Source organism: Dactylosporangium sp. NPDC006015 (genome assembly GCF_040614215.1).
Taxonomy (GTDB): domain Bacteria; phylum Actinomycetota; class Actinomycetes; order Mycobacteriales; family Micromonosporaceae; genus Dactylosporangium; species Dactylosporangium maewongense.
In genome coordinates this window covers 1-57,671 of the sequence record NZ_JBEXUD010000017.1, presented here as the reverse complement: position 1 = coordinate 57,671, position 57,671 = coordinate 1, and the positions used below count along the sequence as shown (strand labels likewise).

46 protein-coding genes, 4 tRNA genes, 1 pseudogene and 1 riboswitch (1 of these 52 running past the window's edge) are annotated in these 57,671 nt (G+C 71.9%); of the genes and pseudogenes, 38 read left to right on the top strand and 13 right to left on the bottom strand.

Annotated elements, in window-relative coordinates:
- The 4 genes in view from ABZ321_RS28535 to ABZ321_RS28520 are tightly spaced (at most 14 nt apart) and all read left to right on the top strand, a layout consistent with a single transcriptional unit that may run on beyond the window.
- A protein-coding gene (locus ABZ321_RS28535; protein WP_354896736.1) for a CPBP family glutamic-type intramembrane protease crosses the window boundary here: on the top strand, window positions 1-481 show its 3' portion. The gene continues 281 nt to the left of window position 1, outside the view; the window shows 481 of its 762 coding nt (coding positions 282-762); its start codon lies off the left edge, out of view; the stop codon is at window positions 479-481.
- A 14-nt stretch (window positions 482-495) separates the two neighbouring features.
- On the top strand, window positions 496-1,467 hold the full coding sequence (locus tag ABZ321_RS28530) for an ABC transporter ATP-binding protein (RefSeq protein ID WP_354896733.1): 972 nt from the start codon (window positions 496-498) through the stop codon (window positions 1,465-1,467).
- A 1-nt stretch (window position 1,468) separates the two neighbouring features.
- Complete coding sequence (locus tag ABZ321_RS28525; RefSeq protein WP_354896730.1) at window positions 1,469-2,191, top strand: ABC transporter permease; 723 nt, start codon at window positions 1,469-1,471, stop codon at window positions 2,189-2,191.
- On the top strand, window positions 2,188-2,976 hold the full coding sequence (locus ABZ321_RS28520) for a class I SAM-dependent methyltransferase (protein ID WP_354896727.1): 789 nt from the start codon (window positions 2,188-2,190) through the stop codon (window positions 2,974-2,976). Before ABZ321_RS28525 ends, ABZ321_RS28520 begins: the two co-directional genes overlap by 4 nt.
- A 225-nt stretch (window positions 2,977-3,201) precedes the next feature.
- On the opposite strand, the gene ABZ321_RS28515 is transcribed toward ABZ321_RS28520, so the two are convergent.
- Together ABZ321_RS28515 and ABZ321_RS28510 are read right to left on the bottom strand one after the other, a co-directional pair.
- A complete protein-coding gene (locus tag ABZ321_RS28515) occupies window positions 3,202-3,609 on the bottom strand; it encodes a DUF6855 family protein (RefSeq protein ID WP_354896724.1) in 408 nt (135 codons plus the stop codon).
- A 204-nt stretch (window positions 3,610-3,813) separates the two neighbouring features.
- Window positions 3,814-5,298: a transposase gene (locus ABZ321_RS28510; protein ID WP_354896721.1), complete on the bottom strand. Its 1,485-nt coding sequence runs from the start codon at window positions 5,296-5,298 to the stop codon at window positions 3,814-3,816.
- Window positions 5,299-5,439: 141 nt separating this feature from the next.
- A riboswitch (cyclic di-AMP (ydaO/yuaA leader) is annotated at window positions 5,440-5,582 on the top strand.
- Between the two features lie 134 nt (window positions 5,583-5,716).
- Between ABZ321_RS28510 and ABZ321_RS28505 the strand changes: the two genes are divergently transcribed.
- Together ABZ321_RS28505 and ABZ321_RS28500 are read left to right on the top strand one after the other, a co-directional pair.
- On the top strand, window positions 5,717-6,658 hold the full coding sequence (locus tag ABZ321_RS28505) for a C39 family peptidase (protein WP_354896718.1): 942 nt from the start codon (window positions 5,717-5,719) through the stop codon (window positions 6,656-6,658).
- Between the two features lie 435 nt (window positions 6,659-7,093).
- Window positions 7,094-7,783 (top strand): DUF305 domain-containing protein, encoded by a 690-nt coding sequence (locus ABZ321_RS28500; RefSeq protein WP_354896715.1) that lies wholly within the window; start codon window positions 7,094-7,096, stop codon window positions 7,781-7,783.
- Between the two features lie 251 nt (window positions 7,784-8,034).
- Here the strand turns inward: ABZ321_RS28500 and ABZ321_RS28495 are convergent, their stop codons facing one another.
- A complete protein-coding gene (locus tag ABZ321_RS28495) occupies window positions 8,035-10,191 on the bottom strand; it encodes a LamG-like jellyroll fold domain-containing protein (RefSeq protein WP_354896712.1) in 2,157 nt (718 codons plus the stop codon).
- Window positions 10,192-10,640: 449 nt separating this feature from the next.
- Between ABZ321_RS28495 and ABZ321_RS28490 the strand changes: the two genes are divergently transcribed.
- The gene (locus ABZ321_RS28490; RefSeq protein ID WP_344511683.1) at window positions 10,641-10,817 is read left to right on the top strand and encodes a hypothetical protein; all 177 of its coding nucleotides are present in this window, start codon (window positions 10,641-10,643) and stop codon (window positions 10,815-10,817) included.
- Between the two features lie 192 nt (window positions 10,818-11,009).
- Window positions 11,010-12,257, top strand: coding sequence for an amidohydrolase family protein (locus ABZ321_RS28485; protein WP_354896709.1), 1,248 nt, complete (start codon window positions 11,010-11,012; stop codon window positions 12,255-12,257).
- 70 nt (window positions 12,258-12,327) lie between these two features.
- Here ABZ321_RS28485 and ABZ321_RS28480 read toward each other — a convergent pair whose 3' ends face one another.
- The 6 genes from ABZ321_RS28480 to ABZ321_RS28455 form a co-directional block, all read right to left on the bottom strand.
- A complete protein-coding gene (locus ABZ321_RS28480; RefSeq protein ID WP_354896706.1) occupies window positions 12,328-14,646 on the bottom strand; it encodes a hypothetical protein in 2,319 nt (772 codons plus the stop codon).
- Window position 14,647: 1 nt separating this feature from the next.
- Window positions 14,648-14,720, bottom strand: a tRNA-OTHER gene (locus ABZ321_RS28475).
- Window positions 14,721-14,733: 13 nt separating this feature from the next.
- Window positions 14,734-14,805 (bottom strand) — tRNA-Thr (locus ABZ321_RS28470).
- 3 nt (window positions 14,806-14,808) lie between these two features.
- Window positions 14,809-14,881: transfer RNA gene (locus ABZ321_RS28465), tRNA-Thr, on the bottom strand.
- Window positions 14,882-14,884: 3 nt separating this feature from the next.
- Window positions 14,885-14,956 (bottom strand) — tRNA-Glu (locus tag ABZ321_RS28460).
- A gap of 341 nt (window positions 14,957-15,297) precedes the next feature.
- Window positions 15,298-16,401, bottom strand: coding sequence for a uroporphyrinogen-III synthase (locus tag ABZ321_RS28455; protein WP_354896703.1), 1,104 nt, complete (start codon window positions 16,399-16,401; stop codon window positions 15,298-15,300).
- 269 nt (window positions 16,402-16,670) lie between these two features.
- Between ABZ321_RS28455 and ABZ321_RS28450 the strand changes: the two genes are divergently transcribed.
- The 6 genes from ABZ321_RS28450 (at window position 16,671) to ABZ321_RS28425 (ending at window position 23,110) form a co-directional block, all read left to right on the top strand.
- Window positions 16,671-17,165, top strand: a complete 495-nt coding sequence (locus ABZ321_RS28450) for a TOBE domain-containing protein (RefSeq protein ID WP_354896700.1) — start codon at window positions 16,671-16,673, stop codon at window positions 17,163-17,165.
- Window positions 17,166-17,175: 10 nt separating this feature from the next.
- Entirely contained in the window at window positions 17,176-18,480 is a 1,305-nt protein-coding gene (locus tag ABZ321_RS28445) for an ABC transporter substrate-binding protein (protein WP_354896697.1), read from the top strand.
- On the top strand, window positions 18,480-19,751 hold the full coding sequence (locus tag ABZ321_RS28440) for an ABC transporter permease subunit (RefSeq protein WP_344511693.1): 1,272 nt from the start codon (window positions 18,480-18,482) through the stop codon (window positions 19,749-19,751). The genes ABZ321_RS28445 and ABZ321_RS28440 overlap by 1 nt, the downstream gene beginning before the upstream one ends.
- Window positions 19,748-20,665, top strand: a complete 918-nt coding sequence (locus ABZ321_RS28435) for a carbohydrate ABC transporter permease (RefSeq protein WP_354896694.1) — start codon at window positions 19,748-19,750, stop codon at window positions 20,663-20,665. Before ABZ321_RS28440 ends, ABZ321_RS28435 begins: the two co-directional genes overlap by 4 nt.
- Window positions 20,666-20,754: 89 nt before the next feature.
- A complete protein-coding gene (treS, locus tag ABZ321_RS28430) occupies window positions 20,755-22,509 on the top strand; it encodes a maltose alpha-D-glucosyltransferase (protein ID WP_354896691.1) in 1,755 nt (584 codons plus the stop codon).
- A complete protein-coding gene (locus ABZ321_RS28425) occupies window positions 22,499-23,110 on the top strand; it encodes a hypothetical protein (protein WP_354896688.1) in 612 nt (203 codons plus the stop codon). Before treS ends, ABZ321_RS28425 begins: the two co-directional genes overlap by 11 nt.
- A 286-nt stretch (window positions 23,111-23,396) precedes the next feature.
- Here the strand turns inward: ABZ321_RS28425 and ABZ321_RS28420 are convergent, their stop codons facing one another.
- Window positions 23,397-23,951 carry a CGNR zinc finger domain-containing protein gene (locus tag ABZ321_RS28420; protein ID WP_354896685.1) on the bottom strand — a complete coding sequence of 185 codons (555 nt, stop codon included), beginning with the start codon at window positions 23,949-23,951 and terminating at the stop codon, window positions 23,397-23,399.
- Between the two features lie 78 nt (window positions 23,952-24,029).
- On the opposite strand from ABZ321_RS28420, the gene ABZ321_RS28415 reads away from it, so the two are divergent.
- The 4 genes from ABZ321_RS28415 (at window position 24,030) to ABZ321_RS28400 (ending at window position 28,637) form a co-directional block, all read left to right on the top strand.
- The gene (locus ABZ321_RS28415; protein ID WP_354896683.1) at window positions 24,030-24,989 is read left to right on the top strand and encodes a DMT family transporter; all 960 of its coding nucleotides are present in this window, start codon (window positions 24,030-24,032) and stop codon (window positions 24,987-24,989) included.
- A gap of 356 nt (window positions 24,990-25,345) precedes the next feature.
- Complete coding sequence (locus ABZ321_RS28410; protein ID WP_354896680.1) at window positions 25,346-26,974, top strand: FAD-dependent oxidoreductase; 1,629 nt, start codon at window positions 25,346-25,348, stop codon at window positions 26,972-26,974.
- Window positions 26,971-27,840 carry an alpha/beta fold hydrolase gene (locus tag ABZ321_RS28405; RefSeq protein ID WP_354896677.1) on the top strand — a complete coding sequence of 290 codons (870 nt, stop codon included), beginning with the start codon at window positions 26,971-26,973 and terminating at the stop codon, window positions 27,838-27,840. Before ABZ321_RS28410 ends, ABZ321_RS28405 begins: the two co-directional genes overlap by 4 nt.
- Window positions 27,837-28,637, top strand: coding sequence for an SDR family oxidoreductase (locus ABZ321_RS28400; protein ID WP_354896674.1), 801 nt, complete (start codon window positions 27,837-27,839; stop codon window positions 28,635-28,637). The genes ABZ321_RS28405 and ABZ321_RS28400 overlap by 4 nt, the downstream gene beginning before the upstream one ends.
- A gap of 74 nt (window positions 28,638-28,711) precedes the next feature.
- On the opposite strand, the gene ABZ321_RS28395 is transcribed toward ABZ321_RS28400, so the two are convergent.
- The gene (locus tag ABZ321_RS28395) at window positions 28,712-29,401 is read right to left on the bottom strand and encodes a helix-turn-helix domain-containing protein (RefSeq protein ID WP_344511710.1); all 690 of its coding nucleotides are present in this window, start codon (window positions 29,399-29,401) and stop codon (window positions 28,712-28,714) included.
- Between the two features lie 181 nt (window positions 29,402-29,582).
- Here ABZ321_RS28395 and ABZ321_RS28390 point away from each other — a divergent pair, with 181 nt between their 5' ends.
- From ABZ321_RS28390 to ABZ321_RS28330, 13 genes are all read left to right on the top strand, one after another.
- A complete protein-coding gene (locus tag ABZ321_RS28390) occupies window positions 29,583-30,521 on the top strand; it encodes a 3-carboxyethylcatechol 2,3-dioxygenase (RefSeq protein WP_354896671.1) in 939 nt (312 codons plus the stop codon).
- Between the two features lie 177 nt (window positions 30,522-30,698).
- Window positions 30,699-32,384, top strand: coding sequence for a bifunctional 3-(3-hydroxy-phenyl)propionate/3-hydroxycinnamic acid hydroxylase (locus ABZ321_RS28385; protein ID WP_354896668.1), 1,686 nt, complete (start codon window positions 30,699-30,701; stop codon window positions 32,382-32,384).
- Window positions 32,377-34,092, top strand: a complete 1,716-nt coding sequence (locus ABZ321_RS28380; protein ID WP_354896665.1) for an FAD-binding protein — start codon at window positions 32,377-32,379, stop codon at window positions 34,090-34,092. The genes ABZ321_RS28385 and ABZ321_RS28380 overlap by 8 nt, the downstream gene beginning before the upstream one ends.
- A complete protein-coding gene (locus tag ABZ321_RS28375) occupies window positions 34,089-34,922 on the top strand; it encodes a coniferyl-alcohol dehydrogenase (RefSeq protein WP_344511718.1) in 834 nt (277 codons plus the stop codon). Before ABZ321_RS28380 ends, ABZ321_RS28375 begins: the two co-directional genes overlap by 4 nt.
- Complete coding sequence (locus ABZ321_RS28370; RefSeq protein ID WP_354896662.1) at window positions 34,919-35,782, top strand: branched-chain amino acid ABC transporter permease; 864 nt, start codon at window positions 34,919-34,921, stop codon at window positions 35,780-35,782. The genes ABZ321_RS28375 and ABZ321_RS28370 overlap by 4 nt, the downstream gene beginning before the upstream one ends.
- Window positions 35,779-37,623, top strand: coding sequence for a branched-chain amino acid ABC transporter ATP-binding protein/permease (locus tag ABZ321_RS28365; protein WP_354896659.1), 1,845 nt, complete (start codon window positions 35,779-35,781; stop codon window positions 37,621-37,623). The genes ABZ321_RS28370 and ABZ321_RS28365 overlap by 4 nt, the downstream gene beginning before the upstream one ends.
- Window positions 37,620-38,339, top strand: coding sequence for an ABC transporter ATP-binding protein (locus ABZ321_RS28360; RefSeq protein WP_344511724.1), 720 nt, complete (start codon window positions 37,620-37,622; stop codon window positions 38,337-38,339). Before ABZ321_RS28365 ends, ABZ321_RS28360 begins: the two co-directional genes overlap by 4 nt.
- Window positions 38,340-38,383: 44 nt before the next feature.
- On the top strand, window positions 38,384-39,601 hold the full coding sequence (locus ABZ321_RS28355; protein ID WP_344511726.1) for an ABC transporter substrate-binding protein: 1,218 nt from the start codon (window positions 38,384-38,386) through the stop codon (window positions 39,599-39,601).
- Window positions 39,602-39,641: 40 nt separating this feature from the next.
- On the top strand, window positions 39,642-40,490 hold the full coding sequence (locus tag ABZ321_RS28350) for an alpha/beta fold hydrolase (protein WP_354896656.1): 849 nt from the start codon (window positions 39,642-39,644) through the stop codon (window positions 40,488-40,490).
- Window positions 40,487-41,260 (top strand): fumarylacetoacetate hydrolase family protein, encoded by a 774-nt coding sequence (locus tag ABZ321_RS28345; RefSeq protein WP_354896653.1) that lies wholly within the window; start codon window positions 40,487-40,489, stop codon window positions 41,258-41,260. The genes ABZ321_RS28350 and ABZ321_RS28345 overlap by 4 nt, the downstream gene beginning before the upstream one ends.
- A gap of 1 nt (window position 41,261) precedes the next feature.
- Window positions 41,262-42,179, top strand: coding sequence for an acetaldehyde dehydrogenase (acetylating) (locus tag ABZ321_RS28340; protein ID WP_354896650.1), 918 nt, complete (start codon window positions 41,262-41,264; stop codon window positions 42,177-42,179).
- Window positions 42,176-43,192 carry a 4-hydroxy-2-oxovalerate aldolase gene (gene dmpG, locus ABZ321_RS28335; RefSeq protein ID WP_354896647.1) on the top strand — a complete coding sequence of 339 codons (1,017 nt, stop codon included), beginning with the start codon at window positions 42,176-42,178 and terminating at the stop codon, window positions 43,190-43,192. Before ABZ321_RS28340 ends, dmpG begins: the two co-directional genes overlap by 4 nt.
- Before the next feature lie 78 nt (window positions 43,193-43,270).
- On the top strand, window positions 43,271-44,023 hold the full coding sequence (locus tag ABZ321_RS28330; protein ID WP_354896644.1) for a hypothetical protein: 753 nt from the start codon (window positions 43,271-43,273) through the stop codon (window positions 44,021-44,023).
- Here the strand turns inward: ABZ321_RS28330 and asnB are convergent.
- Window positions 43,996-45,846 carry an asparagine synthase (glutamine-hydrolyzing) gene (gene asnB / locus ABZ321_RS28325; protein ID WP_354896640.1) on the bottom strand — a complete coding sequence of 617 codons (1,851 nt, stop codon included), beginning with the start codon at window positions 45,844-45,846 and terminating at the stop codon, window positions 43,996-43,998. The two genes, ABZ321_RS28330 and asnB, sit on opposite strands and share 28 nt — an antisense overlap.
- 589 nt (window positions 45,847-46,435) lie before the next feature.
- Here asnB and ABZ321_RS28320 point away from each other — a divergent pair.
- Together ABZ321_RS28320 and ABZ321_RS28315 are read left to right on the top strand one after the other, a co-directional pair.
- Window positions 46,436-46,597 (top strand): hypothetical protein, encoded by a 162-nt coding sequence (locus ABZ321_RS28320; protein ID WP_354896638.1) that lies wholly within the window; start codon window positions 46,436-46,438, stop codon window positions 46,595-46,597.
- Complete coding sequence (locus ABZ321_RS28315) at window positions 46,594-46,923, top strand: STAS domain-containing protein (protein ID WP_354896635.1); 330 nt, start codon at window positions 46,594-46,596, stop codon at window positions 46,921-46,923. The genes ABZ321_RS28320 and ABZ321_RS28315 overlap by 4 nt, the downstream gene beginning before the upstream one ends.
- Before the next feature lie 462 nt (window positions 46,924-47,385).
- Here ABZ321_RS28315 and ABZ321_RS28310 read toward each other — a convergent pair whose 3' ends face one another.
- Window positions 47,386-47,604, bottom strand: coding sequence for a hypothetical protein (locus ABZ321_RS28310; protein ID WP_354896632.1), 219 nt, complete (start codon window positions 47,602-47,604; stop codon window positions 47,386-47,388).
- A gap of 217 nt (window positions 47,605-47,821) precedes the next feature.
- Between ABZ321_RS28310 and ABZ321_RS28305 the strand changes: the two genes are divergently transcribed.
- From ABZ321_RS28305 to ABZ321_RS28285, 5 genes and pseudogenes are all read left to right on the top strand, one after another.
- On the top strand, window positions 47,822-48,535 hold the full coding sequence (locus ABZ321_RS28305; RefSeq protein WP_354896630.1) for a TetR/AcrR family transcriptional regulator C-terminal domain-containing protein: 714 nt from the start codon (window positions 47,822-47,824) through the stop codon (window positions 48,533-48,535).
- 264 nt (window positions 48,536-48,799) lie between these two features.
- Entirely contained in the window at window positions 48,800-49,366 is a 567-nt protein-coding gene (locus tag ABZ321_RS28300; RefSeq protein WP_354896629.1) for a HEAT repeat domain-containing protein, read from the top strand.
- Between the two features lie 604 nt (window positions 49,367-49,970).
- Window positions 49,971-50,109, top strand: a pseudogene (locus tag ABZ321_RS28295) (IS5/IS1182 family transposase); the annotation flags it as partial.
- A 271-nt stretch (window positions 50,110-50,380) separates the two neighbouring features.
- Window positions 50,381-55,177, top strand: a complete 4,797-nt coding sequence (locus ABZ321_RS28290; RefSeq protein WP_354896626.1) for an amino acid adenylation domain-containing protein — start codon at window positions 50,381-50,383, stop codon at window positions 55,175-55,177.
- Window positions 55,178-55,200: 23 nt separating this feature from the next.
- Window positions 55,201-57,671 (top strand): condensation domain-containing protein (locus ABZ321_RS28285; RefSeq protein WP_354896623.1); only part of this gene is annotated, 2,471 nt, incomplete at its 3' end.

The following is a 57,671-nucleotide window of genomic DNA, read 5'->3' as shown; positions in this document are numbered from 1 at the left end:
GCTGGTGCTGACCGCCGCCGGCGCCAGTGCGCTGACCGCATTCGCCATGTCCATCCTCTATGCTGTGCGACCCCGCACCGACGTGCCCGGCGCGGTCACCGGCGTCCGCTGGATCGCCGAGATCCTGGCGCTACCCCGGGCATGGCGGTACATCGTCCCGGCGACCAGCGCCGCCGTCGAGGAGTTCTACTTCCGCGGTGTCTTCCTCGGCGGCCTTCTGGCCAGCGACACACCGGTGTGGGCCGCCATCGCGATCAGTGGCGCGACCTTCACCGTCGGCCAGGTACTGCTGACCGAGACGGCCCTGCAGGCCACCGTGCTCGCGCTGTCCAGTGTGGTGCTCGCGGTGGTGTGCGGGCTGCTGGTGATCGTCGAGGGCAGCGTCCTTCCGGCGATCGCGGTGCATGCCTCGTTCGCCGCCTACTACACCCAGACCAGCTCGCGCCGGGTCGCTCCCGTCGCGGCCGCAGTGCCCCGATGAGGAGGCCGACAACGGTGAGTCAAGAAGCAGAAGCAAGCGCCGCCGAGCCATTCGTCGACGCCCGGAACATCACCGTCCGCTACGGTGACCTGGTCGCCGTCGACGGTGTCGACCTGGGCGCCGACAAGGGCCAGGTCGTAGGCGTGATCGGCCCCAACGGCTCCGGCAAGACGTCGTTGCTGGAGTGCGTCGAAGGGCTGCGGAAACCGGCCACGGGCACGATCCGCGTCGGCGGCTTCGACCCGGCCACCGACCGTACGCGGATGACCCGCATCGCCGGCATCCAGCTCCAGCAGCTCGTCTACCCGCCCCGCGCCACGGTCGAGGAGATCTGCCGGCTCTTCGCGTCGTTCTACCCCGACCCGGCCGATCACATCGAGCTGCTCGAGCTGTTCGGCCTGAGCGGGCAGCGGCGCAGCCAGGTCGTCAAGCTGTCAGGCGGGCAGCAGCAGCGGCTGTCACTGATTCTGGCGCTGCTGAACAACCCGCAGGTGGTCTTCCTCGACGAGCTGACCAACGGCCTGGACCCGGCCGCCCGGCGCATGGTCTGGGACGAACTGCGCCGCCGCAACGGCGACGGCCTCACCATCGTGATCACCTCGCATCACATGGAGGAGGTCGAGTACCTCTGCGACCGGGTCAACGTGCTGCTCAAGGGCCGCGTCGTAGCCACCGGCACACCCACCGAGCTGATCCGGGACCACGCCGGCGACTCGGCCCGGCTCGTGCTCGACGGCGCCGGCGGCAACCGGAAGCTGGCCGAAGGTCTCACCGGGCTGGGTTCCGGGGTGCGGGTGGAGCCGGCCGGGCAGCGGCTGATGCTCGAGGTGCAACCGGCGCGCCGCGCGGACGTCGACCGGGTCCTGGCCGAACACGGCACCACCGCGCGGGAGCTGCCGGCCTCGCTGGACGACGCGTACCTGAACCTGACCGGGCAGGCCGCCGGAACGGCCTCGAGCGAAGCGGACAACGTCGATGTTTCCTAGCGTGCTGGCGTTCGAGTCGAGGCGAATGCTGCGCAACTTCCCGCCGCTGTTCTTCGGCCTCGTGTTCCCGGTCATGGTGCTGGGCATCTTCGGCGGCATCTACGGCAACAAGCCGTCCGACCTGTGGGACGGCCTCGGCACCGTCGACGTGTCCGTGCCCGCCTACGTCGGCCTCGTCCTCGCCGTCGCCGGGCTGATGAGCTTCCCGCTGGGCATGGTCGAGTACCGCTCCCGCGGGTTTCTGCGCCGACTGCGGGGCACCCCCGCCCGGCCGACCGTCTTCCTCACCGCACAGCTGCTGATCAACATCGTCATCTGCGTGCTGGGCATCGCCCTGCTCGTCGTCGTCGGCTCGCTCGTGTTCGGTCTGCACGCGCCGGAGCGGACGTTCGCGTTCGCCGGTCTGGCGCTGCTTTCCGGCGCCGCCATGTTCGGCATCGGCCTGCTGATCGCCTCCATCGCCAGAAGCGAGCAGACGGCCCTGGTCATCGCCAACCTGGTGTACTTCCCGATGATTTTCCTGACGGGCGCCACCGTCCCGCTCGAACTGATGCCCGACTGGATGCGCAAGATCAGCGACGCCCTTCCGTTGACGTACGCGATCGACGCGCTGCAATGGGCGTGGCTGGACCGAGGCGACTCCGTCGGCGTCGATGTCGCGGTGCTGGGCGGCACCGTGGTGGTCTGCGCCGCCGGCGCCGCCTGGCTGTTCCGCTGGGAATGAACCCCCTCGTCGACCGGACCGTGCAGGCCACCGCGTACGCAGCGGCGGCCTGCCGGGCCGCGGAGAGCCGCCTTCCGCGCCCCCGGGTGTCGGACCCGCTCGCCGAGCTGTTCACGCCGACCGCTGCGGCGGCGCCGATCGCGCGGCTCGCCGACGCCGGGCGGGACGAGGTTGTCGCCCGTACCGTCCTCATCGACCGCATGCTCGTCGATGCGCTCGAGCGACGGCCGGGGGCCGCGGTGGTGAACTTCGGGGCCGGCTTCTGCACGCGGCCGTACCGGATGCGACTGCCCGGATGCCGCGAGCTGGTCGAGGCCGACGACCCCGCCGTCGTCGAGCTGAAGGACCGGACCCTGCACGGCCGGCCGCACAGCTGCCCGGTAAGGCGGGTCGGCCTGGACGTCCGCGACGAGACCGCGGTGAGCGCCGTGGTGGACGAGACGGGACGATCCGGCGACGTGATCGTGCTCACCGAGGGCCTGCTGGTGTACCTGCCGGCCGGAGCAGTCACGGCGCTGGCGGCCACGCTCGCGAGCCGGACCGGCGCCGCGCACTGGATCGCCGACATCGTCAGCGCGGACTCCGCCAGGCAGATGCAGACCCTTGCCCAGCGCGTCCCCGGTGGGCTGGCGCTCTTCGGGCTGGACTCACTGACGCCGCTGGAGGAACCGGGCTGGCGGGTCGTGGCCTACCGGGCCCTGCCGGTGCCGCGACCCCGGTCCGGCGCCTCCAGCCGCACGCTCGTCGACGGCGTGGTCGCCCTCGAACCTCGCCGCGGCGGCTGAGTCCGGCACTGGAACAGGTCGCGTGGCTCGGGGATCTCGGGCGTCAGGCCCGCCTCCGCTTCGGCGGGTGGCCTGGGCGGCGGCGTCGGTTCGCGGGCCGGTCCTGCTCGTGAGGCACGGGGGGACGCCGGCGCTGGGCCCTTTTCGGCAAGGTCACCGCGTCGGTGATGGCCGCGGCGATGCGCCGGGCCAACCAGAAAGATCTGGCCCGCCTCAAGCGGATTCTCACTCCGTGACGGCGCGCATCCGGTTGTTGCGGGCATCGTGCGTCAGCTCGGCCAGGCCGAGCACCTCCAGCAGCGGCGGCAGGTACATTCCGAACCGGCCCCGGTAGCCCTTGCGCAGCCCGTACCAGCCGCCGACCGGGTTGTCCTCCGAACGGCCCCACGCCTCGACGGTGCCGTCGGCGGCGGGCTTGTTCTCGTCGGCGGCGCCCAGCGGCACCCAGTCGCCCTGCTCGCGCAGCCACGCATGCAGATCCTCGACCGCCCGCAGCTGGTACGTCAGCTTGGTCGAGCCGACCTGGCACACCAGGGCGGGCGGGTCGGCGGCCTCGTCGCGGTACATGGTGTACTCCGACGACCCGGGCGGGGTCTTCAGCACCCACGGGTCGTCCTTCGTGCCAGCCGGCATGACCGCCTCCCGTCCGCGCGTTCGACTCGCACTCTAGACCCCGTGCCGTCATGCCCGGGCCGGGATGGCCTCCGCGGCAGCCGATCGTGGGACCCTGAGATCGCTTGAACCGACCCATGCCGCGATGCTGTCAACGTATTGAGTAGTCGGTCCGAACAGTGATGATGTGCGGCTTCTTCCAGCTAGTGCTGTGACCACTAACGTTCACCGGGTTGGTGGTGTTGTGGTTCCTCGCCGCACGGGTGCGGTCGAGCGACTCCCCACCGTGGTGGGGCGGGCCTCAGCCGGCCAACTGACTCCTGTCGCCGCCCCCATCGTGTTCACCGTCGCGTCGCCGGGTGTGGCGGCGTGATGGCGTGGTGGGGGTCGGCGTGGGTCACGCCGGGACAGTCCGGCACCGGGGAGGTGTCGTCCTGCTCGACGGTGCGTAAGCACCTGCGGCAGCACTACTGCTGCTGGGGTGCTGGTGCCGCCGCCCGTGGGGTTCCCGCCCGGGTGGTTGGGGGTGCGGGTGGCGATGGTGGCGGCCGCGAACAGGTCGCGGTGCCCGGTGAGGTTGCAGTGCCGGCAGGTCATGGTCCGCCCGGCCGGTTTGGTGATCTTCTTGCGGCAGGTGGGGCAGGTTGATGAGGTGCCGCGTTCGTCGACGAGGTGGACGGTGATGCCGGCGAGTTCGGCCTTGTCCCGCAGCACTGCGATGGCGCGGCCGACCTGCCACTGCCGCAGCCGCAGGTTGTGCCGCCGGCCCGCGGGCAGGTCCAGGACGGTGCGAGGGTCGCCGACGGTCAACGTCCCGACCCGCCGCTGCACCGCCCAGCCGATCACGGTCTTCGCCGCCTCATGCTGCGCCTGCCGGACCCGGCGCCGGTGCCGGCCCTCGACGAGGCGGGCACGGCGACAGGTCTTGCGCCACCGCCGTGACCCGCGCTGCCCGGGTTTCGGGGCCCGGGCGGCGGTCGCCCGGCGGCGGTGCCTGGTGTCGGAGAGATGCATACGGTGCTCGGCGCGGACCGCGCGTGCGGAAACGAGCAGCCCGTGCCCGTCAGCGCCAGCAACCGCGTAGGGGTGGATGACACCGAGGTCGACGCCAGCGACCCGAGCCGGGTCCGGACCTGCGTCGGCCGGATACACGGTGACGGGAACCTCGGCGGTGACCTCGACCCACAACCGCCCGCCCTCGGCCAGCAGGGCCACGGACCGGACCTGCTCGACCGGGTACGGCACCGCCCGGTCCAGGCGCAGCCACAACGGCGCCGCACCCTTCGCGGTCGGTAGCCGCAGTCGCCGCCCGTCCAAGGTGAACGTGCCGTGGTAGTAGCGGACCGGCAGCAGACCGCGCCGCTTGCGCGGGAACCGTGCGGACAGGTCACCGGCCTTGCGGCGTTTCGCCGCCGTGAACCAGGCGTCGGAGTACCGGCGTAGCACCGACCGGGCCCCGGTCGTGTCCAGGTCACCGAAGGTGCCTGGACCGGCCGTGGACAGCTCCCGGCACAGTGCCTGATACGACACCACCGGCGGCGCCTGATGCCGCCACCGCCAGTGGTTGACCTCCAGCACACACGCCCACACGTCGCCGGCCGAGCGCAGCAGCCCGAAACACCGCTCCCTCTGACCACGCGTGACCCGCAACCCGACCCGGCAGGTGCGGTGCACCACCCGGGCAGCAGCAGGATCACGACGGCGAGGCATACGAACACTCAAGCACAGGGGTACGACAGAAAATCCCGGCCAACGTTCGTGGACACAGCACTAGCGGGCCTTGCCATGGCAGTGCCCCTTGCGTAACGTCATGGGTCGCTTGGTCCGGTTCATGCTCACAGCAGGTGACGCCGGGCAGGCTCGCTGAGTCGTGCACGCACGAGCCGGGGACCCACCGCATGTCTGGGGTGAATCCGCGGGCCGACGGCCTGTGGTAGGGCGACCTTCGCGCCCGAATCCGTCAGCTGACCCGGTAGGCGGACGCGTAAGGAGAAGTGTCTGTGCACAGCCGTTACCCCCATCGCCGAGGTCCTCGCAGGGCGCGTGCCTGCTCGTCCGCGCGCCGAGCGGCGTCAACAGGACGCTAGTGCCGCCTGCTGTCACGCTGCGGGTGGTCACAGTCGCGTAGGTGCCGGCCGCTCCGTTGCAGCGGCTACTGACGCAGCGCGGCAGGCAGCCGCAGGCCCGTGGCCTGTGCGCCATCCGTCCGGCTGCTGAGGTGGCGAGCGGGACTGTGCGCCGCGCACATCACTTCTTGCTGCCCGATGGCTGTGCATCGCGTGTCGTCGCACGTCATGCCCGTATCGATCGCCCTGCTCCGGGCTACTGGAGACTCGTTGTGAACCTTGAATCCGTACAGCCGCAGTCCCACCGCGCCGGGGATATCCGCCGGCCGCGGATGGCGGTGACCATGTGCGTGATGCTCGCCGCGGCGGCCGTGGCCGGCATCGTGCTCAGTCAGCTCGGCGATCCGCCGTCTGGGCGCACCGCAGCGGCGGGCGCGGCGCTGACCACGAAACCACCGAAGGCCGACGGTGCGGCGCCGTCCGCGCCGACGACGATGCTCCTCAAGTACCAGTTCCAGCTGCAGCCGAACTACTACTTCTGCGGGCCGGCGGCCACCCGGATCGCGCTCACGGCGGCCGGCCACGCCGTCAGTCAGGACGAGGCCGCGGCCATGCTGGGCACCACCACCAACGGGACGAACTCGGCCCTCGACACCACCCGCGTACTCAACCAGGTGCTCGGGCACGGCCGCACGCTGTACCAGACCAGAGAGATCCCGGTCTACCCGGCAACGCCCGCGCAGGCCGCGCAGCTTCAGACCGACGTGCTGACCACGGTCGGCGGCGGACGGGCAATCGTGGCAAACATCGCCGGACACGCGACCGACACCGCCGGTGCCGTGCACGCCTACGAAGGCGGTCACTACCTGACGGTCGTCGGATACCGCGACAGCGGCGGCACGGTGAAGATCGCCGACCCGGCCGACCCGAGTGGGGACGGCACCTACTGGCTGAGCACTCCCAAGCTGGCCGACTGGATCTCCTCGCGCGGCTACTCGTATTGATTCCCGGCATCGCCGATCAACTGACGGTGGCAGGGCGGCGTCGTGGTGGCCGGCCGTCGTGGGCTCAGTCCTGGCGTCCAGCGCCCTGTTCGTGGTCACGATGTGGGTGTCCGGTGGCGGTCTGCGCGGCGCGTTGCCGGGCGGGGCGGCGATGGGCATGCTTAGCCATCGACCCGCACTGAAGCGACGACCGGTCAGGCTGCCGGGTGAGTTCCTGGTCGGTGGTGTGGAGCTCGCATAACGCCACCCGGTTCGGGAAGCATGCCGTGGATGCCCGGGAGTGTGGGATTGCGTCGAGTCCGGCTGTGGAACGGATTGCAGCGCCGAGGTCACGCCGTCCGGGCGATGACGCCCGCGTTCGGTATGACCGCATCACAGGGGTAGCCGCTCAGGGCGATGCAGCTCACCACACCGAGTCGAAAGAGTCTGTGCGCCATGAGGCATTACACCCGAGGCAGCGCCGTGCTGGTGGGCGTCGCCCTCACTGTCACCGTCGCGCTCACCGCTTGCAGTGACACCGCAAGCGGTGGCGGTAGTCCTACGGCACCGAACAACGGCAGCGTCAGCGTCAGCGTCAACCCCACCTTCAACAACGTCGACGCGGTGTTCGTCCGGATGATGATCCCGCATCACGAGCAAGCCGTGGAGATGGCCGCCCTCGCCGAGACGAAGGCGACTGATCCGGACGTCAAACAACTCGCCGCCAAGATCAGTACCGGGCAGAAGGCGGAGATCGCAACAATGAAGGGCTGGCTGGTCGCCTGGGGCCAGCCGACCACGATGCCGAGCTGTCCCGAGATGCATTGCATGCCGAGCAACATGATGCCGCATGGAGCATCGCCGAACGGCATGATGCCAAGCGGGATGATGCCGAGCGGGATGCCGACGATGCCGGGCATGATGTCGAGCGCAGACATGGCAAAGCTCAAGGCGGCGACCGGCACCGACTTCGACAAGCTGTTTCTCCAGATGATGATCGTTCACCACCAGGGAGCGGTCACGATGGCCCAGGCGGAGCTGGCGCATGGAACCAACCCGGACGCCAAGGCTCTCGCCGGCCGTATCGTGAAGACACAGCAGGCCGAGATCGCTGCGATGCGGCAGATGGCCGGCCAGTCGCAGTAAAGCCTCGTCCGCTTTCCCCGGCGTCGGCGTCCTCCTGCTCTCCCAGCACGTGGAGACCCACCTCACGATGAGGCTAATAGCCCGATCAGTACGAACGTGGGCCCCAGGAGAGATCCTGGGGCCCACGTCGTCATGTATTCCACGCTCACTCGGATTGTGACCCGGCTGTTCGCTGGCGGGTGCCATCGCTCAGACGGGAGCCGTCAGTCCGACCGGGCGCGGGCGTGGATGCTCCCACTAGAACAGCGTGCTCACCGGCGACCCGAGTACAGCTGCGTCACGTGGTCGGCGCTGAGCTCGTAGCCGTACAGGCGGAAGTCGTCGATCAGACCGTCGAATCGGGGGTCGCCCCAGCTCGTCCCGCCGATGAGGTTGGCCGTGGTGTTGCCGCCCACGCCCACGTTGCCGATGCCGATGGGGAAGTTGGTACGGGTGCCCTGGAGCACGCCATTGAAGTAGATCTTGCCGGTCGAGCCGTTCATCGTGAACACCACATGGGTCCACTGGTTGAGCGGCAGGTCGCGGCCGGAACCGAGCGTGAGGCGCTCCTGTGCCGGGTTTCCGGCCGCCTTGAAGGTGGCGCCGAAGCCGGTGGTTCCGCTGTTCGTGCCAGACTGGAGCAGGAAGAACGTGTCCGTGCTGCTGCCGATCTGCAGCAGCGGCACCCAGTTCGGGAGGGTGTCCGGACGCGCCCAGAAGGACACGGCGAACTGGTTGGTCAGTCCGGACTGGATGTTGTCGGGCAGCTTGACCTGGTTGCCCGAGTTCGCGGCGCCGCCCGGCAGCGACACCGCGCTGCCGAACCGGCCGGCTGCCCAGGACGTCGTGCCCTGCAGGGTGGCCGCACCGACCGACGTCTTCGTGCCCGAGTTCGCGGCGGCGGTGCCGGTGTTCTCGTTGAAGGTGTAGCGGACGGCGCTGCCTTCGTTGTACATCGCCGTCACCTGCGCGGCGTTCAGCGTTGACGTGTACACCCGGACGTCGTCGATCAGACCGTCGAACGCGGCGTCGCCGTACCCGTTGCGGCCCAGCCAGTTGTTGGCTGTCGGGCCGATGCCGGCCATGGTGACCGTCAGGTCCGTGCGGGTCGCGATCGCCACGCCGTTGAGGTACAGCGTGCCGGTCGAGCCCTGACGGGTGAAGGCCACGTGGTTCCACTGGCCGGCGACCACGTCCCGGACAGGAGTGGCATAGACGCGCTCCTCAGGACCGGTCTTCGCCTTGAAGGTGGCGGCGAGCCCGGTGTTGCCGCTTGCCTGGGTCTGCATCTGGATGTGGAAGTAGCTCCCGGCGGAGCCCAGCCCGTCGCCGATGTGGAACATGCTGGTCCAGTTGCTCTTGGCGTCGGGGCGCACCCAGAACCCGGTGGTGAAGTTCGTCGCGTTCTGCAGCAGGTTGTCCGGCAGGTCGACCGCGTTGGCGGTGCTACCGCCGGGCAGGTTGATCGCCTTGCCGAGGATGCCGTTGGTCGACCAGCCGGTGGTGCCGGTCAGGACGGCCGCGCCGACCGAGCCGACGGTGCCGGTGTTGGCGCCCGTGGTGCCCGTGCCTTCCTCGAACTCGTAGCGGATCGGGACACCGGCGGCCGGCGGCGGGGAGCAGTCGGCGCTCAGCAGCCCGGCGGCGTAGGCGAGGCCGTTCTTCATCTGGGCGCGCACGTAGGGCTCGCTGTAGGCGGTGCCCTCGTGGCCCATGGAGGTGTACCAGGAGCGGCCGGAGTCGATCTTCTGGCACCAGGTGAGCGGGTGCGGGGAGCCGTTGGCGCCGCCGCCGTAGGACGACTCGTCGGCCTCGATCAGGGTGCGGACGTTGGGTGCGGGGTTGACCACCCAGTCGTACCACTCGTCGCTGCGGGTGATTGAGGCGGTGACGCCCTGGACCAGCGGGTGGCTGGCGTCCGAGACGAACACGCGACCGGGGCGAACGCCGGGGTTCTCCGGGTGCCCCTCGGAGACGGCGCCGACGAGGCGGTAGTAGAACGGGTTGACGTCGTGCTCGCTCTGACCGACCGACCATCCGGCGTAGTGCATGCCCATGTAGCCGCCGCCACCGCGGATGTAGGCCTCCAGCGCGCTGCGCTGGGCCGCGTCGAACAGCACGCCACCGGTTTGCGCGAAGACCACGGTGTCCTTGGTGGCGAGGTTCGCGGTGGTGAAGGCCGCGGGGTCGTCGGTCTCCTGGATGTCGACCGGCTGGTTGTACTGCGTGCCGAGCTGGGTGGCCAGGTCACGCACGGCTTGGCGGGCCTGCACGTTGGAGGCGTGGAAGTTGGTCTTGTAGAACAGCAGCACGGTGAGCCGGCCGTCGTCGGCCGGAGCCGCTAGCGCGCCGGCGTTGGCAGCAGCGGACGCCGCCGATCCGGCAAGCATGACCGACGCGACGAACGCCGCAGCGAGCGGGGCGAACACTCGCCCCCGCCATCGATCGGCATGCGCGAAGAGGGGAAACGGGGAGGACCAGCGGCGCACTTTCATGAGACATCCCTTGGGGTTCGGCATGGCGGATACCACCACCAGTAGGACTGAACGTGAACACTTCTTAACACAAAAGCGCGAACTGCGTCTATGTACTCGAACCAATTTCTATCTAGTTCTCATACGTGAACAGGTGCTGGATGACGATGGTGCGGCGGTTCGCATGGTGCATCGCCCGGCCCACCGCTTGACTGCCGATCTTCACGCTGCCGATCCGTCCTCTGTGGACGGTGTTTGCCCGGTGCGCGCCTCTCGACGGCTGCACTGGTTCGAGCTCTCCGTGGGCTGGTACCGGCCCGAGGTCGCGTGGCACGATCTCCGGCAACTACTGGGTGTACTCCACGGGTGCGACCCAGGGCTGCGGCACTGGACCATGGGAGGTCGTGCTCTTCCGGTCCCGTTGGTACGGCTGGGAGGAGCTCGACAGGACCTCGCGTTGGAGCAACGACGGTTCGAAGACCGCATGGTGGGACTGCGACGGCACGCATGACTACCGGGCGCTGCTCCAGAAGAACGGCGTCAACTACAAGTGGTCGTCAACCCTCACCATCAACTGCTGATGGCCTCCAGGGCCGACCGCTGTCGCTCCGCGAGGCGGTCGGCCCGTGGTCGCCGCACCGTTCGCCTGCCCCGACGGTGGCGACAGTGATCGTCCAGGGCGACCAACACCAGCGGTTGAAAAGTCACGCGGGCCCGCATACCCCGAGAGTGGGCGGGAAGTGCCGTACGGGCGCACGAACCACGGAGACGCCATGAAAGCGAACACCTCGACCGAAACCGTACTGGTAGCGGAGCGGTGCTGGGACGGGCTGGCCGAAACACCGTCCGGCCACACCGAGGTCCTGGTTCGCGGCGGGCGCATCGTCGAGGTCGGCGACCGGGTCGGGCGTGGCACCGGGCAGGTGGTCGACCTCGGCGACCGCATGCTGCTGCCGGGCTTCATCGACTGCCACATGCATACCACGGTGGATCCGTCGGCACTGCTCACCGCGTTCGTGGCCGACCCGGCCACGGTCATCGCTCTGCGGGCCCTGCCGGTGCTGCGGGATCTGCTCGACCGCGGGTTCACCACCGTGCGCGACCTGGCCACCTTCGCCGCCGAGCCGATCACGATCTACCTCCGCGACGCCCTCGCCAACGGCCTGATCATCGGGCCGCGCATGCTCGTGGCGCCACATCTGATCTCGGCTCGCGGCGCCCACGGGGACATCTCCACCCTGCTCGCACCCGAACACGGCCGCGAGATCGGCGTGCTTGCCGACGGGGCCGCCGCCCTGACCCGCGCCGTGCGCGAGGAGATCCGCACCGGCGCGGACTGGATCAAGTTCGGTGCCACCGGCGGTTTCGGCACGCCCACCGACGACCCCGGGCAGGCCACGTATACCCAGCAGGAGATGGACGCCCTGGTGGCCACCGCCACCGACCTGGGCGTCCCGTGCACCCCGCACGCCTACGGCGACGAAGGTGTCGCCCGTGCGGTCCGGGCCGGGGTGCGCTCCGTCGAGCACGGCAACCTTGCCTCTGCCGAGACCCTGTCGTTGATGCAATGGCGCGGGGTGTTTCTCGTTCCCACCCAGTTCATGGTCGCCGACGCGCTGGACCACCTCGACGACGAGGACTACTGGCGGGGCAAAGACCCCGACGAGCGGGAGAAGTTCAGACGCTATGCGGACCAGCTGCGTGACAGCGCCCGCAACGTCGCCGCCAGCGACGTGCAGATCGCCTTCGGTACCGACGCCGGCATGTTCCCCCATCATCGGAACTGGAGAGAGTTCCCCGCCATGGTGCACACCGGCATCAGCCCGCTACGGGCGCTGCGTGCCGCCACCAGTACCGCTGCCGACCTGCTGCAACGGCCCGATCTCGGCCGGATCCGGCCCGGTGCCACCGCAGACCTGATCGCCGTCCGCGGCAACCCGTTCGACGACATCGACGCCACCGGTGGTGTCGACTTCGTCATGCACGACGGCGTGGTACATCGCCCAGTCGCCATGGCATGAACCATGCGGCTGATCGACGTACACTGCTGGCCTTCTTCGCTGCGGTCAGACTGCTCGGCGGTGCCCGTGGTCAAGCGGACCGTGAAGGCAGCATCCAGTGGCCGCGGGTCGACCAGCCGAGCAGCCGCCGGCGGTCCGGAGCCGCCGTACCGTCAGGGGGGAACGTCCCGCCGGTGACGACGTGCTCGAGGCCGCCGATCGCGGGCTGGAGCCGGATCTGCACGTGGAACGGCAGACCGTCGGCGTCGCTGTGGACCGTCCGGACGAACTCGGCGGGATCGGCTCCGGGCATCGACAGGTAGAACACGAGGTGGCGCCAGGCGTACGCGATGTCCTTGACGACCGGCAGCGGATGTGGGCTGGCCGGCACCTGCGCTGCGAGGGTCTTCGCCTTCACGTACGCCCGCCACGCCAGCGTCGCCCAGTCGCCGGCCGGACGGACGCCGGCCGGCCCGACGAGGGTGGCGAGGTTGTGGGTGGTGAGGATCTGCGCCTGCTCGATCACCGTGCCGTTGGCGGCGACCGAGCCCGAACCGGTCGATCCGCTCGCCCGCGCCCGCTCGCCGCACAGCGCGTCGAACGTCGGCGACGTCCGGGCGCCGTACCTTCCGTTGCGGACGTCGTCGACAGCCGTGAGGGCGGCGTAGTCGATGCCGTAGTAGCGCTCGTACAGGCTGCCGGTGAGCAGACCGCCGGCGATCTGCGCGGCGGCGAGGTACTTGCCGGAGAACGTCCCCATGAAGATGTCGGCTGCCAGCTCCTCGACCCAGGGCAGCCGCAGACCGGTCTCGGCCCCGAGCGCGCTGAGCTCACGGACCAGCGGGTTCGGCAGTACAGTCGCCGGAAACGCATCCAGGGTGAGCTCGCCGAGCCGGCGCAGGGCCCCGGCTGCGGCGCCGCGCGTGTCGGCGTCGGCGTGCCGGTGGGCCTGCACCGCCCGCACCCACGGCAGTTCCTCCAGGCGCACCTGGTGTTCGAGGTTGAGCAGCAGCAGCGACCGGCGGTTGCGGAAGGCGCGGTAGGTCGCCGTCATCAGCTGCTGCAACGCCGGGTCACGGTATGCGGCGGCGGTGCTGGCCGCCGCCAGCTGCGGCACGAGCACGGCCAGGACCTCGGCCGACGGGACGACACCGGCGTCGAGGAGCTCCTCGACGGTGCCGGCGGCGGCGCGACGCACGGCGGTGCCGAACGCGTCGGGGACGGCTGTCCCGACCGGGATCGCCGCATCGGGTGCCTCGCCGGCCTCGACCGGCCGCAGGACGGCGTCGACGTCGCTGACCCCGACGTCCTGCGGCAGGGCGGCCAGGCGCGCGACGACGACCCGGGCGATCCCGTGGTGGGTCGGCACGGCGCCGATCGCAGCCTGCTCGGCGCGCAGCGCGGTGTGCGCCGGTGAGCCAGGCGCACCACGACGGCGCACCATGCTGTCGACCGCGTGCTGCAGCAATCCCCGGGTGCGCGGGTCGAGACCTTGCCTGGTGAGGTGCTCGGCGAGGGCGTTGCGCAGAATGGCGAGGTTCTGCTTGCGGTTGCGGTGCTTCGTGCAGTGCTGGTGCCGGTCGGTGAGCGCGGTGTAACGCGCCAGCAGCGTGCGGGAACGGGCCGTCCAGGCCTCGTCGGCCCGCTCGGCGACCCGGCCGTCGACGACGGTGGCGAGCCAGTGGGTGAGCAGTTCGTCGGCGAACGGGTTCCAGACCGTGAGCGCCTCGCGCATCGCCTCGATCTGCGGGTTGGGGCGGCGGGCGGCAAGCTCCTCCCGGACCTCGCCCGCGCTGTGCCGCCACACGATCGACGGGTCGGCCGGCGCGGAGTCCGCCGGCTGCGGCGCGAACCGCAGCCGCCCGGCGAACGGCGCGATCTCCTCCACGACCGCCGACGCGGCCTCGTCGTCACCGGCCCGGACCAGCCACGCGACGGTGAGCAGGGCCGCCTCCTCCGGCAGGTCCACCCGGTACGCGCCGGTGTCCAGCAGCGTCCACAGATCGGTCAGGCCGTGCTTGCTCAGGTGGTGGCGGAACAACTCCGCTCGGTCGGCGGCGACACGCATCCTCGTGGCGAGCGCCTGCTCGTGCGGCAGCAACGGGCCCTCGGCGGCCGCCGTCCCGGTCGCGAAGCCACCCCGGACGACACCCGGCGTGACCCACGCCGGCAGGTCCTTGACCGGTGTGCGGGATCCGATCGTCAGCTTCCCGTCCAGGACGCCGCGCAGCACGGCGCCCCACCGCTCCATGCGGCGGTCGGCGCGGCGGCGCGTGTCAGCGTCCTCGTGCGTCGTCGCGGTGACGAGCGCCCGCGCCAGCTGGTCCACGGCGTAGCCGAGGTTGACGCCGGTCGGTGGACCCGTGGGGGAGGTGGTCGGGTCCGGGGTGGGGTCGGTGTTCGCGGCCATGCCAGCGTGGCGGGCCTCGCACCCGCACCCACCGGGGCCAAGCCCGGCGCTCTGTCTCGTTGAGCTACACGCTGTCGTCGTGCGTCGCCGACGTGGCGGGAGTCGCACCCGCACCCACCGGGTTACGAGCCGGTGCTCTCCTGACTGAGCTACACGTCGCTGCCGACATGGCGGGAGTCGCACCCGCACCCTCCGGGTTACAAGCCCGGTGCTCTGCTGACTGAGCTTCATGTCGAGGCCGACGCGGCGGGACCTGCACCCGCGCCCTCCGGGTTGAGAGCCCGGTGCTCTGCTGCCGAGCTCCACGTCGTCGCGATCCCGACCATACAAGCCTGGTGCTCTCCGGTCGTCCCGTTTTCGTTACGGAGACGCATTCGTGAAGACATACAGCTTGAAGCCCCGCACGATCGCGGCGGCCGTGTCCGGGCTCGCGCTGGCCGCCCTGGCCACGGCGGTCGTCATCGCCAGACCGGCGCCGTGGCGGCCGGGGCGTCGACCACCTTCGGTCTGCTCGGCACCGGAGCCGCGACGACACCGACGCTGACCTGCACCAGCGCATAGCACCCTGCCCGCCCGCCGCCATGCAGCGAAGCGCGGCGGCGGGCGGCGGCAGTTGTGCGGGTGCTCGAAGCGCATCCGATGGCTGACGGATCAGACGGCGAGGCGGTAGCCGCGTTTGATCACGGTGTGGATCAGTTCGACGCCGGGGACCGACCGGCGCAGCCGCGACACCGCCATCTCGATCGCATGGTCGTCCACGTTGGTCAGGCCGGGGACCTGCTGGCGGAGGTCGGCGCTGGACAGCACGTCGCCCGGCGCCCGGGCGAGCGCCCGCAGCACGTCGACGGGTCCCTGCTGGACCGGGTACAGCCGGCCGTCGAGCAGGATCGCGTGCCCGCGCACCTCCAGGGTCAGGGCGCCGACGGTGGCGTGCACCGCCCGGTCCAGCACCGACCTGGCCAGCAGCGCGGCCGTCTCCTCGTCGAACGGCAGCGGCGGCACCGACGGTGCCACACCGTGCCGGCGCAGCACCCCGGCCGCGAGCGGGCCTCGGCTGACGGTGACGACGTGGGTGCCGAGCTGGTCGGTCAGCGCCGGCAGCCGGCCGTGGTCCGCGGCGAATCGCAGCACGTGTCCGGTCGAGAGCGGGTCCAGCCAGGCGACCGCGTCGAGCTGGCGGCGGCTGATCAGCTCGACCGCCCGGCGCAGGCCGACCACGTCGTTCGGCGGCTCGGACCGGAACGTCGGCACCTCCACCACGGCGGCGCCCCGGTGTCGCAGTGTCTCGCACGCCTCGGCCTGCACCGGCGCGTCGAGCTGGGCCACCACGTGCCGCCCGGCCGGGGCGTGGGTCAGCAGGTGGCGGAAGAGCTCGTCGGCGGACCCGGCGGTGGTCGACAGGATGTCCCGGAGTCCGAAGCCGCGCAGGGCGTCGGCGGCGCGGGCGTCGGCGGCGAGCAGGCGGGCGGTGCGCAGCACCCGCAGCAGGCGCTCCGGGTCGGGGACCGCCTGCAGCCACGCGCGTATCCCGCCGGCGGAGGCGGCGAGGACGTCGTCGACAGGCCCGGCGAGGACCTCGGTCGTGGCCCGGGTGATCGCGGCACGGTCGGGCTGCGGGACCGCACGGACACCCTGGACGGAGACGATCCGGGCGCCGTGGCCCTCGATGAGGTCGGCGAGGCGGTGCCGGCGCCGGTGGCTGATCACGGCGACGGTGAAGCCGGCCAGCAGCGACGGGTCCGCCGGGTGCTGCACCGCGACCTCCTTTCCGGGTCCGGCCGGGTCCGGATCGTATGCCGTCGGATGGTCGTAGGTCACTGTTTGGCAACATCCGGTCGGGTGTCGATCATCGGGGCGGGCCGGCGGTGCAGGTGGACGCGGTCGGGGATCGGCGGGCCCGGTCATTAGTGATCTTGTGAGGCGCTTTGCAGAAGGGTCACACGCCGCCGCGAACCCTGGTGCGCGCCGCCGCTGAGGACGAACACTCGTGGTGACACGCGGGCACGTCGACCGAGGGGGTGCGGATGGGACACAACACGCTGCTGGTCCGGGAGGCCGACCTGGGCTCCGCCGCGCGGCAGCCGGTGAACCTCTTCGCCGCCGTCCTCATCGACCACGGCGGCAGCCTCACGCTCGAGGTGTGCGGCCAGCAGATGCCGGTCCCGGGGCTGCGGCGCCACCTCGACCAGACGCATCTCCAGCACCAGTACAGCAGCCGGCGCGTGCTCGTCGAGATCCGGCCCGAGCACCTGCACGACGCGTCCGTCGGGCTACCGCCCGGAGCGGGCCGTGCCGGCCGGACGGCGTCAGTGCTGCACGGCACCGTCCGAGCCGTCCGGGTGGACGGTTCGGACCGCATCCTGGACGTCGAGGTGGCCGACGCGGCCGGCTGGCAGCCGGCACCGAGACTGGCGGCGCGCGTGGACCCGCGCAGCACCGCCGAGGCCGGCGACGCGGTCATGCTCGCCGTCGATCTCCGGCACCTGCGGGTGTTCACCGCCGACAGCGACCCGCGGTGACGAGGACGCGATGCTGAGACGGTGGCGCGGCACCGCCGCCGGGCTGTGCTGCACTCTGCTGCTCGCCGCCGGCTGCTCGGCCGGTGCGGCCGCCGCGACGGGCCGCTACACCGGGCAGTCGGTCGAGGTGGTGGGCAGCTGGACCGGCGCCGAGCAGGCGAACTTCGAACGGGTCCTGCGGGCGTTCGGCGACCAGACCGGCGCGCGGGTGCGGTACACCTCCGGCGGCAGCGACCTCAGCGTGCTGGTGTCGTCCCGGCTCGGCAGCGGCAACCCACCGGACGTCGCGATGATCCCGCAGCCGGGAGTGCTCGCCCAGTACGCCGCGAGCGGCGCGGCGAAGCCCGTCACGGGAGCGGTCGCCACCGCGGTCCGGGCGAACTTCTCACCGCAGTGGCAGCAGCTCGGCACCGTCGGCGGGCAGCTCTACGGCGTCTACTTCAAGGCCGCGAACAAGTCCGTCATCTGGTACCGCGCCGACGCGTTCGCCGCCGCGGGGGTGGGCCCACCGGCCACCCTCGACGAGCTGACCGAGGTGTCGCAGACCCTGGTCGACTCCGGCACACCGGCGATGACGGTCCCGGGCGCCGACGGCTGGCCGCTCACCGACTGGTTCGAGAACGTCTACCTGCAGCTCGCCGGCCCGCAGCGGTACGACCAACTGGCCGCGCACGAACTGCCGTGGACGGACCCGACCGTGGTCGAGGCGCTGCGCACCATGGGCCGCTACTGGGCGGCGCCGCAGTTCCTGCAGGGCGGCCCCAAGGTCGCGCTGCAGACGACGTTCACCCGTTCGGTCGCGGACGTCTTCGGCGCGAGGCCGACCTCGGCCATGCTGTACGAGGCGGACTTCGTCACCACCGAGATCGCCAAGCTCGGCGTGTACCGGGTCGGCAGCGGCGCCCGGCACTTCGCGTGGCCGTCGCTCGCCGGGACCGGCCACATGGTCGTCGCCGGCGGTGACGCCGCCGTAGCGTTCACGGACCGGCCGGTGACGATGGACCTCATGGCATACCTGGCGTCGCCGGAGGCGGCCGCGATCATGGCGGGGCGGGGCGGGTTCCTGTCGGTGAACCGGAACCTGGACACGGCCGTCTACCCCGACGCGACCACCCGGGAGCTCGCTGAGACGCTGCTGCACGCGGAGACGCTGCGCTTCGACCTGTCCGACATGACACCCCGCAGCTTCGGCGGCGGCAACGGCGCGTCCATGTGGCGGCTGCTCCAGGCGTACCTCGCCGCGCCGGCGAGCGACCCGGCGGTGGTCGCGGCCCGGCTCGAGGACGCCGCGGCGAAGGCGTACGGGGCGGCGTGATGGGGCGCACCGCCAAGTTCTCGACCGCGGCGTGGTTCCTGGCGCCCGCCGTCGTGATCGTCGCCGTGCTGCTCGTCTACCCGATCGGGCAGACACTGTGGCTGAGCTTCCACGACGCCGGCGGCCGAACCGCCGTCGGCGCCGCCAACTACGCCGACATCCTCACCACCCCGCAGATCCGCCGGGCGCTGCTCAACAACGCCATCTGGATCGTCGTGGCGCCGAACCTGGTCCTGGCCGTCGGGCTGCTGGTCGCGTTCCTCGCCCAGCGGGTCCGCGGTGCCACCGCGGTCCGGGTGGTGCTGTTCATGCCGATGGCGATCTCGCTGGTCTCCGCCGGTGTCGCGTTCCGCCTCGTGTACGACGAGAGCCCCGACCGCGGTGCGCTCAACGCCGCCGTCGTCACCGCCCACGACGCGGTGCGGCCGCCGTCGCAGTACCACGGCGCGCGCCCACGCGACGAACGGGCGCTCGTGCCGGCGGGCGGGGCGCTGCAGACCGCCGGCACGGTCACCGCCGGCGAGAACGTGCTCCTGCCGCTGGTCGGGCTGGCACCGCAGCGACTGCCGACGCAGGCCCGGCAGGCCGGCACCGGTGGGGACGGCGGCGCCGGCGTGCACGGCGTGGTGTGGTCCGACTTCACCGCAGTCGGCGGCCGGTCCGGCGCCATCGACACCGGCGAGCGGGGACTGCCGGACATGGCGGTCGAGGTGATCCGCGACGGCGCCGTCGTCGCCCGGACCCGCACCGCCGCCGACGGCACCTTCAGCGTGCCGCAGTTGCGCGGCGGCGGCTACGTCGTGCGGCTCGCCGCCGACAACTTCACCGCCCCGTTCGCGGGCCTCACCTGGCTCGGCCCGGCACTGATCACCCCGGCGCTCATCGGTGCGTACGTGTGGATCTGGGCCGGGTTCGCGATGGTCCTGATCACCGCGGGGCTCGCGGGCATCCCGAAGGAGACCCTCGAGGCTGCCCGCACCGACGGCGCGGGGGAGTGGCAGATCCTGCGCCGCGTCACCGTCCCCATGATGCGGCCCGTCGTCGTGGTCATCCTCGTCACCCTGACCGTCAACGTCCTCAAGGTGTTCGACCTCGTCCTGGTGCTCGCCCCCGAGTCCGCGCAGGGTTCGGCGTCGGTCGTCGCGCTGGAGATGTGGCGGTCGTCCTTCGACCACATCGGCCGCGGCAGCGCCCTCGGCGTGCTGCTGCTCGTCCTGGTGCTGCCCGGGGTGCTGTACAACGTGCACCGGCTGCGAAGGAGCGAACCATGAGCCTGTTCGCCGCGGTCGAGGCACCCGAGCTCGTGCCCGCCGGGACCGAACCACCCCCGCCCGCACCGAGCCGCACCGCCCGGGCCGCGCGCCGCTCCGCCGTGACGGCCGCGCAGGTCACCCTGTTCGCCGTCGGACTGTGGTGGCTCGTCCCCACCGTCGGGCTCGCGATCGTCAGCCTGCGCGGCCCCGCCGCCAACAGCGGCGCCGGCTGGTGGACTGTCCTGACCGAGCCCACCCAGCTCACCCTGCGCAACTACCGCGGTCTCGTCGCCGACGGCCGGCTGACCCACGCCTTGTGGAACACCGTGCTGATCTCGGTCCCGGCGACCGTCCTCGTCGTGGCGATCGGCGCCGTCGCCGCGTACCCGCTGGCGTGGCTGGCGTTCCGGGGCCGGCACGCCGTCATGCTGAGCCTGGCCGGGCTCGTCGCCGTCCCCGTCCAGACGGCACTGATCCCCGATGCGCGGCTGTTCGACGTGTTCGGTGTCGCCGGCACCATCCCCGCGGTCGTCGCGTTCCACGTCGCGTTCGGGCTTCCGTTCGCCGTCCTGCTCCTGCGCAACTTCTACCTGGCCATCCCGCCGGACCTCATCGAGGCCGCCCGCATCGACGGTGGCAGCGAGGCCGTGATCCTCCGCCGGATCGTGCTGCCGCTGGCCCGGCCGGCGCTGGCGTCGCTGGCGGTGTTCGAGTTCGTGTGGGTGTGGAACGACCTCATCGTCGCACTGGTCTTCGCCCGGCCCGACAACGCGCCGATCACCCTGGCGCTGCAGGAGCAGATGCGCTCCTTCCCGTCCAATGTGGACGTCATCGCACCCGGTGCGTTCGTCTCGATGGCCGTGCCGCTGCTGGTCTTCTTCCTGTTCCAACGGTTCTTCCTGCAAAGCACCGTGGCCGGCTCGCCCCGGTAACGACGCCACCTGTTCCCCGCCCGCGGCCGGTCGACGACGACCCGCCGGCCGTGCGGCGTCCCCACCCCACCCATTCGACGGGAACGACGATGCACCAGCACACCCGCACCGCCCGGCGGCTGCCGGTCCAACCCGACTGGTTCCGGCGGGCCGTGTTCTACGAGGTCCTCACCCAGGCGTGCTTCGACTCCAACGACGACGGCTGCGGTGACCTGCTCGGCCTGGTGTCCAAACTGGACTACCTGCAGTGGCTCGGCGTCGACTGCATCTGGCTGCCACCGTTCTACGACTCGCCGCGCCGCGACGGCGGGTACGACATCAGCGACTACACCGCGATCAGCCCCGAGTACGGCACCGTCGAGGACTTCGTGACCCTGCTCGACGAGGCGCACGCCCGCGGCATCCGGGTCATCACCGACCTCGTTCTCAACCACACCTCCGACGCCCACCAGTGGTTCCAGGAGTCCCGCACCGACCCGTCCGGCCCCTACGGCGACTTCTACATGTGGCGGGACGACGACACCGGCTACCCCGACGCCCGGATCATCTTCGCCGACACCGAGACGTCGAACTGGACGTTCGACCCGGTACGGCAGCAGTTCTACTTCCACCGTTTCTTCCACCACCAGCCGGACCTCAACTACGACAACCCCGTCGTCGCCGACACCATGCTCGACGTCGTGCGCTTCTGGCTCGACCTCGGCATCGACGGGTTCCGGCTCGACGCGGCGCCCTACCTGTTCGCCCGTGAGGGCACCGAGTGCGCCGGCCTGCCGGAGACGCACGAGTACCTCAGACGCATCCGGAAGATCGTCGACGACGAGTACCCGGGCACGGTCCTGCTCGCCGAGGCGAACCTGTGGCCGACGGACCTCGTGGAGTACTTCGGCGACGCCACCGTCGGCGACGAGTGCCACATGGCGTTCCACTTCCCGCTGATGCCCCGCATCTTCATGGCGGTCCGCCGCGAGTCCCGGGTGCCGATCTCGGAGATCCTCGCGCAGACCCCGGCGATCCCCGACAACTGCCAGTGGGGCACGTTCCTGCGCAACCACGACGAGCTGACCCTGGAGATGGTCACCGACGAGGAGCGCGACTATCTGTACAGCGAGTACGCCCAGGACCCCAGGATGCGGCTCAACCTCGGCATCCGGCGGCGGCTCGCGCCGATGCTCGGCAACGACCGGAACCAGATCGAGCTGTTCACGTCGCTGCTGCTGTCGTTACCGGGGTCGCCGGTCATCTACTACGGCGACGAGATCGGGATGGGCGACAACGTCTACCTCGGCGACCGCGACGGGGTGCGGACCCCGATGCAGTGGAACGTCGACCGCAACGGCGGGTTCTCCCGCAGCGACCCGAGCCGGCTGTACCTGCCGATGAACAACGGCTGGGTGTACGGCTACCAGTCGGTCAACGTCGAGCGGCAGATGGAGGAGCCGGCGTCGCTGCTGCACTGGACCCGCAAGATGCTGGCGATCCGCAAGCGGCACACGGCGTTCGCCCTCGGCGACTTCACCGAGCTGACCGGCACCAACGGCGCCGTGCTCGCGTTCCTGCGCCGGTACCGCGACGAGACCGTCACGCGGACCGCTGCCGGTAACGCTGCTGACAGCGCCGAGGAGGTGCTGTTGTGCGTGCACAACCTGTCCCGGCACCCGCAGCCGGTGCAGCTGCCGCTCGGTGACCTGTTCGCCGGTCACGTGCCGGTGGAGCTGACCGGCGACACGACGTTCCCGAGCATCGGGCGGCGGCCGTACCTGCTGACCCTGCCCGGTTACGGCTCGTACTGGTTCCGCATCGTCGCGCCGGGCCGGAACCGGGGCGGTGCCCGTGGCCGATGAGGACACCGCCGACCTGTTCGAGGCGAGCCTGCTGCTGCTGGCCGGGACCGCGCCGCTGCGCCATGCGACGGCGGCGCGGCGGCGCACCGACTGGGAGGTGGTCGCCGCCGCGTGGGACGGCGCGCCACTGCGGGTGGAGTTCGAGGCCGAGTACGCGGCGGCCAGGTTCGCCGAGGTGATACGGGCCGTGCCCGAGGTCGACTGCTGGACGGGCCGCCGGGAGGCGGGCATCCGCCGCCGCTACGAGACGTTCGTCGTGGACGTCGCGGCGGCCGAACCCGGCAGCGTCCTGGCCCGCTTGCAGGACGAGTGGACCCGGGCCGCCGACCTGCTGCTCGGCGACGGCGCCGCGGACGAGACACGGCTGCGGACCCGGGCCGTGGCGGTCTGGCGGTGCGCGCTGCTGACCGGGGCGCCGCGGCACTCCCGGACTGGGCTGCGGCTGCGGGCACCCGACGGCCGGTCGTTGCGGCTGCTGATGCGCTCCGCGCAGGTCCTCGGCGTCACCTGCGAGGCGCACACGGGCCGGGGCCGGCAGATCCTGTCCGTCGGCGGACGCGGCGCGGTGACGCTGCGCTCCACCACACGGGCCGCGTCCTGAACGGTGCCGGCCACCGACGCGATGGAGGCGGTCGACGTCTACCGGCAGCTGTCCGGTGCCGATCGCCGGTACCTGCCGCACCTGGCGGCGGCACTGCAGCACTTCGGCCTCGTCCTCGGGGTACACGGTCAGCGCGAGCGGGCGCACCGGCTCGTGGCGGAGGCGACCGAGCTGTATCGCGTCCTCGCCGGTGCGGATCCGCGGACCCATCGGCGCAACCTGGCACTGTCGCTGACGAACCTCGGCAACCAGTTGGCGGAGGACCGGACCGGGCGGTCACGTGAGGTCAGCCGTCGGCACCGCCGGCGGCGGCCTTGCGGGCCCGGTACGCGCCGACCGCCGCCTTGTTTCCACAGCTGTTGTCGCAGAAGCGTTTCGAGCGGTTCTTGGACAGGTCGACGAAGACATCGCCGCAGCCCGGGTAGGCGCACACGCGCAGCCGGCTCAGCTCGTTGCTGCGGACCACGTCGACAAAGGCCATCGCGGCCTCGACGGCCATGCGGTCGGCCAGCGGCGCGTCGGACGGCGTGGCGTGCAGGTGGTACGCATACCCGTCGTGCTTGACCAGCTGCGGCAACGCCTGCGCCGCACGGAGCAGCTGGTTGACGATGCCGACGACGCGGTCCTCCTCGGCATGCCAGAGTTCGCGCAGCCGTGGCCGCAGCGCCCTGACGTCCGCCAGTTCGGCGTCGGTGCGCTCGTGCCGGCCGGTCCAGCCCTGCTCGGCGAAGAACGCGTCGAGCGCGGCGACGTCACCCAGCAGCTCGCCGTCGCTGCCGTCGGTGTTGATCAGTGCGGCGGCAGCGACAAGCGCGATCTCGGTGTCATGAGCGAAAACCATCTTGACCCCTGTCGCCCGGGTACCTAGTGTCATGAGTGTAGCCGCTATAGCTCATGACATCTACCGAGGGGAGGCGTCATGCAGCGCCGACACACCGCCGGGCTGGGACTGGCCCTGTTGTCCGCCGTCACGTTCGCGACGTCCGGCACGTTCGCCCGGTCGCTCATCGACGCCGGCTGGTCGGCCGGGGCCGCCGTCGCCGCCCGCGTCGGGGTCGCCGCCCTCATCCTGGCCGTCCCGGCCGTGCTCGCGCTGCGCGGCCGCTGGCACGTGCTGCGCCGCAACCTCAGCACGCTCGGCCTGTTCGGCATCCTCGCCGTCGGCGCCGCCCAGGCCTGCTTCTTCAACGCCGTGCAGTACCTGCCGATCGGGGTGGCGCTGCTGCTGGAGTACCTCGGGATCATCCTCGTCGTCGGCTGGATGTGGGCCGCGCACGGGCAGCGTCCCCGCCGGCTCACCGTCGCCGGCGCCGTCACCGCCGTGCTCGGGCTCGTCTTCGTCCTCGACCTCACCGGCAACGCCGACCTCGACCCGGTCGGTGTCCTGTGGGGCCTGGGCGCCGCCGTCGGCCTCGCCGGCTACTTCGTCCTTTCCGCGCGCACCGACAACGAACTGCCCTCGGTCGCGCTCGCCAGCGGCGGCATGGCAGCCGGTGCGCTCGCACTCCTCGCGCTCGGTGCCGCCGGAGCGATGCCCCTGCACGCCACGTTCGGCCCGGTGACCTTCGCCGACCACGAGGTCAGCTGGCTGGTACCCCTCGCCGGGCTGTCGATCGTGGCGGCCGTCGTGTCCTACGTCGCCGGCATCGGCGCGGCCCGCATCCTCGGCGCCCGACTGTCCTCATTCGTCGGGCTGACCGAGGTCATGTTCGCCGTCCTCATCGCCTGGGCGGTCCTGGGCGAGTTGCCCAGCATGATCCAGCTGGTCGGTGGCCTGCTCATCATCGGCGGCGTCGTGCTGGTCCGCATCGACGAGTTCCGCACCCCCGAGCCGCGGACGCCGTCGGCAAAATCGACCGACCCGGTGCCGGTGGCCTGAGCGACGACGCCGGCATGCCGACGCGGTGCCGACCCCGATCCTGAGCCGAGCCCCACGGCCGCGTCCGTCCTGCTCCAGGTCCATCGCGCGGCTGAGCTTCTCCCATCTGGTCAGGTCGGCTCGCAGCAGCTCGTGGTGGGCGACGATGTCGCGTTCCGTAGCCGGGGCCGCATGTCGATGGCAGGTTGCGGTCAAAGCGGTTGCCGGGGATCGACCGGCGCGTCCCCGCCGGGAAGTCTGGCCTCCCGCCGGGTTGACAACCTGCGCGCCGGCGCAGAGGGTGTGTAGATATAGCGCTTGCGCGCACTATAGTTGCACAACCTCTGATCCGGGACACGGGAACGGAGTACCGCCATATGACTGACACCTACGATGTCGTGGTGCTGGGCACCGGCGCGGGCGGCCTCGCCGCCGCGGTCACGGCCGCGGCGCTGGGCGCCTCGGTCGGGATGTTCGAGAAGACCCCGACCGTGGGCGGGACCACGGCCGTGTCCGGCGGTGTCGTGTGGGTCCCCGCCCACGAGCGCCCGGACGCGCCGGTGCCGCTGCCGACCCGGGACGCGCTGGCCTACCTGGGCGCGCTGTCCAACGGCACGATCGACGAGCACCTCGCGGAGGTGTTCGTGCGCTCCGCCCCGGTCGCCGTCGAGTTCCTGGAGACGCACACGCCACTGCGGCTGTCGGTCACCGCCGGGTTCCCCGACTACAAACCCGAGCTGCCCGGCGGCAAACCCGAAGGCGGCCGGTCGCTGAGCCCCGCGCCGTTCGACGCCGCCCGCCTCGGCGAGTGGGTCGACCGGGTGACCGCGTTCCCCGACGACTACAGCAACGTCGGCTTCGACGCCGAGACGCGGGCACGGATCTGGGGCGACCGCGCCACCGCGAGTGACGGCGTCGCCGGTGACGTCCGTGTCGCCGGCGCCGCGCTGGTCGCCGCGCTGCTGCGCGGGCTGCTGGACCTCGGCGTCGAGCCGCAGACCTCCACCCGCGCGGTCGACCTCGTCGTGCAGGGCAACACCGTGACCGGCGTCGTCGTCGAAGGGCCGCACGGGCGCCGGGTCGTGCACGCCCGGCGGGGCGTCGTCATCGCCACCGGCGGGTTCGAGTGGGACCGTGCCCTCGTCAAGGCGTTCCTGCGGGGGCCGATGAACGGCCCGACCTCCCCGCCGAACAACGTGGGCGACGGCCTGCGGATGGCGATGCGGGCCGGGGCCGCCCTCGGGAACATGGCCGAGGCCTGGTGGGTGCCGATCGTGCGGATCCCGGGCGACACGTTCGGCGGCGAGCAGCGGCACCGCAGCGTCAGGCTGGAGCGCACCCGCCCGCGCACCATCATGGTCAACCGGCACGGGCGGCGCTTCGCCAACGAGGCCGGCGACTACCACAGCCTCGGCGGCGCGTTCCACCAGTTCGACCCCGCGCGGTTCGAGTACCCGAACCTGCCGGCCTGGATCGTGTTCGACCACGAGCATCTCGTGCGCTACGGGTTCCTCGGCGTCACCGCCGACGACCCGGTGCCGGCCTGGTTCCACCGGTCCGCGAGCATCGCCGAGCTCGCCGGCGCCGCCGGCATCGACGGCCCGGCACTGCGGGCGACCGTCGAGTCGTGGAACGGGCACGTCCAGCAGTTGCGTGACCCGGACTTCGGGCGCGGGCAGAGCGCCTACGACGGGCACTGGGGCGACACCACCGCCCCGACCACCGCGGCGCGGACCCTCGGTCCGATCGACTCGGCACCGTTCTACGCCGTGCGGGTCGACATCGGCTGCATGGGCACCAAGGGCGGCCCGCGCACCGACGACAACGCGCAGGTCCTCAACCTCGACGGGCAGCCGATCGGCAACCTGTACGCGGCCGGCAACGCCATGGCCGGGACCACCGGCATGGCGTACGGCGGCGCCGGCGGCACCATCGGACCGGCCCTCACCTGGGGGCACCGCGCCGCGCACCACGCCGTCACCGGTTCGAAAGCGCCGATGGCATGACGTGGCGGCCGGCGGTCCACCGCCGAACGATCGTCGTGGACGGCCTCACGACCGGGTTCCTGGAGGCGGGCGAGGGCGAGCCCGTGGTGCTCCTGCACGGCGGGGAGTTCGGCGCCGACGCCGAGGTCGGGTGGGAGCGCACCATCGCGGCGCTGGCGGACCGGCACCGCGTGGTCGCCCCGGACCAGCTCGGCTACGGCCGGACCGCCAAGGTGATCGACTTCGTCGACGGCAGGCGGATGCGGATCCGGCACGTCGCCCGCCTCTGCGAGGCGCTGGGCATCGAGTCCGCGACGTTCGTCGGCAACTCCATGGGCGCGGTGAACCTGCTCGCCGACGCCACCTCCGACGCCCCGATGCTGCCCGCCCGGGGCATCGTCGCCATCTGCGGTGGGGGAGAGATCCTGAGCAACGAGCACGTCGACGCGCTCTACGACTACGACGCCACCCTGCCGGCCATGCGCCGCCTGGTCGCGGCGCTGTTCCACGACCCCGCCTACCCCGCCGACGACGACTACGTGCGGCGGCGGTTCGAGTCCAGCACGGCGCCCGGAGCCTGGGAGGCCATCGCCGCCGCCCGCTTCCGCCGGCCGGGCGCCGCCGCCCCCGCCGCCGCCCCTGCGCGCGGAGCGCCGGACTACGGCCGGATCACCGTCCCGGCCCTGTTCGTCGAGGGTGGCGCCGACAAGCTCAAGCCGGCCGGCTGGGCCGGGCAGCTGGCCGGTCAGGTCCGCGCCGGCCGCAGCGTCGTCGTCGAGGATGCCGGTCACTGCCCGCAGATCGAGCGGCCGGCCGTGGTCAACCGGCTGCTGCTCGACTTCCTGGCCGGCCCGGGCGGCGGCGCGGTCACGGGTGGTCCAGGATGAGCGGGCCGCCGCAGACCGGCGACTACACGGACCTCATCCGGCTCGACGGCCGGGTCCACGTGGTCGTCGGCGTCGGGCCGGGCATCGGCCGGGAGTCCGCCCGGGCGCTCGCGGCCGCCGGCGCCGTCGTCGTGTGCGTCGACGTGGACGAGGACCAGGCCGCCGCGGTCGCCGCGGAGGTCGGTGGCGCCGCCGCGGTCTGCGACATCACCGCCCCGGATGAGTTCGCCGGCGTGCTGGCCGACGCCGAGCGCAGGTTCGGCCGTGTTGACGGGGTCACCGACGTCGTGGGCCTCGTGCGGTGGAAGCCGCTGCCCGACGCCGGTGACGACGACTGGCGATGGCAGAGCGACGTGGTCGCTGCGCAGGCCGTGCGAGTCCTGCGGACCTCGGTGCCGTATCTGCGGCGGGCCGGCGGAGGATCGCTGACCTACATCGCGTCCGTGTCCGCGTTCACCAGCGCCCCGGGCCACGGCCTGTACGGGATGGCGAAGGCCGCGCTGCTCTCGATGGTCCGCACGGCCGCGGTCGAGCTCGGACCGCACGGGATCCGGGTGAACGCGGTGTCGCCAGGCGCCACGCTCACTCCACGGATGGTGGCCGACCCCCGGTACGTCAGCGCGAACCGCGCGAACGCCGAGCGCACGCCGCTGCGCAAACTCGCGCAGCCGGGCGACATCGCCGCCGCCGTGCTGTTCCTGTCCTCCCGGCTGGCCGGCCACGTGACGGGCCACGACCTCGTCGTCGACGGCGGTCTCACGAACACCTGGCCGCTGGCGCTGCCGGCGGCTTCGTGACGGCCGTGTGGTCCGGCCGCGGGTCGCGCTGATCGCGCCCGGCGGGCCCGCGGCGACCCGCGGTGGACCGGGTCTCAGCCCGGCAGCGCCTCGCCGACCTGGCGGGCCGCCGCGAGGATGGACGCCTCGGCGGCCTTGGCCTGGTCCTCGCGGTAGGTGATGAGATTGAGGCAGGCGCGCGGGCTGCAGTTCGGGATTGGCGCCGCGACGCCGTAGCAGCCGATCTCGATCTCGCCGACGCTGGTGGCGTAGCCGCGCTCGCGGGCCAGCGCCACCTCGGCCGGCTCGCCGGCCACCTGCGGCCCGGCGGCCAGCAGCGCGTAGCCGGCCGCGCCGCGGTTGATGGGGGTGCGCATCCCGGCCTTGAAGGCGATGTGGTGCGACGTGGTCGTCGGCTCGACCAGCTCGATCGACACCGCTTCCGCGCCGTTGGCGACGAAGAGGGACACGGTGCAGCCGAGCTCGTCGGCCACCTCCCGCATGACCGGGATCGCGAGCTCCCGCAGGGTGGGCAGGTACGCGTCGGCGAGGGTGGCGAGGCGGGGACCGGCCCGGTAGAAGCTGTCGGCGCTCTGGCTGACGAAGCCGAAGTCGGCGAGGGTCTGCAGGAGCCGGTAGGCGATCGAGCGGTGGACGCCCAGCTCCGTGGCGAGCTGCTGGATGGTCACGCCGTTGGGCGACTCGACCACCGAGAGCAACGCACGCAGCCCGCGGGCGAGGGTCTGGCTGCCCACCTGGGTGCGCCCCGTCGACTGTTCCGTCATGCCACATCCCCTTGATCGAGCCGGTCCGCCGGACGCTGGCGGGCGGACCCACAGCTTCCCACGGGAGGTGTCTGCCGTTGACCGGCTCTACCGGCCGTGCGTAACCTTCGTACAAATAACGAGCAGGCTGATGTAAATAACGATACACCCCGACCCATCTCGGGTCGAGAGGGGACCCGACATGCCACTCGCGCTGTGTACGACATCCCACTCGCCGCTGATCGGCCTCCACGACCCGGATCCGCAGGTGCGGGCCGAGGTCGACGGAGTGCTCGCCGAGGCCCGCGCGTTCGTCACCGGCTTCGCCCCGGACCTGGTGGTCGTCTTCGCCCCCGACCACTACAACGGCTTCCTCTACGACATGATGCCGTCGTTCTGCGTCGGGGCGGCGGCGAGTTCGGTGGGTGACTACGGGCTGCCGTCGGGCCCGCTCGACGTCGACCGCGACGCCGCTTACGCCATCGCCACCGCCGTGCTCGACGCCGGCGTCGACGTCGCCGTCTCCGAGGACATGCAGGTCGACCACGGGCTCGTGCAGCCGCTGACCTTCCTCTTCGCGTCCCTGACCGCGGTCCCGGTGGTCCCGGTCTTCATCAACTGCGTCGCGGAGCCGCTCGGGCCCGCCGTGCGGGCCCGGCTGCTGGGCGCCGCGGTGGGGGAGGCGGTGCGGGAGCTCGGCCGCCGCGTCCTCGTCGTCGGCTCGGGCGGGCTGTCGCACGACCCGCCGGTGCCCCGGCTGGCGGAGGCGCCGCCCGAGGTGGTCGAGCGGTTGAAGCACGGTCGCAACCCGACCCGGGAGCAGCGGGCGCAGCGTGAGGCCCGGACCATCGCGGCGGCCCGCGACTTCGCGGCGGGCCGTGGCCCGTTCCGCCCGCTCAATCCGGCGTGGGACGCGCTCGTCCTGGACTCCCTCGCCGCGGGCGACTTCGCCGCCCTGGACGGTCGCGGCAACGACTGGTTCGTCGAGGAGGGCGGCCATTCGGCGCACGAGGTCCGAACCTGGATCGCCGCGTACGCCGCCCTGGCCGCGCAGGGCCCCTACGAGGTCCGCTCCCGCTACTACCGCGCGATCCCCGAGTGGTTCGCCGGCTTCGCCACCACAACGGCACTGCCCCGCTGACCGGGGGCTGACGGAGAAGCCGCCTCACGGCCCGGCCGTGGGGCGGCGCCTCACGCTGCCCGTGCACCCTGCGTGACCTGCGGAGAACGGCTCGAAATGATCCCTTGACGGCTCGGGATGTCGCTCGTTAACGTTCGACTATCGCAACAACATGTGCGATAGATACACGAGGTGAAGATGCGCGACGTTGAGTTCCCCGCCGTGACGCACGAGCCCGCAGATGTCCCGCAGCTGGACACCGCCGGTGGCCGCGTCGACGTCGTCGTGGTCGGCGCCGGCCCCGTCGGGCTGACCCTGGCGAACATCCTCGGCGCGAGAGGCATCCAGGTGCTCGTCGTCGACGAGCGGGCCGCCCTGATCGACTACCCCCGCGGGGTCGGGATCGACGACGAGTCCCTGCGCACGTTCCAGTCGATCGGGCTCGCCACGCAGGTCCAGCGGCACACCATCCCCAACCAGATTCTCCGCTTCGTCAACGGCAAAGGCCTGCTGCTCGCCGAGATCGCACCCAGCGGCCAGGACTTCGGCTGGCCCAAGCGCAGCGGCTTCGTCCAGCCGCTCGTGGACGCGGAGCTGCTCGCCGGTCTGGTGCGGCACGCGTCGGTCGAGGTCGCCTGGCAGCTGCGGATGGAGTCGTACGAGGCCGGCGGCGACGCGGTGACCGTGCGGCTGCAGGGGACCGGCGGCGAGGCCCGGGAGGTGCGGGCGCGGTACCTCGTCGGCTGCGACGGCGGCCGCAGCAGCACCAGGCAGCTGCTCGGCACGACCTTCGAGGGCACGACCTCCTCGACCCGCTGGGTCGTCGTCGACATCGAGAACGACCCGCTGGGCTCGCCGAACAGCTACGTGGGCGCCGATCCGGCCCGGCCGTTCGCGTCCATCTCGATCGCGCACGGCATCCGCCGCTTCGAGTTCATGGTGATGGCCGAGGAGACCGACGAGCAGGTCGAGCGCCCCGAGTTCCTGCACCGGCTCCTCGCACCGTTCGTGCCCCGGCCGGCGGAGGTCCACATCATCCGGCACCGCGTCTACACGCACCACTCGCGCATCGCCGGCACCTTCCGCAAGGGCCGCGTCCTGATCGCCGGCGACGCCGCGCACCTCATGCCGGTCTGGCAGGGGCAGGGGTACAACAGCGGCATCCGCGACGCGATGAACCTCGGCTGGAAGCTGGCCGCGGTCGTGGCCGGGCACTGCGGCGAGGACCTGCTCGGCACGTATGACGCGGAGCGCCGGGGACACGCCAAGGCGATGATCGACCTGTCGACCACGGTCGGCCGCATCATCTCGATCCGCAGCCGCCCCCTGGCATGGCTGCGCGACCGGGTGGCCGGCGCCGCGTCGCTGCTGCCGTCGCTCAAGCGCTACATCGTCGAGATGCGCTTCAAACCCATGCCACGGTACGAGAGCGGCGCGATCGTGCCGGCGGCGAGCCCGCAGTCTCCGGTCGGCCGGCTCTTCATCCAGCCGCAGGTGGAGACCCTCGAGGGCACGGTGTTGCTCGACGACGCCCTCGGCGCCTGGTTCGCCGTGCTGTGCTGGAACAACGACCCGACGGCGATCCTCGACGACGAGGCGCTGCACATGTGGCGCGGGCTCGGCGCCCGGCTGGTCGCGATCGTGCCGAAGGAGCAGCTCGGCCGCACCGCCTTCCCGCCGGAGGTCCTCGTCGTCGGTGATCTCGGCCGCCTGAAGACGTGGTTCGACACGCACACCGAGTCGGTGGTGTTCCTGCGCCCCGACCGCTGCGTGGCCGCCGCGTCGATCGCGCAGGAGGCGTCGGAGGTGTCGCGCAAGCTCGCGAACGCGCTGGTCCTCAGCGGGCCGCGCCGGGCCACGGTGGAGGTGACCGATCATGGCTGATCGCAACGGGTACGACCACACGGTCGACGTCCTGGTCGTCGGCTCGGGTGCCGGCGGGCTGACCGCGGCGCTCACCGCCGACGCACGTGGACTGTCGACGCTGGTGGTCGAGAAGGCCGACCGGTTCGGCGGCTCCAGCGCACTGTCCGGCGGCGGGCTGTGGGTGCCGGGCGCGCCGGCGCAGACCCGGGCCGGCGTCCACCTGGACCGCGACGACGCGCTCACCTACCTGCGGCACATCACCGAGGGCACGGTGAGCGAGGCCCGGCTCCAGGCCTACCTGGAGCACGCCGCCGCCATGCTCACCTTCCTGGAGGGCACCAGCGAACACCTCCAGTTCGTGTGGAAGCCCGGCTACCCCGACTACTACCCCGAGGCGCCCGGCGGCTCCACCGAGGGCAGCGTGATCAACATCCCGCCGATCGACCTGCGTCGGCTCGGCGCGGACGCCGCGCTCCTGCTGCCCCCGCACGCCGTCGCGCCGAGCGGCTTCTGGATCGGGCCCAACGAGCTCGTCGACTTCTACCGGCTGCGGCAGAGCTGGAAGGGCAAGCGGGTCTTCCTCCGCCTGCTCTGGCGGATGGTGCGCGCGCGGCTGTCCGGCGAGCGGGTCGTGACCATGGGCCAGGCCCTGATGGCCCGGCTGATGCTCGCGTTCCGCGAGAAGCGGCTCGACCTGTGGCTGGAAGCACCGATGACGTCGCTGATCACCGACGGGACCGGCCGGGTCGTCGGCGCCGAGGTCAGCCACCGCGGGACGGTGCGGCGGGTCCGCGCCCGGGGCGGCGTCATCCTGGCATCCGGCGGGTTCGACCACGACCCGGCGCTGCGCCGAACGCACCAGCCATTCGCCGACCCCACCCTGAGCCTCGGTGCCACCGCCAACACCGGCGACGGCATCGTCGCCGCCCAGGCTGCCGGCGCGGACACCGCGCTCATGGACAACGCCTGGTGGTACCCGGCGGTGGCCTGGGGCGGCGGGCGGGTGCAGTTCAGCCTCAACGAGCGGATGATGCCGGCCCAGTTCATCGTCAACGGCGCGGGCGACCGGTACATCAACGAGGCCGCGCCCTACGAGGACTTCGGCCACGCGATGATCGCCGGCGAGGCGGCCGGCGTCCGGCACATCCCGTCCTGGCTCATCACCGACGACTGGTGCTGGCGGCGCTACGTCGTCTTCGGGCACCTGCCGCTGCCCAGAATCCCCTTCGCGCCGGTCCCGACCGGACGGAAGCTGCCCCGCTCCTGGCTCGCGTCGGGCTCGGTGGTGACCGGCCGGAGCATCGACGAGCTCGCCGAGCGGATGGGGGTGCCGGCCGACCGGCTCCGCCGCACCACCGAGCGCTACAACACGCTCGCCGAGGCCGGCCGCGACGACGACTTCCACCGAGGGGAAAGCGTGTACGACCGCTACTACAGCGACATCACCTTGCCCGTGCCCAACCTCAGACCCCTCGGCGCCGGCCCCTACTACGCCTTCGCCCTGATCCTGTCCGACCTGGGCACCAACGGCGGCGTGCTGACCGACGAGCGGGCCCGCGCACTGGACACCGGCGGTGCGGCCATCCCCGGCCTGTACGCGACCGGCAACGTCGCCGCGACGATCATGGGCCGCAGCTATGCGGGAGCGGGTGCCACCCTCGGCCCGGCGATGACGTTCGCGTACGTCGCGGCCAACGACATCGCGGTGCACGGGGTGACCGGATGAGCCGGGGATACGCCGGACGGAGTGTCGTGGTCACCGGCTGCGCGTCGGGCATCGGCGAGCGCCTCGTCCACCTGCTGCACCGGCGCGGCGCCCGGGTGACCGGCCTGGACCGGACCCCGACGACAGCGCCGGTCGCCCGGTTCGTCCGCGTCGACCTCGCCGACTCCGCCTCCATCGGCGCGGCGGTCGAGGCGGTCGGCGGCCCCGTCGACGCGCTGTTCAACGTCGCCGGCCTGTCCGGCGCCGCCGACCCGGCAACGATCGTCGGGGTCAACTTCGTCGGCACGAGGGAGCTGACCGAGGCGCTGCTGGAGCGGATGGAGCCCGGCGCCGCGGTGGTGAGCACCGCGTCGATCGCCGCCTCGCACTACCTGGAGCGGCGCGAGCTGGTCGCGGGGCTGCTCGCCACGCGGGACCGGGCCGAGGCCACCCGCTGGTGCCGGGACCACGCGGCCGACATCGGCACCGGCTACGCCGTCTCGAAGGACGCGATCGTCTGGTACACGATGACCCGCGCCGTCGCGCTCGCCGCCGGTGGCATCCGGATCAACTGCGTCGCGCCGGGGCTGACCGCGACCCCGATCCTCGACGCCTCCCGGGCGGCCCGCGGCGACGCCTTCCTCGAGGCCATCCCGAAGCCGCTGGGCCGGGTCGCCGAGCCCGAGGAGCAGGCGAGCGTCCTGGCGTTCCTCAACAGCGACGACGCCAGCTACGTCAGCGGGCAGGTGATCTGGGCCGACGGCGGATACCTGGCCGGCGTCGCCACCGGGCAACTGCCGCACCGCACAGGAAGCGTCGGCACCGCCGCACCGTCAGGAGACCGACCTTGACCGAGATCATCGCTGGACTGACCACGGGCGCGATCTACGCGATGGTCGCCCTCGGCTACAACGTGACCTTCCTGGCCTCCGGCGTGCTCAACTTCGCGCACGCCAACCTCATGGTCCTCGGGATGTTCGTGGCGTACTGGGCGCACAGCATCGGCGGCCTGCCGACGGTGCTGGTGTTCCTGATCGCCTTCCTCATCGCCGGAGCCGTCGGGCTGATCGAGGAACGGTTCGCCATCCGGCCGCTGCGCAACACGTCCGGCAGTGCCGAACTGGTCACCATGATCGGCGTCGCCACCGTCATCACCGGGGTCATCGCCGTCGCCTTCGGCACCGACGCGCTGCGCGTGCCGTTCTTCGGACCGGAACAGACCGTCGTCCTGCTCGGCGGCCGGGCACAGCCGCTCGACCTGATCATCGTCGCGGCCGCCATCGTCCTCGCGGCCGGGCTGCACCTGATCACCCACCGCACCAGGGTCGGCCTTGCGGCACTGGCCCAGACCGACGACCGCGAAGCGGCGCAGCTGCGCGGCATCAACGTCGGCGGACTGTCGATGTGGGGCTTCGCGGTGGCGTCGGCCGCCGGCGGCCTGCTCGGACCGTTGCTGGTCTCCAAGACCTTCGCCGCGACCTCGCTGGCGCTGGTGCTGGCCGTCAAGGGCTTCGTCGTGCTGGTGCTCGGCGGGGTCGGCAGCCACCGCGGGGTGCTGATCGCCGCCTTCGGCATCGGCCTCATCGAAGCGTTCGGCGCCCGCTACATCGGGCCGCTCTACCGCGACGTCGTCGTCTTCGGTGTGTTCGCGGTCGTGCTGCTGGCGTTCCCGCAAGGACTCTTCGGCGATCGGAAGGTGAGAGCGGTATGACCCAGGGCACTGCGGTACGCCCCCTGGCCGGTGCGTGGGCCGTCGCGGTCGGGCTGATCATCGCCCTGCCCTGGCTCGGCGCGAGCGGCGCGACACTGCGGCTCGTCACCCTCGTGGCGATCCTCGCCCTGGTCGTCAGCGGGCTCAACCTCACGCTGGGGTACGCCGGCGAACTGGCACTGGCGCAGGTCCCGATCTACGCGGCCGGCGCCTACGCGACCGGCTACCTGGCGACGGCGGTGATCAACGACCTGCTCGTCGCGATGGCGGCCTCCGTCCTCGTCGCCGTGCTCGTGGGCGTGGTCACCGGGCTGCCCGGGCTGCGCCTCGGCGGCTGGACCCTCGCGATCACGTCCTTCTTCGTGGTCCTGCTCATCCCGTCGATCGTCAACGCGTTCGGCGACCGACTCGGCGGCTACGAGGGGATGATCGGCATCCCGGCACCGGCGGTCTTCGGCATCGACCTCGACGGCCCGGCGTTCTACGTCGTCGTCATCGCCGTCACCGCGCTGTGGTTCGTCATCTTCCGCAACATCGCGGTGTCCCGGCACGGCGCGTCGCTGCTCGTGCTCAAGCAGAGCCCGATCCTCGCCGCCGCCGTCGGCACCTCGCCGCACGGCACCAAGATCGTCGCGTATGCGATCGGCGCGGTCCCCGCCGGGATCGCCGGTTGCTTCGCCGCCTACGTCGACGCCTACCTGTCGCCGCTGACCTTCGGGCTCGAACTGTCGATCATCATCCTGGCCGCCGGCATCCTCGGCGGGCCGACGAGCGTGTACGGGGCGATCATCGGCGCGGCGATCATGCAGATCGGGCCGCTGCGGGTGACCGTCTTCGACAAGTACGCCCTCGTCGCGTACGGCGTCTTCCTCATCATCGGCGGGCTGCTGCTGCGCAACGGGCTCGCCGGCGTCACCACCAGGCTCGTCGGCCGGCTCAAGGTGCGCCGGCGCCGCGAAACGGCGACCGCCGACCCGCACGCGGCCGACGGCACGGCGGTGGACCTGCCCGCCGTCGACGGTCAGCCGCTGGCGGTGCGGGGCGTCACCAAACGGTTCGGCGGCAACCTCGCCGTCGACGGGGTGTCGTTCGAGGCCCTCCCCGGCCAGATCACGGCACTCGTCGGGCCCAACGGATCCGGCAAGACCACGATCATGAACCTGATCTCCGGGTACTACAGCGCCGACGCGGGCACGGTCACGCTCGGGGACCGGGTCGTCTCCGGCCTCCCCGCACACCGGGTGGCCCGGCGCGGCGTCGGCCGGACGTTCCAGACCCCGCTGATCCCGCAGGGCCTGACCGTCGCCGACACCATCATCACCGGCCGGCTCGGCAGCCACCCGGTGTCCCTGCTCGCCACCGCGCTGCGGCTGCCCCGGCACTGGAAGGCGCTCGCCGAGGAGCGCCGCGGCAGCCGCGAGATCATGCGGGCGCTCGGGCTGGACCGGTACGCCGACCTGCCGGCCGCGGAGCTCGCGCTCGGCACCCGCCGGCTGCTGGAGCTCGGCCGGGCGATCGCCGGCGGCAGCGCGCTCGTGCTGCTGGACGAGGTCGCGTCCGGGCTCGACGAGGAGGACATCCAGGGCCTGGTGCGGGTCCTGACGAAGATGCGGGCCGCCGGCGTCACGGTGGTCCTCGTCGAACACAACTTCTCACTCGTCAAAGCGGTCGCGGACAGCATCGTGGTGCTGGCCGAGGGGCAGGTCATCGCGACCGGCACACCGGCGCAGATCGCCGCCGACCCCACGGTCGTGCGGACCTACCTGGGTGCGGGCGGCGAGATCACCGGCACGCGGGTGACGGCCGAACGCACCGCCGGCGAGAAGGCGGGCCAGGCATGAGCACGTTGGAAGTGCAGGCCATCGCCTGCGGCTACGGCGACCTGCGCGTCGTCACCGACGCCACCCTCAGCGTCGACGCCGGCAGTGTCACCGCGCTGCTGGGCCGTAACGGCGCCGGCAAGACCACGACCCTGCGGGCCATCGCCGGGCTGAACAGGATCACGTCGGGCCGCGCCACGCTCGACGGCGCCGACCTCGCCACCATGCCGGCCTACCGCCGGGCCCGGGCCGGCATCGCCTACGTCCAGGAGGGCAAGCGCATCTTCCGGTCCCGCACGGTCGAGGAGAACCTGCTCCTGGGCACGTACGCGGCCAGCAGCACCACGCGCGGCCGCGAGCTCATGGGGGAGATGTACGAGCGGTTCCCGCTGCTCGCCGAGCGGCGCAAGCTCCGGGCCGCGCAGCTCAGCGGCGGCCAGCAGCAGATGCTGGCCATCGCACAGGCCCTGATCGCCGACCCCCGGGTCCTGCTGCTCGACGAACCGTCCGCGGGCCTCGCACCCGCGATCGTCGGGCAGGTCCTCGACGTCATCCGCGACCTGCGTACGCGCGGGCTCGCCGTCCTGCTGGTCGAGCAGGCGGTGGAGTTCGCGCTCGCCGCGGCCGACCGGGTCGTGGTCCTCAACCTCGGCCGCACCGTCCATTCCGGTCACGCCACCGATACGGGCCTTCGCGAGGCGATCCAGCGCGCCTACATGGCCGAGGACGTCTTGTGACGGGCCACACCCCCGCCCCCATTCCCCCCGAAAGAGGCAAGGTCATGCAGTCATCCGGAAGGTCCAGCAGATACCGCTCGCTCCTCGCCGCCGGTGCGGCGCTCGTCCTGCTCACCGCGGGCTGCGGCGACGACGCCGCCGACAAGGGCGCCACCGAGAACTTCGACGTGCTGTTCATCGGTGGCGTCACCGGCCCTGCCGCGACGACGGTCGCGGCCACCACCAAGGCGCTCGACGCGGCAGCCAAGTCCATCAACGAGAACGGCGGCGTCAAGGGCCGCAACGTGGTCATCAAGGTGAAGGACTCCCAGGGCGACGCGCGCCGCGCCGTCAGCCTCCTACAGGAGGAGCTCTCCGGCAACAACCTGCCCGACGTCGTGATCCCCAGCGGCACCAGCGCCGAAGCGCTCGCCATGGTGCCGCTGCTCACCCGCAGCAAGATCACGTCCGTGGCCTTCGGCGCCAGCCCGCTGCTCAACGACCCGCAGAAGTACCCGTACCACTTCCAGAGCGTGCCCAACAGCGCGGCCCAGCTGACCGGGCTGCGCAAGCACCTGGAGTCCAAGGGCGCCAAGCGCCTCGGCCTGCTCGTCTCCCAGGACGAGTACGGCAAGGGCGTCGTCCAGGCGGTCAAGACCCAGCTGGAGGGCAGCGGCATCGAGGTGAAGAACTTCGAGTTCGTGCCGACCGACATCGACCTGTCCGTCTCCTACCGGCGGATGCTCGACGCCAACCCCGACTTCGCCTACATCGACACCACCGGCGACGCGGCGACCCGGCTGCTGCAGGCGCGGGTCCAGACCGGCGCCGTGAACATCCCGACGATCGCCGGCAGCGGCATGTCGCTCACCGCGGGCGGTCCGTTCAAGTACGGCTCCCCGGAGGCCAACAAGAACCTCGAGATCCTCGTGTTCAAGGTCGAGGTCGCCGTGCCCGAGGCGCAGCAGTCCCCGGTCTTCAAGGACTTCCTCACCCGGTACTCCGGCGGCCAGCCGATCCAGAACAGCCTGTCGACGCCGTCCCTGGCCTGGGACCAGCTGCGCCTCATCGCGGCCGCCGCGTCGAGCGACGGCGCGCTCAAGGACCTGCCCACCTCGCTGGTCCAGGCCGTCTACAACCTCAAGGTCCCCGACGGGTACTGGCTCACCGAGAAGCAGTACACGTTCACGAAGGACAAGCACACGCCGACGCCGACGCCGGACGACTTCCCGTTCATTCCGTCCTCCGCCCAGGTCAACGGCCAGTACCAGGTCGGTTCCTAGCCACTTTCCGTCCCCGTCGAAGAGCCCGGAAAGGACAGCGATGACACTCTGGACCGACCTTGCCACGACCGCCTTCCGCGTCCACACCGTCCAGGTCGGAGCGTGGTCGACGCGCGTGCTGGAGGCCGGCACGGGTGAGCCGCTCGTCCTCATGCACGGCACGGGCGGTCACCTGGAGGCGTACGCACGCAACGTGCCGGCGCTCGCCGGACGCTTCCGGGTGATTGCCTACGACTTCCCCGGCCACGGGCACACCACCCTCGCCACCCGTGACCTCGAGATCGCCGACTACACCACGCACCTGCACGGCCTGCTCGACACCCTCGGCGTCGAGCGCGCGCACCTCAGCGGCGAATCGCTGGGCGGCTGGGTCGCGGTCAAGTACGCCGCGGCCCACCCGGACCGGGTCGCCCGCCTCGTGCTGAACACCCCCGGAGGGACGATGGCGACGCCGGAGGTGATGGAGCGCATCCGGACCCTCAGCCAGGCCGCGGCCGACGACCCGACCCCGGAGCGCATCCGGGCGCGGCTGGCGTGGCTGATGGCCGAGCCGGCGTCGGTGACCGAGGAGCTCGTGGCGATCCGGCAGGCGATCTACGCCCAGCCCGGGTTCGCCGCGTCGATGCGGCACCTGCTGTGCCTGCAGGACCCCGACATCCGCCGGCGCAACCTCATCACGCCCGCGGAGCTCGGCGCGGTCACGGCGCCGACCGTGGTCGTGTGGACCAGCGACGACCCGTCGGGGCCCGCCGCGGCCGGCCTGGAGATGGCCGAACAGCTGCCGCACGGCCGCTTCGCGCTCATCGACCGGGCCGGGCACTGGCCGCAGTGGGAGCAACCGGACGCCTTCCACCGCATCGTCCTGGAGCACCTGGCGGTCGCCGCATGAAGCCGGTCATCGCGGCGGCCGACCGGCTCGAGCAGGCGGCGCGCACCGGCGTGCCGTGCGAGCCGGTCACCGACCTCATCGGCGGCACCGACATCGGCGTCGCCTACACGGTGCAGTCGATCCTCACCGCCCGGCGGCTGGCCGGCGGGGCACGGATCGTCGGTCGGAAGATCGGCCTGACCTCCGCGGCCGTCCAACGGCAGGTCGGCGTCGACCGGCCCGACTTCGGGGTGCTCTTCGACGACATGCTGTGCGGGCCTTCGGTGTCGATGGAGCGGCTGCTGCAGCCCAAGGCCGAGGCGGAGGTCGCCTTCGTCCTCGCCGCCGACATCGTCGACGCCGACCCGGTGGCCGTGGCGGCGGCGGTCGGGCACGCCGTCGCGGCGATCGAGGTGGTCGACAGCCGGATCGCCGGATGGCGCATCGGGATCACCGACACCGTCGCCGACAACGCCTCCAGCGGCGTGTTCGTGCTCGGCGACATCCCGCTGCGGCTGGAGGAGTTCACCCCCGCCGACGTGCCGATGCGGATGTACCACAACGGGGTACTGGCCAGCGAGGGCGACGGCCGGGCCTGCCTCGGCGACCCGCTCAACGCCCTGACCTGGCTGGCCCGCACCGCGCTCGAACTGCACGCGCCGCTGCGCCGCGGCGACATCGTGCTCTCCGGCGCCCTCGGGCCCATGGTCGCCGTCGGCGACGGCGACCGGATCGAGGCCGAGATCGGCCCGCTCGGCCGCGTGTCCGCGACGTTCACGAAGAAAGGCTGAGATGGCTCACCACGTAGCGATCATCGGATCGGGCAACATCGGCACCGACCTGATGATCAAGATCAAGCGCGCCGGGGGTCCGCTGGAGGTGGCGGCCATGGTCGGCATCGATCCCGGGTCCGACGGTCTGGCCCGCGCCCGCCGGATGGGCGTGGCCACCACCTCCGACGGGGTCGACGGCCTGATCCGGATGCCGGAGTTCGGCTCGGTCGAGATCGTGCTCGACGCGACCAGCGCCGCCGCGCACCTCGCCAACGCCGCGGCCCTGGCACCGTACAACCGGCGGATCATCGACCTGACCCCGGCGGCGCTGGGCCCGTTCGTCATCCCGCCGGTCAACCTCGAGCAGCACCTGGCCGCGCCGAACATCAACATGGTGACCTGCGGGGGCCAGGCGACGGTGCCGATCGTGGCGGCCGTCTCCCGGGTCACACCGGTCGCCTACGCCGAGATCGTCGCCACCGTCGCGTCGCGCTCGGCGGGCCCCGGGACCCGGGCCAACATCGACGAGTTCACCGAGACCACCGCCCACGCGCTGGAGTCGGTCGGCGGGGCCCGCCGCGGCAAGGCGATCATCATCCTCAACCCGGCCGACCCGCCGCTCATCATGCGCGACACCGTGCTGTGCCTCATCGGCGACGCCGACCACGACGAGGTCCGCACGTCGATCGAGCGGATGGTCGCCGACGTCGCCGCGTACGTGCCGGGGTACCGGCTCAAGCAGGCGGTGCAGTTCACCGCGGTCGACCCGGACGAGGTGCGGCTGCTCGCGCCCGACGGGGCCCGCTGGAAGGTCAGCGTGTTCCTGGAGGTCGAGGGCGCGGCGCACTACCTGCCGGCGTACGCCGGGAACCTCGACATCATGACCTCGGCCGCGATGCGGGTCGCCGAGCGCATCGCGCTGGGGGTGGCGGCGTGACCGGGATGTATCTGCAGGACGTGACCCTGCGGGACGGGATGCACGCCATCCGCCACCGCATCAGCCCGGAGCGGGTCGGCGCGATCGTCGGCGCGCTGGACCGCGCCGGCGTGGCCGCGATCGAGGTGACCCACGGCGACGGGCTCGCCGGGTCGAGCCTCACCTACGGCCCCGGCAGCCACACCGACTGGGAGTGGATCGACGCCGCCGTCGCCGCCGCGTCCCGGGCGACGATCACCACGCTGCTGCTGCCCGGCGTCGGCACCGTCGCCGACCTGCGCGAGGCACACGCCCGTGGCGTCACCTCGGTGCGGGTCGCGACGCACTGCACCGAGGCCGACGTCGCCGCCCAGCACATCGCCGCGGCCCGCGACCTCGGGATGGACGTCTCCGGCTTCCTCATGATGAGCCACATGCTGGAGCCGGCCGAGCTGGCCGCCCAGGCCCGCCTGATGGAGTCCTACGGCGCGCACTGCGTCTACATCACCGACTCCGCCGGCCGGCTGACCACCGAGGACGTGCGGGCCCGGGTCCGGGCCTACCGGGAGGTGCTCGCCGCCGGCACGCAGGTCGGCATCCACGCGCACGAGAACCTGTCGCTGTCGGTCGCGAACTCCCTCGCCGCGGTGGAGGAGGGGGTGTACCGCGTCGACGCGTCCCTGGCCGGCCAGGGCGCCGGTGCGGGCAACTGCCCCATCGAACCGTTCGTCGCCGTGGCCACGCTGCGGGGCTGGGACGTCGGCTGTGACCTCCTGGCGCTGCAGGACGCGGCCGACGACCTCGTGCGGCCGCTGCAGGACCGGCCGGTGCGGGTCGACCGGGAGACCCTGACGCTGGGGTTCGCCGGGGTGTACTCGAGCTTCCTGCGCCACGCGGAAGCGGCGGCGACGACGTACGGCGTCGACCCGCGCAGCCTGCTCATGGAGGCGGGCCGGCGCGGGCTCGTCGGCGGACAGGAGGACATGCTGGTCGACATCGCGCTGGAGATGACGGCTGTCCGCACGTCAGCCTGACGCCTGGGCGTCCGGTCCGGGCGGCGCTCAGGTGGCGGCTGTCGACTGAGGGAGTTCGTGTCGCGTACGGTCCGACGCATGCCTGTCTGCACGAGATCCGGTGCCGCGAGGTCGTCCTGGGGAGACCGGGCGGCGGTGGCGGTCGCGGTGGTGCTCATCGGGGTGGTGATGTCGCCGGGCCTGTGGCAGGTCATCAGGTTCGCCCGGATCTGGGTGAACGACCCGGGACTCGCCACGGTCTGTCTGGCGATCGGCGCCGTCGTCGTGCTGGGCCCTATGCAGGCACACAGGTGGGTCGCCGCACGCCGGCAGGATCGAGCCGACCGGTTCCGGCGGCTCACGGAACGCCCCGCCCGGCACGACCTCGACGGCTACCGGCAACTGCTGGCCGCGCTGCGCCGACGGTCACCGATCGCGCTCGCGCAACTGAGCAGCCGGCCGGCGCTGATCGACGGGCTGTTCTTCCACGCCCGGCGCGGTGACCTCCGGCGCGAGCTGCAACCCTTCGCCGATCGGCTACGCAAGCGTCCCAACCCGGTGACCCGGGCCCTCGCCAGCTTGCACCCCGACGGCCACGTGCGCGAAGCCGCAGTGTCGGCGATGGTCGAACGACCGCGGCCCGAGTACGTACCGTTCCTCGCCGAGCGGGCCGTCGAGTGGGTCGAGCCGGTGCGCCGGCGGGCCTTGGCCGGACTGCACAGGATGCTCACCGAACAGCCCGCCCGGTACCGGCCGTTGGTGGCGCGGGAACTGCCCCGGTTCGCCGCCCGTCGGCACGGCCCTGCGCTCGCGGCTCTCCTCGATCAGGTGAGCGCCAGCCGGACCGGGTAGCGGCGCAGCCACAGGTTGAGGCCGAGCAGCAGCTCGACCGACCGCCGGCTCATCCCGAACCCGCTCTCCTCCAACGGGGCGGCCAGCGTCTCCCGGATCCGCGGCGGGTTGATCAGGTCCGCGATCGGTGCCTGCGGGTCGTCGACGACCTCGATCAACGACTGGCGCAACGTCTGTTCGTACACCGGATCCTGCGTCGACGGGTACGGGCTCTTCCGCCGGCGCAGAACCGACTCGGGCAGCAGGTCGGCGACGGCGGCGCGCAGCACGCTCTTCTCCCGGCCGTCGAATGCCTTCATCGACCACGGCGTGTTGTAGACGTACTCCACCAGCCGGTGGTCGCAGTACGGCACTCGGACCTCCAGCCCGTGCGCCATGCTCATCCGGTCCTTGCGGTCCAGCAGGATCTGCAGGAATCGGGTCAGGTGCAGATAGGAGATCTCGCGCATCCGGTGCTCGGCCGGCGACTCGTCGGGCAGGTGATCGACCTCGGCCAGTGCCTGCCGATAGGCGGCGTCCCGGTACCCGTCCAGATCCAGCGCGCGCTCCAACTCCGGGGCGAACAGCCCCTGTGCGCTGCCCGGTCGATCCGGCAGCGCGGTCAGCCAGGGGAACCCGTCGGCGTTGACCGCGGTGGGGTCGTGGAACCAGCGGTACCCGCCGAACACCTCGTCCGCCGACTCGCCGGACAACGCGACGGTCGAGTGCTCCCGCACTGCGCGGAAGAGCAAGAACAAGGAGGTGTACAGGTCGCCGAGGCTGGTCGGGATGTCGTTGGCGACCATGACCTCCGTGCGGTACAACGAATCCGTCAAATCGCCGCTGTTCAACACGATGTCGGCGTGCTGGGAGCCGACGTGCTTGGCGACCTCGTGGGCGTAGGGCGTGTCCGGCTCCGGCCGCATCGCGTCCGGGTGGAAGTGCTCAGTCTGCCCGACGAAGTCGACCGCGAACGAGCGCACCGACCCGAGCCCCTGTTCCCGCAACCCGAGAGCGGCGAGCGCGGTGACCGCCGACGAGTCGAGCCCGCCGGACAGCAGGGTGCACAGCGGTACATCCGCTATCAACTGCCGACGGATGATGTCTTCCAGCAGGTCTCGCACGGTGTGTACGGTCGTGTCGAGGTCGTCCGTATGCGGCCGCGCCGACAGCCCCCAGTAGCGGCGCGTCCGAGTTCCATCCCGGTCAACGACGACAACGTGGCCCGGCCGGACCTCGCGCACCCCGCGATAAACGCCGTGCCCCGGCGTTTTCACCAGCGCCAGCAGCTCCCGCAGCCCGTCAAGGTCCACCTCGGCCGACACGTCCGGATGGGCCAGAATGCTCTTCGGCTCCGAGGCGAAGAGCACCCCGTCCGGCGTCGGATGGAAGCACAGCGGCTTGACCCCCATGCGGTCCCGGACCAGCAACAGGCGCTGCTGGCGGCCGTCCCACACCCCGAAGGCGTACATGCCGTTGAGCCGTTCGGCGAAATCCTCGCCCCACTCGAGGTAGGCGTGGAGCACGACCTCGGTGTCGGAGTCGGTCCGGAAGTCGTGTCCGAGCGCGCGCAGCTCCGCGCGCAGCTCCCGGTAGTTGTAGACCTCCCCGCTGTAGGTGAGGGCGACGGTCGGCTGCCGGTCCTCTTCGGCGAGCATGGGCTGAATGCCGCCCGCCAGGTCGATCACGGCCAGCCGGCGATGGCCGAAGCCGCAGTGCTGATCGAGCCAGAGCCCTTCGGCATCGGGTCCGCGGAGCGCGGCGGTGGCCGTCATGGCCCGGAGCGCCGACTGCTCATGGACGAGATTCCGGTCATACGCGACCCACCCGACAATTCCGCACATAGTTGGGCCCTACCCGTCCAGTGCCGGGCACAATCGCCCGCGACGCCTGACCTGCGACGCGCGGTTCGCCGCGCCGAGCCAGGGGTAGGCGGCCATGTGGGTGTCTTCCGGGAGGCTCGGCAGGCCCGGCTGCGGCAGCTGGAGGTCACGGCGCTGATCGCCCTGGCTGGGCGGGCGTCGGAGAGCGGCCTCGATCAGTTCGGCAGGGGATGGTGACCCAGCTGCGGACGATCGCCAGCGACCAGATCCGCAGCACGGGCTGCGACGCCGATACCGCCAACCGGATGGTGCTCGAGGCGGCCGAGGCCGGCCGCCGACTACGCCGACCTCGTCCTGGCATCCTGATCGTTGTCTGCCGGGCGGACAGGCGCTGGTGGGACGCCAGGAGCCCACCACCGCGTCATCGGGGTGCGGCGCCGCACCCGGCAGGAGAACCCAGTCGGCCGGGCGGTGTGGAGGCAGTCCGGCCCTGCCTCGTCGCACAACTGTCACACGAATGAGGAGTGTCCTCCATGCCGCGCGGCGAGGATCGCGACAGCGGTTCCGGGCGGAGCCACGCCGTGCAGCAAGCCCTGGGGGTGTCGACGTCATGCCGTTGATCGGCGGCCGGTACCGGCTGATCGCCGAGGTGGGCACCGGCGGCATGGCGTCCGTGTGGCGGGCCGTCGACGTCAGGCTCGAACGGACTGTTGCGATCACCGTCGCGACGGTGATCGCCGTGCTCGCCACGGACCGGGCAGACACGGCATGACCCGCGGCCGTTCGCTACGGTTCGACGCGGTCGTCGAGGATCCCCGCGACATGGGACACCTGGCGCTGTACATCGCGATGCTCACCGGCACGCTGGGTCGGCGCCCGATCCACGTGCACGTCGACCTCGCCCGGTGCCCGTCGGTCGACGCGGCCGGCGTCGACCTCCTCGTCGAGCTGCACCGCCGGCTGCGCGACCTCGGCGGACGGCTGACCCTGCTGGGACCGTCGACGCAGATACGGCACCTGGTGCAGCTGTCCGGACCGGATGCCCTGCCCGAGATGGTCGGCGGAGGCGCGCCGGCGCCGGGTGAGCCGTCACGGTAAGCGTCGTACGATCGTCACAATTCCGATGGGCGACCGCCATGCGCTCCGGTGAGCATGACATGCACGGGGCGGATCGCCGTCGTTCGCAGACCGCCCGTGACCGGAAGGGCGGGGCTCGCATGACGGTGCTGCACACACAGGACGGCACGGACTTCAGCCTGGTGTGCGACGGCTGCGGGCTGGTTGTGGATCATCTTGGCGCCAGTCTGCATTCCTGGACACTGACCTGGAGCCTGTTCAGCCGGCACGGCTGGATCGGTACACAGACGCCCGGCGGACCGCATGGATGCCCTCGATGCGTACGGGTGACGGGACGGTCTGCTATCGACGACGAGGAATCCGAACGCATCCAGCCGCCGGATGGCGCCGGCACCGATCAAGAGGCGTCTGACAGGACCCGGAGTCCGGCGCCGTCGCGGGTACGCCGGGCAGCGTCGTCATTGTTCTCACACGGAGACCGCATCAGCGCGTGATGTCTAGGTAGACCTCGACGTCGTAGATGAGCCGAACGGGTTCGCCGTTGGTGGTGCCGACAAAGACCGGTTCAGCGGCGGGAGTACGGCCGCGGCGCCAGACCTCTTCGCGTGCGGCGTCTCGGGACTCATGATGCACCTTTCCTGCCTGGTGGAGTTCCAGTACGCGGCGTGCGGTGTTCTTGTCGCTGTCCAGCTGGATCCGCATCAGTGGCATTGGTTCGTACCGTCCCTCCTGGCCGGGTGGTGCGGCTGCAGTGACGGCAATGCGATGGTCGCGACCGTCGAATCCAGGACCACCATCAGCCGCGCTGACCCTGCCGGAGCAAGCGCCCACCATCGAGAAGACGTCACACCGGCTCCTTAACGACGCAATACCAACTTACCGACGTAAAGTTGCCTCAACACCGTACTAGGATCAGGGAGTGGACGCGAACGAATTGGGTGAGCCGTCGGCCGGAGAGAAGGCCGGTCGACGTGGTGGAACTGCTGGCGCAGTGTGGCTGCGTGAGGAGCCGGACCGGCCGCGCCGGGCGGCCCCGCTGACCCGTGAGCGCATTGTTGAGGTTGCAGCGGCTCTGCTCGATGAGCGTGGCATCGACGGATTGACGATGCGAAACCTGGCGCAGCGTCTGACGGTGACCTCGACCGCGCTCTACTGGCACGTGAAGACGAAGGACGATGTCCTGGACCTGGCCCTGGACCACATCTTCGGAGAGATGCCGCTCCCGGACGTCGGCGACGACTGGCGTGATGATGTGCGTGCGTTGACGTTCAGGTGGCGCGCGATCATGCTTCGCCATCCCTGGGCTCCGAGCCTGATCGGGAGGCCGATGCTAGGGCCTAACGTCCTGGCGCGCACCGAGTTCCTGCAGTCGGCGCTCGTCCGTGGCGGTTTCACCGGCTTCCAGCTGGCCGCCATAACCCGGTTGCTAGCCAATTATGTGATCGGCGCAGCCATCACCGAAGCCACCTGGCGCCAGGCTGAAGATCCTGAGGCGCGGGCCGAAGCCCGGCGCCAGTTGTTGGCTCATCCCGACGCCTATCCCACCCTCATCGCCTCCGGACACCTTGAAGACGGACGATGGAACGACGACGACCTCTTCGAACGTGGCATCGACGCCATACTCGCCATCTGACCAGCAGCCGATCATGGGTCTTGCTGCCAAGGTGGGACGTCTTGGTCTTGGCTTCGGCCGCGTGGAGCAATCTCGGAGGATGGGCTCGGGAAGCAGGCGCCGTGGTTCACCCCAGGGCCGTCGTGGTGTTGCGGCGCGGATCAGCTGAAGGATGCTGGCGCGTGCGGCGGCTTGGTCAGGTTCGCAAGTGGGTCTCCACCAACCTCTTCAAGAGTTCGTACCATCCACATGGCAGGGGTTTCTCACGATGGGGGAGGTGATGTCGTGACCGGGTCTCAGGCACCTGGCTCGCCGCTGCACCTGTCGACGGCGGAGCTGTTCGCCGCGGCGGAGGCCGAGGTCCGCGACGACGATCCGGAGTGGCACTGGGAGCACCTGGTGGCGCTGCACGAACGTGCCACGCCCGAGGTGTTCCGGACCGCCTGGGCGCTCGCGGGCGATGCGGACCCACGCCGTCGGGAGTTGGGTGTGCGCGTCATGCGGGAGGTCGGCCGTGATGACCCGGCCGCCGCTGATCTGCGCCGCGGGAACTGGCCGGTGCTGCTCGACCTCCTCGACCGCGAGAAGCATCCGGACGTGCTGCCGTGGGTGGTGTCGGCGATCGGCTACAACGAGGTGCCGGGTGCGTTGCCGGCGGTGCTGCGGCTGGCCGGCCATCCCGACGCGGAGGTCCGGTTCCGGGTGGCGGCGAACATTCCGTGCCTCGTGGATCCGGCGGCGCCGGAGGAGGCGGCCCTCGCGGTGCTGCGGGTGCTTGCCGAGGACGACGACGAGGACGTGCGCGGGTATGCCCGCTACGGTCTGGTCGAGGAGCTCGGCGCCAGCATCTGACGACGGACGGGCGCCCCGGCCGGGGCGCGGGTGAGGGCGGCGGCGCAAGGCCGCCGCGGACGATCCGCTGAAGGTTGTCGAAGGCGGCGGACAGCCCTGCGGAGGTGTCCGCCGACCGGGAACGTGCCTCGCCGAACTCCTTGGGGATCATCGCCTCGGCGAAGCGCAGCTCCAGCCCGAGTGAGATGAGCCGCTGCTGGACGCGACCAGCAGGGTCTCCACGACGGTGAACCCGGCGCCGACTGCGATCCCTACGGCGGCTGACGGCTGGCTGACCCGCACCAGCCATGACGCTAGGCGTCCGTGCATCAATCGGCCCTCTTGTCGAACACATCGGTTCCGGCATGGCTGGGCGGGCGGAACCGGTCGAGCAGAGGCAACCAGTCGATGCTAGGGCGGCAGGCATCGAACGCCGGACTCGTTGCGGTCCGGGTGCAGCGGATCACCCCATGATTCACCTCGGGCGCGGCGCATCACCGCTCTGGATCACGCGTTCCACCGACACGGCATAGCAGGTAGTGGCCGACGTCGGCGGGACCTTCGGCGACCTCTTCCGCCAACTCCTCGAGGAGGGCGTACAGGTCGAGCTCCGCTGATCCACATGCAGGGCGCCGGCGGCACCGTGCGCACACCGTTCAGACGCCACCGTCGCCGGTCAATGCTGTCGCGTCGGCAGACGGCGGTGAACAAAGGCGCACGCGAAGATCCGGGCCTGCGGCGAACGCGCGATTGCCACCCTCAAACCTCCCGCGGCACCACAACCCCAATTCGTGCCATGTGAACAGACTCGCAGGTGGGGCGATTACAGCCAAATCATCACTAGGGTGCTCGGTAGGGTTTTCCCTCGCCGCACGCTGATCGGTGCCCGTTCTGCGAGGTGAGACGGTGTTTCCGGTGATCACGGGCCATTTGACTTCAGTGGATGCAGCCCAGAATGCCCCTTGATTGGTGCGGCATTATTTCCGGCAGGCAAACGGCTAACGCACGGCCGTCTGAAAATTGGGAGGGCTGGGCGTGTATCAGCGTGTCCACGAACAGGTCGAAGAGCAGGTAAGGCGCACACCGGACCGGGTTGCCGTGATCGCCGGCACCGTCCGGATGTGTTACGCGGAGCTCGACGCCCGCGCGAACCGGATCGCCCGGGAGCTGGCTCGGGCCGGCGCCGGTCCCGGTGAACTCGTGGGCGTGTGCCTGGGCCGGGACGAGCACCTGCTCCCGGCGTTGCTGGGTGTGCTGAAGACCGGTGCCGCCTACGTGCCGATGGACCCGGCGTATCCGGCCGAGCGGCTGGCGTACATCGCCGGCGACACGAAGATGCGGCTCGTCGCGACCACCCGTGCCTCGGCGTGGGCCGGCCTGGACGCGGTCGCGGTGCCGGTCGACGAGATCGCCGCGGACGCCGACGCGACGCCGCTCGGCCGGCCCGGTGACGGTACCGACGCGGCGTACGTCATCTACACCTCGGGCTCCACGGGAAAGCCCAAGGGCGTCGTTGTCGAGCACCGCAACACGATGAACCTGCTGCGGTACGAGGCCGAGGCGTACACCGACGAGGAGCTGCGCGGCCTGCTCGCCACCGCGTCGATCTGCTTCGACCCGTCGATCACCCAGCTGTTCCTGCCCCTGGTCACGGGCGGCACGGTCATCCTCGCCGACAACGTCCTCGCGCTGCCCGCGCTGCCGGCCCGCGACGAGGTCACGACCGTCTACGGCGTGCCGTCCGCGCTCGCCGCGCTGCTGCGGTCGCCGCTGCCGGCCGGTGTGCGGGCCGTGTTCGCCGGCGGGGAGCCGCTGACACGGGCGCTGGTCGACCGGATCTACGCCAACCCCGGCGTGCGGCGGGTGCTCAACCTTTACGGCCCGACCGAGTGCACCACGACGTGCGCGATCGCCGAGGTCGGCCGCGACGACGCCGGCGAGCCGCCGATCGGGCAGCCGATCGCGGGCGCCGTCATGTCCGTGCGCGACGCCGACGGGCAGCCGGTCGCCGACGGTGAGCTGGGCGAGCTGTGGATCGGCGGCCCGGTCGTCGCCCGCGGCTACCTGAACCGGGACAGCGGCGGGTTCGGCGACGGCTGGTACCGCTCCGGCGACCTGGTCCGCACCGACGGCACCGTGCTGCGGTTCGCCGGCCGCGCCGACGACCAGGTGAAGATCCGCGGGTACCGGGTCGAGCCCGGCGAGGTCGAGGCGGTGCTCGTGCAGCATCCGGCGGTGCGCCGCGCCGGTGTCGTCGCCGCCGCCGACGAGGACGGCGTGTCCTACCTGGTCGGGCACGTGGAGGCGACCGGCCTCGACGAGCAGAGCCTGCGCGCGTGGCTGCGCCGACGGGTGCCGGAGCACCTGGTGCCGACCCGGCTGGCGATCACCGAGCGGCTGCCGCTGAGCCCGAACGGCAAGATCGACCGGGCCGCACTGCCCGCGCTCGCGGCCCGGCGCGGGACCGAGACCGTGTTCGTCGCGCCCCGCACTCCCGCGGAGGAGCGGCTCGCCGCGATCGTCGGCGACGTGCTGGGCATCGACGAGATCGGGGTCGACGACCGCTTCACCGACCTCGGCGGGCACTCCCTGGCTGCCGCCCGCGTCTGCGCGCTCGCCGGCCGCGAGTTCGGCACCACGGTCGCCCTGGCCGACTTCCTCGCCGAGCCGACCGTCGCCGCCCTCGCGGCCCTGGTCAACGGCGGCCGGAGGCCCGCGGCGGCGCCGGTCCGGCACGAGGGGCGGACGGAGTACCCGCTCACCGCGACGCAGCGCGGCCTGTGGACGCTGCGGCAGGTCGGCTCGGTGCCGGCCGTGACCACAGTGGCGTTCCGGGTCCGGCTCACCGGGCCGGTCGAGGCGCCCGCCCTGCGCTCGGCGCTGGCCGCGCTGGTGTCGCGCCACGAGGTGCTGCGCAGCCGGATCGTCGAGCGCGACGGCGAGCCGATCGCGGTCGTGGGCGGGCGGACGGACGTCCCCGTCATCGAACACGACCTGCGCGACCGGCCCACGGCCGAGCACGACCTGCGCGACCGGCCCGCGACCGAGCACGACCTGCGCGACCGGCCCGCGACCGACCGCGCCGGACGGGCGGACGCGATCGCGGAGGCCGCCGCCCGGCACGCCTTCGACCTGACCGGCACCGCGCCGCTGCTGCGGGTCGAGCTCATCCGGCTCGCCGCCGGGGTGTCGGAGCTGGTGGTCGTCGCCGACCACGTGGCCTTCGACGGCTGGTCCACCGGCACGTTCCTCACCGAGCTCGCGACGGAGCTGGCCGCGCCCGGGACCGTCGAGCCGCTGCCGGTGCAGGTCGGCGACCTCGCCGTCACGCCCGACGGCGCGACGGACGCGTGGCGGGACGAGCTGGCCGGCGCGTCGCCGCCGAGCGAACTGTTCTCGGGCACCGGAAGCTTCCGCGGCGAGCGGATCACCCGCCCGGTGCCGCCGTCGAGCGGCACCGCGGTCTTCGCGGACTGGCTGACGGCGCTCGGGCTGCTGCTGGCCGGGTTCACCGCCCGCCGGGACGTGCTGGTCGGCGTGGTCGCGGCCCGGCGCGCCGGACCGGAGCTCGACCGGGTCATCGGCCCGCTCGTCGACGTGCTGCCGGTCCGGCTGCGGCTCGAGTCCGCGGCCACCGTCCGGGACACGGTCGCGGCCGCGTCGGCGACGACGGCCCGCGCGCTGGACCGGCCCCGGCCGTCCACGGAGGACCTGTTCGCGGCCGTCGGCACCCAGTCGCGCGGGGCGATGCTCACCCCCGTGGTGCTCGCCGCGCAGCCGGCCGGGATGCCGGTCCGGGTCGAGCGGGGCGGGGTACGGCTGGAGCTGCTCGGCGAGCTGGGGTGCGGCGGGGCGCAGAACCCGTTGACCGTCTTCGTGAACGAGACGGCCGACGGGGTCGAGCTTCAGGTGGAGTACGACACCGGCCTCACGGGCCGCGAGTGGGTGGAGGCATTCGCGGACCGGCTCCTGCGCATGCTCGCCGAGGTCACCGCGGACCCGGATCGCCCGCTGCACCGCCTGCCGCTGGTCACCGCGGCCGAGGAGGCGCAGCTGCTCGACCTGGCCGCCGGCCCGCCGGTCCCGGCCGGTGCACCGGCCACGGCGGTCGAGGCGATCGAGCGGCAGGTGCGGGAGCGCCCCGGCGAGGTGGCCGTCGTCGGCGCCGACGACGAGATGACGTTCCGGCAGCTGTGGGACGACTCGGCCGCGATCGCGGCGCTCCTGCTGGGACAGGGCATCGGACCCGGTGACGTCGTCGGCGTGTGCCTGCCGCGCGACCACCGGATGCCGGCGACGCTGCTCGGGGTGTGGCGGGCCGGGGCGGCCTACCTGCCGCTGGAGGCGGAGCTGCCGGCCGAGCGCCTGGCCTGGCTCGCCGCGGACGGCGGCGCGAAGACCGTGCTCTGCCGGTCCACGACCGCCGCCGCGGCCGGTTCAGGCGCGCTGGACCTGGACCTGGAACTGGACCGGGCGCCGACTGTGCCCGCAGCCGACTTCCCGGTCGTCGGGTCCGGCGATCGGGCTTATCTGCTGTACACCTCGGGCTCGACCGGCAAGCCGAAGGGCGTGGCCGTCGCGCAGTCCAGCGTCGCCGCGCTCACCGAGGCGCTGCGCTTCGAGCCCGGCTTCGGGCCCGGGGACCGGATGCTCGCCGTGGCCACGCTCAGCTTCGACGTCTCGTGCGCGGAGATCTGGTCCGCGCTCGGCGTCGGTGCCTGCTGCGTGGTCGTCGACCGCGACAGCGCGGTGGACGGGTACCGCCTCGGCCGCCAGATGGCCGAGCACCGCGTCAACGTGATGAACGTGCCCCCGACGATCCTGCGCACCCTGCTCGCGGCGGGCTGGACCGGCGGGACGGACCTGCGCGTGTGGGCCGCCGGCGAGACACTCGACCCGGCCCTGGCCCGGGAGCTGCTGCCGGTGGTGCGGGAGCTGTGGAACACGTACGGCCCGACCGAGGCGACCGTGCTGTCGACCGCGTACCGCGTCCTCGAGGTCGGCGACGCCGTGCCGATCGGGCACGCGATGCTCGGCGAGCGGCTGTACGTCATGGATGCGCTGGACCGGCTCGTCCCGGCGGGCGTCGTGGGTGAGCTCTGGATCGGCGGCGCCGGGCCGGCCATCGGCTACCACAACCGGCCGGACCTGACCGCGGCCGCGTTCGTGCCCGACCCCGTCGTGCCCGGCGGGCGGTGCTACCGCACCGGGGACCTGGTCTACCGCCGGCCGGACGGTGAGGTCGTGTTCTGCGGCCGGCGAGACCATCAGCTGAAGATCCGCGGGTACCGTGTCGAGCTCGGCGAGATCGAGGCCGTGCTGCGCGCCCACCCCGACGTCGAGCACGCAGTCGTCACGGCGCGGGGCCAGGGTGCGGAGGCGCACCTCGTCGGCTACGTCGCGGGCCCGGTCACCGCCGGGCAGATGGCCGCCCACCTGCGCGCGAGCCTGCCCGCCTACCTCGTGCCGCACCGCTGGGTGGTGCTCGACGCGCTGCCGATGACGCCCAGCGGCAAGGTCGACCTGGGCGCGCTGCCCGAGCCCGGCGAGGACCGGCCGCACCGGCCGGCCGAGTCGATGATGGAGCAGCTGGTCGCCGACGTGTGGGCCCAGATCCTCCCCACCGATCGCATCGGCGCCGACGACAGTTTCTTCGGTCTCGGCGGGCACTCGCTGGCCGCGACCCGGGCCGTCGGCCGGCTGCGCGAGACGCTCGGCTGCGCGATTCCTGTGCGGCTGCTGTTCGACCATCCGGTCCTCGCGAACTTCGCGGGGCAGCTCGAGCGGCTTGTTTTGGACGACATCGTGGCCGCACCGGCCACCGGCAACTAGAAAATAGGAAGTCAAATATGTCTATGTCTGACCAGGACACCTTACGGGCCGTCATGGAGCGGCGGGTCGCGGCTGCCCGCGCCGCCGCCCGGGCCGACGCGGAGATCCCGCGCCGGTCCGACCCGGCCGCGCCGCAGCCGCTGTCACCGTCGCAGGCCCGGCTGTGGTTCAACGCGCAGTTCGAGACCAACACGTCGATCTACAACGTGCCCACGGTGCTGCGGCTGACCGGCCCGCTCGACGCCGACGCGTTGCTGGCCGCGCTGCGCGAGGTCGCCGCCCGGCACGAGGTCCTGCGCAGCGTCATCGCGCCGCCCGGGCACGCCGTCGCCGGCCCGGCCGACCGGCTGCAACTGTCCCTGGCGGACATCGACGAGCCGGCGCTGGACGCGGCGCTGCGGGCCGAGGTGAGCCGGCCGTTCGAGCTCGACCGCGAGCCGCCGATGCGGGCCGTGCTCTTCCGGGTCGGCGCCGAGCACCACGTGCTGGCCCTGACCGTGCACCACATCGCCACCGACGCGTGGTCGCAGGACCTGATCCTCGACGAGATCGGCGCGCTGTACGCCGCCCGGCTCGACGGAGCCGCCTCGGGCGCGCCGCCCGCCCCGCCGCGGCTGCAGTACGCCGACATCACCGAGTGGCAGGCCACGCGGACCGCGGACGACCACGTCGGCTGGTGGGCCGAGCGGCTGGCCGGGCTCGCCCCGGCGCTCGCGTTCCCCGTCGACCGGCCCTACCCGGCAGTGGCCGACTGGAGCGGCGGCTACCTGCCGTTCAGCCTGTCCCCGGCGCTGGCCGAGCGGGTGCGCGAGACCGCCAGGGAATGCAACGCGACGCCGTTCATGGTGGTGCTCGCGGCCTGGCAGGCGCTGCTGGGCCGGCTCTGCGGCAGCGAGGACGTCGCGGTCGGCGTGCCCGAGTCCGGGCGCCACCACCGCGCGACCGAGGGCGTCGTCGGCTGCTTCATCAACACGCTCGTGATGCGCACCGACCTGTCCGGCGACCCGACCGGCCGGCAGCTGCTCGACCGCGTCCGGGAAACCACCATCGAGGCGTTCGCGCACGCCACCGCGCCCTTCGAACGGGTCGTGGAGGCCGTGGCACCCGAGCGTTCCACCGCCACGACACCGATCTTCCAGTCGATGCTGTACCTGCTGGAGACCGTCCAGCGCGACCCGGTGCTGCCGGGCGTGCGCGCCGAGCGGCTCGAGGCCCCGCTCGACTTCAACAAGTTCGACGTGAGCCTGTCGCTGGAGGCCGAGGGCGGCGGCTACGAGGGCGAGCTGCACTACCGCCGCGACCTGTTCGACCGGGCGACGGCCGAGCGCTGGGCGCGCTGGCTGCTCGCCCTGCTCGACGGGATGCTGGCCGAGCCCGACCGCCCGCTCTCACAGCTCGACCTGCTCAGCGACGCCGAACGGGCCGACCTGGTGGCCCTCGGCACCGGCCCCGGCCTGCCCGCCGGCGCGCCCGCCACGGTGCTCGACGCGGTCCTCGCCCAGGCCGACGCCCGCCCCGCGGCCGTCGCCGTCGACGCCACCGGCGGCACCCTGACCTACGGTGACCTGGCCGGGGCCGCGGCCCGGATCGCGACCGCCCTGCGCGAGCACGGGGCCGGGTCCGGCGCGCCCGTCGGGATCTGCCTGCCCCGCGACCGGCACCTGCCCGCCGCGCTGGTCGGCGTCTGGCAGGCCGGATCGGCGTACGTACCGCTGGAGCCCGACCACCCGGCCGAGCGGCTGCGCTACCAGCTCAGCGACTCCGGCGCCAAGGTCGTCCTCGCGGCCGCGGAGACGCTCGACGTGGCCCGCCCGCTCGTCGAGGGCACCGGCGCCGTCCTCGTCGACCTGGCCGACGCGCTGGCCGCCGAGCCCGGCGAACTCCCGGCGACCGGCCCCGACGACCTTGCGTACATCCTCTACACCTCCGGCTCGACCGGCCGGCCCAAGGGGGTGGAGCTCAGCCACGGCGCCGTCGCCGCGTTCGTCGCGGCCAACTGCGAGCTGGTGCCGGTGACGCCCGACGACGTGATGCTCGGCCTGACCGCGCTCTCCTTCGACGTGGCCGGGATCGAGCTGTGGTGCGGCCTCGGCAACGGCGCCCGGCTGGTGCTGCTGGAGCGCGGCGTGGCCGTCGACGGGCACCTGGTGGCGCAGCGCATCGCCGAGTCCAAGGTGACCGTGATGACCGCGACCCCGACCACGTTCCGGATGCTCGTCGCGGCCGGCTGGCAGTCGCCGGAGGTGCGGGGGATCGCCATCGGCGAGGCCCTCGACCCCGCGCTCGGCCGCGAGCTCACGGCCCGGCTCGGCGAGTGCTGGAACGGCTACGGCCCGACCGAGACCGCCGTGGCGTCCACGATGTACCGCCTCACCGCCCCCGTCGGCGACACCGTGCCGATCGGCACCCCGATGGCGGGGGAGTGGGTGTACGTGATGGACCCCAACTCCCCAGCTGCCGGCCGCCTCGCGCTGCCCGGGACCATCGGCGAACT

What these genes read in the sequence shown, in the direction of transcription:
- ABZ321_RS28520 (WP_354896727.1), top strand. Translation starts at nt 2,188, where the DNA reads ATGAACCCCCTCGTCGACCGGACCGTGCAGGCCACCGCGTACGCAGCG.
- ABZ321_RS28515 (WP_354896724.1), bottom strand. Translation starts at nt 3,609, where the DNA reads ATGCCGGCTGGCACGAAGGACGACCCGTGGGTGCTGAAGACCCCGCCC.
- ABZ321_RS28510 (WP_354896721.1), bottom strand. Translation starts at nt 5,298, where the DNA reads ATGCCTCGCCGTCGTGATCCTGCTGCTGCCCGGGTGGTGCACCGCACC.
- ABZ321_RS28500 (WP_354896715.1), top strand. Translation starts at nt 7,094, where the DNA reads ATGAGGCATTACACCCGAGGCAGCGCCGTGCTGGTGGGCGTCGCCCTC.
- ABZ321_RS28485 (WP_354896709.1), top strand. Translation starts at nt 11,010, where the DNA reads ATGAAAGCGAACACCTCGACCGAAACCGTACTGGTAGCGGAGCGGTGC.
- ABZ321_RS28480 (WP_354896706.1), bottom strand. Translation starts at nt 14,646, where the DNA reads ATGGCCGCGAACACCGACCCCACCCCGGACCCGACCACCTCCCCCACG.
- ABZ321_RS28450 (WP_354896700.1), top strand. Translation starts at nt 16,671, where the DNA reads ATGGGACACAACACGCTGCTGGTCCGGGAGGCCGACCTGGGCTCCGCC.
- ABZ321_RS28445 (WP_354896697.1), top strand. Translation starts at nt 17,176, where the DNA reads ATGCTGAGACGGTGGCGCGGCACCGCCGCCGGGCTGTGCTGCACTCTG.
- ABZ321_RS28440 (WP_344511693.1), top strand. Translation starts at nt 18,480, where the DNA reads ATGGGGCGCACCGCCAAGTTCTCGACCGCGGCGTGGTTCCTGGCGCCC.
- ABZ321_RS28435 (WP_354896694.1), top strand. Translation starts at nt 19,748, where the DNA reads ATGAGCCTGTTCGCCGCGGTCGAGGCACCCGAGCTCGTGCCCGCCGGG.
- treS (WP_354896691.1), top strand. Translation starts at nt 20,755, where the DNA reads ATGCACCAGCACACCCGCACCGCCCGGCGGCTGCCGGTCCAACCCGAC.
- ABZ321_RS28420 (WP_354896685.1), bottom strand. Translation starts at nt 23,951, where the DNA reads ATGGTTTTCGCTCATGACACCGAGATCGCGCTTGTCGCTGCCGCCGCA.
- ABZ321_RS28415 (WP_354896683.1), top strand. Translation starts at nt 24,030, where the DNA reads ATGCAGCGCCGACACACCGCCGGGCTGGGACTGGCCCTGTTGTCCGCC.
- ABZ321_RS28410 (WP_354896680.1), top strand. Translation starts at nt 25,346, where the DNA reads ATGACTGACACCTACGATGTCGTGGTGCTGGGCACCGGCGCGGGCGGC.
- ABZ321_RS28405 (WP_354896677.1), top strand. Translation starts at nt 26,971, where the DNA reads ATGACGTGGCGGCCGGCGGTCCACCGCCGAACGATCGTCGTGGACGGC.
- ABZ321_RS28400 (WP_354896674.1), top strand. Translation starts at nt 27,837, where the DNA reads ATGAGCGGGCCGCCGCAGACCGGCGACTACACGGACCTCATCCGGCTC.
- ABZ321_RS28395 (WP_344511710.1), bottom strand. Translation starts at nt 29,401, where the DNA reads ATGACGGAACAGTCGACGGGGCGCACCCAGGTGGGCAGCCAGACCCTC.
- ABZ321_RS28390 (WP_354896671.1), top strand. Translation starts at nt 29,583, where the DNA reads ATGCCACTCGCGCTGTGTACGACATCCCACTCGCCGCTGATCGGCCTC.
- ABZ321_RS28385 (WP_354896668.1), top strand. Translation starts at nt 30,699, where the DNA reads ATGCGCGACGTTGAGTTCCCCGCCGTGACGCACGAGCCCGCAGATGTC.
- ABZ321_RS28380 (WP_354896665.1), top strand. Translation starts at nt 32,377, where the DNA reads ATGGCTGATCGCAACGGGTACGACCACACGGTCGACGTCCTGGTCGTC.
- ABZ321_RS28375 (WP_344511718.1), top strand. Translation starts at nt 34,089, where the DNA reads ATGAGCCGGGGATACGCCGGACGGAGTGTCGTGGTCACCGGCTGCGCG.
- ABZ321_RS28365 (WP_354896659.1), top strand. Translation starts at nt 35,779, where the DNA reads ATGACCCAGGGCACTGCGGTACGCCCCCTGGCCGGTGCGTGGGCCGTC.
- ABZ321_RS28360 (WP_344511724.1), top strand. Translation starts at nt 37,620, where the DNA reads ATGAGCACGTTGGAAGTGCAGGCCATCGCCTGCGGCTACGGCGACCTG.
- ABZ321_RS28355 (WP_344511726.1), top strand. Translation starts at nt 38,384, where the DNA reads ATGCAGTCATCCGGAAGGTCCAGCAGATACCGCTCGCTCCTCGCCGCC.
- ABZ321_RS28350 (WP_354896656.1), top strand. Translation starts at nt 39,642, where the DNA reads ATGACACTCTGGACCGACCTTGCCACGACCGCCTTCCGCGTCCACACC.
- ABZ321_RS28345 (WP_354896653.1), top strand. Translation starts at nt 40,487, where the DNA reads ATGAAGCCGGTCATCGCGGCGGCCGACCGGCTCGAGCAGGCGGCGCGC.
- ABZ321_RS28340 (WP_354896650.1), top strand. Translation starts at nt 41,262, where the DNA reads ATGGCTCACCACGTAGCGATCATCGGATCGGGCAACATCGGCACCGAC.
- ABZ321_RS28330 (WP_354896644.1), top strand. Translation starts at nt 43,271, where the DNA reads ATGCCTGTCTGCACGAGATCCGGTGCCGCGAGGTCGTCCTGGGGAGAC.
- asnB (WP_354896640.1), bottom strand. Translation starts at nt 45,846, where the DNA reads ATGTGCGGAATTGTCGGGTGGGTCGCGTATGACCGGAATCTCGTCCAT.
- ABZ321_RS28320 (WP_354896638.1), top strand. Translation starts at nt 46,436, where the DNA reads ATGCCGTTGATCGGCGGCCGGTACCGGCTGATCGCCGAGGTGGGCACC.
- ABZ321_RS28315 (WP_354896635.1), top strand. Translation starts at nt 46,594, where the DNA reads ATGACCCGCGGCCGTTCGCTACGGTTCGACGCGGTCGTCGAGGATCCC.
- ABZ321_RS28310 (WP_354896632.1), bottom strand. Translation starts at nt 47,604, where the DNA reads ATGCGGATCCAGCTGGACAGCGACAAGAACACCGCACGCCGCGTACTG.